This window comes from Vibrio wakamikoensis, assembly GCF_050337275.1.
Taxonomy (GTDB): Bacteria; Pseudomonadota; Gammaproteobacteria; order Enterobacterales; family Vibrionaceae; genus Vibrio; species Vibrio chaetopteri.
The window spans coordinates 1-55,242 of record NZ_JAKJST010000038.1 but is presented as its reverse complement, the minus strand read 5'-3'; the positions used below and the strand labels follow the sequence as shown (position 1 = coordinate 55,242).

Here is a 55,242-nt window from a genome sequence, read left to right as displayed (position 1 = left end):
CAGAAAATCTGAAGGCAAAACAGAATTTGCTTGGCGACCATAGCGTTGTGGACCCACCTGATTTCCATGCCGAACTCAGAAGTGAAACGCAATAGCGCCGATGGTAGTGTGGGGTTTCCCCATGTGAGAGTAGGACATCGCCAGGCTTTGAATTTTGGACACTTGCAATAGCAAGTATGCCACTGCGGAGTGGTAGTTCAGTTGGTTAGAATACCGGCCTGTCACGCCGGGGGTCGCGGGTTCGAGTCCCGTCCACTCCGCCACTTATTAGAAAACCCGATGCGAAAGCGTCGGGTTTTTTATTATCTAAAATTTGGTTGCTTCCTTTTTAAAGGAAGTCGAGTCCCGGTTGATGGCAACCCCCGCCACTCCGCCACTTATACTAAGCCCTAGACTGGGCGTCCCCGTCGAAAGACTAGGGCTTTTTTACGTCTTTAGCTTTTTGAAGCTCAATCCAATAGATGCAAAAAAGGCGGTATTTCTACCGCCTTTGTTTAATGTTTATCGTCTATTCAAACAAATCTTCGTGCAATGCTTTTACTGCATCCTTCGCTTCGCCTTCGTCTAGAAGGAAGCAAAGGTTGTGAGGGCTAGCGCCGTAGCAAATCATGCGGATATTTAAGCTGTCTAGAGTATCGAATACTTCCGCTGCCGAGCCTTTGGTTTCGCTCATGTTGTTGCCGATTAGTGCAACAAGGCTGAGCCCTTGTTTTACTTCAACAGTACAAAGCTGCTCCAGCTCTTGCTGTGCTTCAAGTGGGAGCTCTGGCGCGCCGCCACCGGTATCTGTTTGGTCAAGAGTCAACGAGACGCTGACTTCAGACGTCGTCACGAGATCTACAGAAATCTTGTGCTTGGCAAGCACAGTAAACACGTTTGCCAAGAAGCCATAGGCTTGGAACATGCGAGGGTTTCGCAGTGTTACCATGGTTTGGTTATTGCGTAGAGCTAGCGCGCGGAATAAAGGCGCGCTCTCTACCGTTTGTCGTACCCAAGTGCCGCCTTCTTGTGGCGCTTTTGATGAACCAACAAAGACTGGGATCTGGTGGCGAAGCGCTGGCAGTAGTGTTGAAGGGTGAAGAATTTTAGCACCGAAATTCGCCATCTCAGAGGCTTCACTGAAGCTGATCTCTGGGATTGGACGAGCGTTTGGTGCAATGCGTGGGTCAGTAGTGTAGATGCCTGGTACATCTGTCCAGATTTCCAGACCTGCAGCTTCTACTGCTTCAGCAATCAGTGCTGCGCTGTAATCACTACCGCCACGACCTAGTGTGGTAGTCTCGCCATCTTCATCTGAACCGATGAAGCCCTGCGTAACTACAACGTGTTGCTTGCAAAGCGGAACCAGCTTCTCGCTAGCTGCTGCTTTGGTCGCTTCGATATTGGGTTCTGCTTTTCCGTAATCACTGTCAGTCTTAAGCGCTTCACGAATATCAAAACGTACGGCATCTATGCCACGTTCTTGCATTAAGCGAGTAAGAATGTGCGTTGACATACGCTCGCCACATGCCACTAGGTGATCGGTCAGCTTTGGAGTAGCGGCAATGCATGCCGCTTCAGAAAGCGTCGCTACCTTTTCAATTAAAGCGTCAACACGCGCTTCAATAGAGCTGACGTCATTGAGCTTTGACATAATGTCAGTATGGATATCGCGAAGTTTGCTTATTAGCTCGGCACGATGAGTTTCGTCTTTAACGCCGTTAGCGAGCTCAACCAAGATGTTGGTCACGCCTGAGCAAGCGCTACTCACCACCAATTTGGTTTGCGGGTTATTTTCGATGATTTCGGCACAACGGCTCATGGCTTCGAAGTTGGCGACGCTTGTTCCGCCAAATTTAGCTACATTGAATGCGCTCACAGTGTTTCTCCAGGACTTCCAGTTTAAAGTTTAAGGTTGGTAACCCAACATCCGATGTTTGAAGAGAGAAATAGAGCAGAGGAATCTGAATATTAGAATAGACCTCAGAAGCTCTTCACCAAATATTGGTGACAGTTAAAGGGATTCAGCCCGTTTAACCGACAAACTAAATCCGACAATTTTAGTTCATCTCGGCACTGCTCCCCATGAGTGAATTGTATTGAAGTTGCGGCTTCACAAATCACTTGCCTGGGCAATGCTCCTCTTCCGCTGTAGTATCGAGAACGTCAATGAAAACGATTGGCTACAGATAGTGTGTTTATTCAACGTTTTTGCGTGTCAAAAGTCAATGGATGTTTATGCATTTCACATGAAAAACTTGAGTGGTTGGATGTTGCAAAAATGTTGTTTTTTCGCCATTGTAGATCGCATTAACGTCCAACGTGATGTTTTTCCCAACAACTACAATAACCTAATAGGATAACTGTCCATGACCATTTCAAGCTTTGTGCCCCCTCACCGAACCCTAATGGGACCTGGCCCATCTGATATCTATCCGCAAGTATTGCAAGCATTGAGCCGTCCAACGATTGGCCACCTTGACCCGCTATTTATCGGTATGATGGATGAGCTGAAAGTGCTGCTAAAATATGCATTCCAAACTGAGAACGAGTTTACAATCGCGGTTTCTGCTCCCGGTAGTGCAGGCATGGAGACTTGCTTTGTAAACTTAGTCGAGCCAGGTGATAAGGTTATCGTGTGCCGCAATGGTGTGTTTGGTGAGCGCATGCGTGAAAATGTGGTTCGCTGCGGCGGCGAGCCGATTGTTGTGGATGATGAGTGGGGAGCACCTGTTTCGGTGTCTAAAGTCGAACAGGCGATTGCTGAACATCCCGATGCGAAGATCCTTTCGTTTGTGCATGCTGAAACCTCTACAGGCGCAGTGAGTGATGCGAAGGTGCTAGGTGCGCTTGCTAAGCAGCACAACATGCTATCTATCGTGGATGCAGTGACCTCGCTCGGTGGTGTGCCGCTTTTAGTCGATGAGTGGCAGTTGGATGCAGTGTACTCTGGTAGCCAGAAGTGCCTCTCTTGTGTTCCTGGTTTGTCACCAGTAACTCTGTCCCCTGCAGCTATTGAAGTGATTAAGTCTCGACGAGCACCTGTTCAGAGTTGGTTCTTGGATCAGAGCTTGGTGTTAGGTTACTGGAGTGGGGAAGGTAAGCGCAGTTATCATCACACGGCGCCAGTAAACAGCCTTTACGCGCTTCATGAGTCATTGGTACTTTTGAAAAACGAAGGTCTAGAGGATGCATGGCAGCGCCATAAAGATATGCATATGCTGCTGCGTGAAGGGTTGGAAAACCTAGGTCTGAGCTTTGTGGTTGAAGAGAAAAGTCGTCTACCACAACTTAATGCTGTCTATCTTCCAGAAGGCGTGGATGATGCCGCAGTAAGATCGCAGCTTTTAGAAGAATACAACCTTGAGATCGGTGCGGGTCTTGGTGCGCTCGCAGGAAAAGCATGGCGTATCGGCTTGATGGGTTATGGAGCCAGAAGAGAGAACGTTGCGCTTTGTTTGAAGGCGCTTGAGACTGTGTTGAAGTAGTCTTTGTAACTCTAGATAACTGACGTCAAACCCTGTCCACTGACGTTGAAAACAAAAAAAGCCGAGAGTATTACCACTCTCGGCTTATGTTTTTAGGTTTACTAATTATAGCGCAGCAATAGTTTGCTTTTGCTCTTCAAGTTTAACTAGCGTTTCTTTGTAGCCTTCTAGCTTCTCACGCTCTTTAGCAACAACCGCTTCAGGCGCTTTTGCCACGAAGCCTTCGTTGCCTAGCTTACCTTCGATACGCTTGATCTCGCCTTGAGTTTTAGCGATCTCTTTCGCTAGACGATCTAGCTCGGCATCTTTGTCGATCAGACCTGCCATTGGGATCATCAGCTCTGATTTACCAACCAGTGCGGTTGCACATGCTGGTGTCTCTTCGCCTTCTGCCAGTACCTTGATGCCTTCTAGTTTAGCAAGCGAAGCGAGTACTGCTTTGTTTGCTTCTAGGCGCGATGCGTCTTTCTCATCAGCAACTTTTAGCATCACGTCCAGACCTTTGCTTGGTGCAATGTCGTATTCTGCACGAAGGTTACGGATGCTAGTGATGAATGCTTTCACCCACTCGATGTCATCAAGCGCTTCTTGGTTGAAGTTAGCTTCTTCAAACTGAGGCAGAGCTTGAAGCATAATTGTGTCGCCTTCAACACCGTCTACTAGCGGCTTCACGCTTTGCCAGATAGTTTCAGTGATGTATGGCAGTACTGGATGAGCTAGACGAAGCGTCTTCTCAAGTACCGTGATCAGCGTTCGACGCGTACCACGTTGCTGAGCTTCGTTGCCTTTCCAAAGAACCGGCTTCGTGAGCTCTAGGTACCAGTCACAGAATTGGTTCCAGATGAACTCATAGATAGTGTTCGCTGCCATGTCTAGACGGTAGTTGTCTAGGTGAGCGTTAAACTCTTTTGCTGCTAGCTCAAACTGAGATTCGATCCACTTGTCTGCTAGTGAATACTCGATGTCACCTTCGCCGAAGCCACAATCTTGGTCTTCAGTGTTCATCAGTACGTAACGGCTTGCATTCCACAGCTTGTTACAGAAGTTACGGTAACCTTCAAGACGCTTCATATCCCAGTTGATATCGCGACCGGTAGATGCCATTGCTGCTAGGGTAAAGCGAAGTGCGTCAGTACCGTAAGGTTCAATGCCATCTTCGAATGTCTTACGAGTGTTCTTCTCGATTTTCTTCGCTAGTTGAGGCTGCATCATGTTACCAGTGCGCTTCTCAACCAAAGACTCTAGGTCAATACCATCAATCATATCGATTGGGTCAAGTACGTTACCTTTCGACTTAGACATCTTGTCGCCGTTCTCGTCACGGATTAGGCCCGTAACGTAAACCGTCTTAAATGGTACTTGTGGCTTACCATTTTCATCTTTACAGAAGTGCATGGTCATCATGATCATGCGTGCAACCCAGAAGAAGATGATGTCGAAACCGGTGACCAGTACATCTGACGGGTGGAAAGTTTTCAGATCATCTGTATTTTCTGGCCAGCCTTGTGTGCCGAATGTCCAAAGTGCTGAAGAGAACCAGGTATCCAGTACATCGTCGTCTTGGCGCAGCACGACAACAGGAGCTAGACCGTTCTTCTCACGAACTTCTTCTTCAGTGCGACCTACGTAGACATTACCGTCATTGTCGTACCATGCAGGGATACGGTGACCCCACCATAGCTGACGAGAGATACACCAGTCTTGAATGTCGCGCATCCAAGAGAAGTACATGTTTTCGTATTGCTTAGGTACGAACTGGATTTCGCCGTCTTCAACCGCTTTGGTCGCTGTTTCAGCAAGAGGTGCAGTGCGAACGTACCATTGGTCAGTTAGCATTGGCTCGATAACCACGCCGCCACGGTCACCATAAGGGACTGTTAGGTCGTGATCTTTGATCTCTTCAAGAAGACCCAGTTCTTCTAACTCTGCCACGATTGCTTTACGAGCAGCAAAGCGCTCCATGCCGTGGTATTTCGCAGGAAGCTCTGTTGCGTATGCATCGCATGCTTCACCGTTGGTGTTAAACACTTCAGCGGCGTCACGAATATTCGCATCGAAGGTTAGGATGTTGATCATCGGTAGTTGATGACGTTTACCTACTTCGTAGTCATTGAAGTCGTGTGCTGGCGTGATCTTCACACAACCCGTGCCTTTTTCCATATCGGCATGCTCATCACCCACGATAGGGATGCGGCGATCAACGATAGGAAGCAGGATTTCTTTGCCGATAAGATCTTTGTAGCGTGGATCTTCTGGGTTTACGGCAACACCAGTATCACCCAGCATGGTTTCTGGACGAGTGGTTGCAACAACGATGTAGTCTTTGCCTTCAGTGGTTTTAACGCCATCCGCTAGTGGGTAGCGGAAGTGCCACATGTGGCCTTTTTTGTCTTTGTTTTCTACTTCTAGATCTGAGATTGCAGTGTGCAGTTTTGGATCCCAGTTAACCAGACGCTTACCGCGGTAGATGAGATCGTCTTCGTATAGGCGAACAAATACTTCTTGAACGGCGTTCGACAGGCCGTCATCCATAGTAAAGCGCTCACGATCCCAGTCTACAGAAGCACCTAGGCGACGAAGCTGTTTGGTGATAGTGCCACCAGACTCGCCTTTCCATTCCCAGATTTTGTCGATGAACGCATCACGACCGTAATCGTGCTTAGTTTTACCTTCTTCAGCAGCAATCTTGCGCTCAACTACCATTTGCGTTGCGATACCAGCGTGGTCGGTACCTACCTGCCAAAGCGTGTTTTTGCCTTTCATGCGCTCAGCACGGATCAGAGTATCCATGATGGTATCTTGGAAAGCGTGACCCATGTGTAAGCTACCAGTGACGTTCGGTGGCGGGATCATGATGCTGTATGATTCTTTAGATGTGTCACCGTGTGGCTTAAAGTAGCCTTTCTCTTCCCAAGCTTGGTACAGAGCTTGTTCGATAGATTGTGGGTTATATGTCTTTTCCATAGCTTTCTGGATACTTACTTTAATCTGTGAAAGAAATTTGCCAAACCTTATAAATAAACGCAGATAGAATCACGCTTACTTATAAGGATTGACCTTGATTAGGATTCTGAATGTTGAATCTCAATGGTTTGTAGCTGATAGCCCGCTTGACGGTAAATTTTATACCTTTCTCGCGCAACTTGCTTAGCTTTTTCTTCGCAAGGGACGAAGTCTACCACTTGACCAAAGGAGTTCGCAAAGGTTGCGTGACTATTGGCCATATTTATTACCAATTGACGGTTCCAGCTGGGTTTAAGGCCCTCAAAACCAATTTCAACAGGCGTGCCATTCTTGGGACCTTCGCCCACCAAATTATGAGCGATGAACTGCTCTGGTGAGACTTGCCAGAAGAGTTCCGCTACCGCTTCCGCGTGCTGTCTATCGGTGCAATTGATGTAGAGTTTGGCACCTTGCCCTACGAAATGACGACTGAGAAAGTGCACATAAGCAAACCAGCCTTGCTGTGTCGCTTGTTCGGAGTCTTCTCCAATAATGTAGAATGTTGCAGTATTCATATCGTGACTTCTGTATACAAAAGAGTTGCTGGTGCCCAAAACTAAAAAAGGGCCTTGCGGCCCTTTTTTTGATTACTCTTCAGTCTCTTGGCCACTGCGGTTAAGCAAGAATTGGACAAGCATTGAGACTGGACGGCCGGTAGAGCCTTTCGCTTTACCCGACTTCCATGCTGTACCCGCGATATCTAGATGAGCCCAGTGGTACTTCTTCGCAAATCGCGATAGGAAGCAGCCAGCTGTAATAGTGCCGCCAGGACGACCGCCGATGTTTGCCATGTCTGCAAACGGGCTTGCTAGCTGTTCTTGGTACTCGTCAGCCATAGGTAGACGCCAAGCGCGGTCACCCGCTTGCTCAGAAGCATTAACTAGCTCGTGAGAAAGTGGGTTGTGGTTAGAGATAACGCCGCTGATGTGGTGACCTAGAGCGATCACACAAGCGCCTGTTAGCGTAGCCACGTCAACCACACACTCTGGCTCATAGCGCTCTACATACGTCAGTGCGTCACACAGTACCAGGCGGCCTTCTGCGTCAGTGTTTAGCACTTCAACCGTTTGACCTGACATGGTAGTTAGGATGTCGCCTGGACGGTAAGCGTTGCTACCTGGCATGTTTTCACAGCCCGCAAGGATACCAATAACATTGATAGGCAGGTTTAGCTTCGCAAGTGCTTTCATTGTACCCATTACAGATGCCGCACCACACATGTCGTACTTCATCTCATCCATGCCCTCACCAGGCTTAAGTGAGATACCGCCTGAATCGAAAGTCAAACCTTTACCAACCAAAACAATCGGCTTTGCTTCGGACTCTGGGTTGCCCTTGTACTCCATGATAGACATCATAGATTCATTTTTAGAGCCACGACCTACCGCTAGGTAAGAGGTCATGCCCAGTTTTTCCATCTCTTGCTCACCGATGATCTTAGTCGTTACGGTTTCGTAATCATCTGCGAGACGACGAGCTTGAGAAGCAAGGTAAGCTGGATTCGCAATGTTTGGTGGCATGTTGCCAAGATCTTTGGATGTTTTCACGCCTGATGCAATCGCTAGACCGTGGGCAATCGCTTTTTCGCCTAGGTTTAGTTCACGGCGAGTTGGTACGTTAAATACCAGTTTGCGAAGTGGACGGCGAGTTTCTGGCTTGCTGCTCTTAAATTGATCGAAGGTATAAAGACCATCTTTGGTCGCTTCCACAGCCTGACGCACTTTCCAATACGTGTCGCGGCCTTTAACGTGAAGCTCAGTCAGGAAGCAAACGGCTTCCATTGAACCTGTTTCGTTCAGCGTGCTGATGGTTTTTTGGATAATTTCTTTGTATTGACGCTCGCCAAGCTCGCGTTCTTTACCACAACCAACAAGAAGCACACGCTCCGACAGTACTCCAGGTACTTGGTGCAAAAGAAGCATTTGGCCTGGCTTACCCTCAAGGTCGCCACGGCGAAGCAGTGAGCTGATATAGCCATCACTGATTTTGTCCAGTTGCTCTGCAACTGGAGAGAGACGACGTGGCTCAAAAACGCCAACTACGATGCAAGCACTGCGCTGCTTCTCTGGGCTGCCACTTTTTACACTAAACTCCATGCGTACTCCTACATCCTAAAGACAAATAGAACTAAATGTTAGATAATCGATTATTAGTGTTTGAATTTTATGTGCCAGTTCGGCCTATAATCTAAAGATAAGAATCGATCAAAAAAGTAAAAAATAAAAGGTTTATCCGAAAACTATAGCGATTCAATCAAAAAAACAAGTTTTGTATAGGTGTTTTCACTGTGATTATTGTTAGATATTTGATCAGAGAAACAGTTAAGAGCCAATTAGCTATCTTTTTAGTGCTCTTTCTCGTGTTTTTCAGTCGTCAATTTATCCAAGTGCTTGCTGATGCGTCGGATGGAGATATTCCCGCCGGGTTGATTATGACGTTGGCGGGGATCAGCATGCCAACCATGGGGCTGTTAATGTTCCCACTGAGTATCTATATCGGTATTTTGGTGACATTTGGCCGTCTTTACGCCGAGAGTGAAATCACGGTCATGAACGCGACCGGCATTGGTAATAAATTTTTGATCCGTGCGGCGATGTATCTGGCGGTGATCACTACGTCTTTAGCGGCATTTAATGCATTTTGGCTAGCACCTTGGACTCAAGAGCAAGAAGTGCAGATCCGTGAAAAACTGGCTTCGGAAAACTCAGTTGAGCTCATTCAAACGGGTAGCTTCCAGCGCACGCCAGATGGTTCTTCTGTGGTGTTTATCGACGATATTCGTGATCGTAAACTCGATAACGTATTTGTCGCGCAGCTTAGTCCGAGAGATTCAGTGTTGCCGAGCGTGATTGCTGCTCAATCCGGCGAAGTGAAAGAGTTGAGCGATGGCAGGCAGGTTATCGCTTTGTATGACGGTACGCGTTATGAAGGCGTGCCTACACGGCTAGAGTATATGATAACGGAGTTTTCTGAGTATGAAGGGGTGATTGGCCAGCGTGAAGTGCAGCCAAGAGGTCGTTCATGGATGGCGATTCCAACGCTGGATTTGCTCTCTGATCCCGCGCCTAAAGCGCAAGCAGAGCTTCATTGGAGACTATCCCTGGTGGTGTGTATTCCATTGCTGACCATGCTGGTGGTACCGCTGTCAGCGGTGAACCCAAGGCAAAGTAAGTTTGCCAAGGTGGGGCCGGCGATATTCGTTTATTTCGCTTACTTTATGGCGATCAGTGCGATGAAATCGGCACTAGAAGATGGCGCATTCCCAACCTACATTGGTCTGTGGCCGGTGAATTTTGCCTTGTTGGTCGCAGCGATTAGTGTCAATACTTGGGATACCGTACCTGTGAGACGAGTCCGAGAAAAGTGGCGTCGCAAAAGACGCGGTAAGCCGCAAGAGGTAGCGTAAACGTGTTTCGAATTTTAGATGTCTATGTTGGCCGAACCATTATTACCACTATCTTGTTGGTACTGTCGGTGTTTGTTGGTTTGTCGGCGGTGATCAAGTTTGTCGAGCAGCTGCGCTCTGTTGGTGAAGGTAGCTATGACATGCTGGCGGCCATGTACTTTGTACTGCTAGGTATGCCACGTGATGTGGAGCTGTTCTTCTCCATGGCTGCGCTGCTTGGCTCGCTTATTGGTCTTGGTATGTTGGCCAGTAGCTCTGAGCTTGTGGTCATGCAGGCAGCGGGCATTTCCAAAATGCGCATCGGCTTTTCGGTGCTAAAGACCGCAGTACCTTTAATGCTCGCGGTGATGGCGCTTGGAGAGTGGGGTGCTCCTACCACCCAGCAAATGGCTCGTGATCTAAGGATGCAGTCTATTACTGGGGGCAGTATTGTCTCAGTGCGAAATGGGGTTTGGGCGCGCGATGCCAATGACTTTATATTTATTTCTAAGGTTGATGGCGAATCTATTTATGGCTTGAATCTGTGGCGCTTCGATACTGATAAGCACTTGGTGACAACAATATACGCCGATCGCGCAGACTATCTGGGTAATAACAGTTGGCAGATGCACGACATTCAGGTGACGGACATGTCTGACAGCGTCGTACTGAGTAAAGAGACCATCGATAGCCAAGAGTGGCAAACATCGCTAGTGCCTGACAAGTTAGCGATTGTGACGGTTGATCTAAATGAGCTGCCGTTGAGTGGACTTTGGGATTACACCCAATACCTAAAAGACTCTGAGCAAGATGCGTCACGCTATGAACTGGCCTTTTGGCGTAAGGCAACGCAGCCTATATCGGTGGCTGTAATGATGTTGATGGCGCTCTCTTTCGTCTTCGGTCCACTGCGCAGTGTGACTATGGGTGCGCGGATCTTATCGGGTGTAATAGCGGGTTTTACCTTCTATATTTCTAGTGAGTTCTTTGGTCCGGTGAGTTTGGTGTATGGCATGTCACCGCTGTTTGGTGCTCTGGGGCCGAGCCTAGTGTTCCTCACCATTGCATTGCTGTTGTTAAGAAGAAAGTTATAGATAAAAAAGAAGGCTCCGATGGAGCCTTCTTTTTTATGCAATCATGATAGTGGCGAGACCTAAGAATACCGAGAGGCCAACGACATCGGTGATGGTCGTCAGTGCCATACCTCCGGCTAGTGCTGGGTCGATGTTCATCTTCTTGAGTAGAATAGGGATAGTTACCCCTGCGACACCAGCAACAAGTAAGTTTGTCATCATCGCAGCTGAAATAATGCCGCCAAGCATCCAATCACCTTTCCATGCAACGACGATACCACCTATGATCAACGCCCAAAGGATCCCGTTAAGAAAACCTATCGCTGCTTCTTTTAAGAGTAACTCTCTACGGTTACTTTCGCCAATGTGACCCAATGCTAAGCCGCGGATCACCAGTGCCACTGTTTGGTTACCAGCGACACCACCCATAGATGGCACTATGGTCATCAATACTGCGATGGCGGCCATTTGCTCAAGAGTAGCCTCAAACATGTTGGACACCGAAGCAGCGGCAAGCGCAGCCAGTACATTAGCGCCAAGCCAAACACTGCGTCGTCTAGCGGATTTTACCACTGGAGCGAATGTGTCTTCGTCATCGTCCATCCCCGCCATGCTCATCATGGAGTGTTCAGCGTCTTCACGAATAATGTCGACTACGTCATCGATGGTAATGCGACCGACAAGGTGGTGGTCACTATCCACTACCGGTGCGGATACCCAGTCACGGCGTTCAAATAATGAGGCGACATCGGAATCGCTGGTTTCAACATGGATAGCTTCATCGGCGTCATCCATTACGTCACTGACTTTGATATCGGGTTGAGTAGTTAACAAAGTGGTCAGAGAAAGGTGACCAATCAGCATATCTTCTTCATCAATAACATAGAGCGCATCGGTAGCCTCTGGTAGCTCGCCTTTCATGCGCAGATAACGTAGAACTACATCGACATCAACATCACCACGAATGGTGATAACGTCGGTATTCATGATACCGCCGGCGGTATCCTCAGGATAAGAAAGGGCGGTCTCGACGCGCAAGCGATCTGCCGTGTCCATTTGCGATAGGACTTCACGGGAAACATCGTCAGGAAGGCTACGAAGGACATAAGCCACATCATCGGTGTCCATGCCTTCGGTCGCTTCAGCAAGCTTCTCTGGCGCCATTTTCGAGACTAAGGCATCTTTAACATCCTCGTTAAGTTCATCGAGGATTTCGCCGTAATCTTCAGGGTCAGTCAGCTGCCACAATACCTCACGGCTTTTGCGTGGTGAGGCCTCTAAAAGATGGGCAATATCTTCAGGCTCCATGTCCTGAAGTTGTCTACGAACGAATACGAAGCGGCCGTTTTCCAGCGCTTCTGTGACTTCTTGGAGGGTTTGGTGAGCTTGATCGAATTCTATTTGCTCTGCCATGGATGCCCCCTACACTCAACTGCTTGTTAATGTACTGAATAGTAGCCTAATTCTGCTTGTTAATTAATAACAAGTTATCAATGGCGAGAAAGTTTTTTGTCTGGAGTAGGCCAGGGAAGGAGGTTACTCGTCTTCGTCGAACCGGTGTTCGACCAAATCACAGACGGCATTGAGTGCTGCTTCAGCCTGAGAACCTGTTGCTTTGATGGTGATGTTCTCACCTTGCGCTGATTCAAGCATCAATAATCCCATCACGCTATCAGCTGTGGCTTCTTTCTGTTCGTGGTTACAGATGGTCACTGTTGCATCAAAGCTCTGCGCTAACTCAACCAGTTTGACCGCTGCGCGGGCGTGTAGACCAAGACGATTAAGAATAAGCACAGTGCGTGAGTGAGACATTGATGTTCCTATTGGTGTTTTTCGAGTGAAGCGTGACGGATTTTAACCTTATGGCCGAGCTGCTCAAAGTACTCTCCAATTTGCTGTGTAATGTACACTGAGCGGTGTTTGCCACCGGTACAGCCGATTGCCACGGTCAAATAACTGCGATTGTTCTTTTCGAGTAACGGAAGCCAGCGCTCGACAAAGCCTTGGATCTGCTGTCTGAGTTCAATCACATCTGGGTAGGATTCTAGAAATGATTTGATAGGCGCATCTAAGCCGGTCATTGGACGAAGTTCTGGTTGCCAGTGCGGGTTAGGTAAAAAGCGCACATCAAACACGTAGTCCGCGTCATTTGGCATACCGTATTTAAACCCGAAGGACTGAAATACCATCACTAGATCTTTCTTCTCTTGTCCTTCAATCTGAAAGCGAATGGTTTCACTCAGGTCATGAATAGACTGTTCGCTAGAGTCGATGACGAAATCGGCTTGTTCTTTGATCGGTGCGAGCAGTGTGTGCTCTAAATCGATCGCTTGCTCAAGAGAAAGTTTGTCTTCACGCTGCGACAGTGGGTGAATACGTCGTGTTTCACTATAGCGAGTAAGCAGCACAGACTTGCTGGCATCAAGAAACAGCAGCTTGACGTCATGCTTTAGCGAAAGCTGATCCAAAGTCAGTGATAGCTGAGCAAGATTTTTAGGTAGGTTTCTAATGTCGATACTCACTGCGACACTTTGCTGTGTGTCTTGGCTTGAATCAACAAATGGGCCGAGAAGGTCGACGGGAAGATTGTCGACGCAGTAGTAGCCAGAGTCTTCTAAGACTCGCAAGGCGACGCTTTTGCCAGCCCCTGAGTGTCCACTTACCACAACCAAACGCATGTCTGCTGGTTTCCTTGATCAGTGACTAACAATAATGTCGTAAAGCTCTTGATCGCTTTGAGCATTACGAAGTTGTTTTAGAACCGCCTTGTCGTTAAGACGCTCTGCCATGCAAGAGAGTGTTTTTAGATGCTCTTTACATTGTGCATCTGGCACAAGCAGAGCAAACATAAGATCGACAGGGCGATTATCGATAGCATCAAAGTCGACGGCATCTTGACATTGAAGCAATACCGCTACGGCTCTGTCGCTATCTTGCATACGAGCGTGCGGGATGGCGATACCATTGCCGATACCTGTGCTGCCGACTTTTTCTCGGCTCAGCATGCACTCGAACAGTTCTGTTGAGTTCTTTCCAGTATGCTGCGCGGCGATTTCGCTAATGATCTCAAGCGCGCGCTTTTTGCTCGTACAAGGGACTGCACTTTTGGTGCAGTCCAGTGTCAATACTTCACTTATTTGCATGTTAGTGATTACTTAACTTTTCTTTGTGCTTATTCAGTTGTCTGGTCAGTTTGTCTACTAACGAGTCAATTGCAGCGTACATACTCTCATCATTGGAGGCTGCGTGAATTTCAGCTTGATTTACGTGGAGCGTAGCTTCGGCGATCTGGTCTAATTTTTCAACTTTTAAAACTACATGAATGTTGTTTATATGCTCAAAAAAGCGCTCGAGCTTCTGAAATTTACTGTGAACGTAGTCTTGCATTGACTCAGTGAGATCAACATGGTGGCCTGTAATTTGAATTTGCATAGACTTTCCTTCTTAGTTAATGACCTTAGAGTAGGCGTTTACGCTGACTGGATGGGGCGATGCCCAACGATTCACGGTATTTCGCTATGGTTCGCCTAGCGACCTGAATTCCTTGGTCAGCGAGTTGAGCTGCGATTTTACTATCGCTCAATGGCTTGGCTGGGTTTTCCACAGCAACAAGCTTCTTGATTAGGGCACGTATAGCGGTTGACGAGCATTCTCCACCATTGTCGGTCGACACATGGCTTGAGAAGAAATATTTGAGCTCGAAGATGCCGCGTGGTGTATGCATATACTTTTGTGTTGTCACACGCGAGATGGTGGATTCATGCATGTCGACCGCGAGTGCAACGTCGTTTAGCACCATTGGCTTCATCGCTTCTTCGCCATATTCGAAGAAATCATGCTGATGTTCCACAATACACTTAGCCACTTTTAATAGGGTTTCATTCCGGCTTTCGAGGCTTTTGATTAGCCATTTCGCTTCTTGAAGGTTAGAGCGAATGTATTGGCTGTCTGCACTGTTGCCGGTACCTAGCTGAGCATACTGCTGATTGACCTTTAGCCTAGGCACACTATCTGGGTTGATCTGCACAACCCATTTACCACGGTCTTTGAACACCGATACATCAGGCACTACATATTCGGTTTCATCTGGGGTGATCTTACTGCCAGGGCGTGGGTCAAGTTGCTGAATCAGCTTCATGACTTCACGTAGTTCCGCTTCTTTAAGTTTGGTCTCTTTAATCACCAACTTGTAGTCACGGTTACCTAACTGGTCAATATGGTGAGTAAGGACTAACTTGGCCTCGGCAAGCCATGGCGTATCTTCAGGGAAGGTCGCAAGTTGTAGCAGTAAGCAGTCTTGAAGGTTGAGAGATGCAATGCCTAGAGGGTCAAATTGCTGAATGCGTTTGCGTACAGCCTCGACTTCATCGAGCTCAACGTCTTCAATATCGACACTTTCTAAAATTTCTTCGCAAGAGAGTGTCAGGTAGCCGTAGTCGTCTACAGCATCAATGATGGCTAGAGCAATGGCGCGATCGGTTTCCGTAAAGGGGGTTAAATCGAGTTGCCACACCAAGTAGTCTTGTAGTGACTGAGTGGTTTCACCCTGATAAATGGGCATGTCATCGTCGACGGCAATGCCGGTATTACCAGTGTTAGCGCTGTAGACATCGTCCCACGTGGTATCCATTTCTAGCTCGTTGGAGATCTCTGATTTTTCAATTTGATCAGAGCTGTCCTTAAGCTCAGGCTCACTGATTATTTCTGCAGTTGGGCTCTCATCTTTGTTCTCAGCAGTGGGCTTGTCGTCATTGCTTACCTCTTCGGCAGATTCTTCAACGTCGAGAAGTGGGTTTGAGTCCAGCGCTTCTTGGATCTCTTGTTGCAAATCAAGCGTCGACAATTGCAGTAAGCGAATTGCTTGCTGCAGCTGTGGCGTCATTGCTAACTGTTGACCTAGCTTGAGTTGTAATGAGGGTTTCATGCAGTGTTATGAGCCTATTATTAATATTGTATCCATGCCTATTAAATCATAGTCTGAATTGTTCACCGAGATAAACCTGCTTTACGTGTTCATTATTGAGAACATCTTCAGGACTTCCCTCCGCGATCAAGTGACCTTGACTCACGATGTAGGCTTTTTCGCAGACATCTAGCGTTTCGCGCACGTTGTGGTCGGTGATGAGTACACCTAACCCTCTGTCGCGTAAGTGTTCGATGATTTTCTTTATATCAATTACAGAAATTGGGTCAACCCCAGCAAAGGGTTCATCAAGCAGGATAAACTGCGGGTTTGCAGCCAGTGCTCTAGCGATTTCTACGCGTCTACGCTCACCGCCAGAGAGCGCCATACCTGCGCTTTTACGAATATGCTGGATATTAAACTCGTCGAGCAAATCTTCGAGTCTGTCCTGTCTTTCTTCTTGAGTCAGTTCGTTGCGCGTTTCCAGTACCGCCATGATGTTGTGTTCAACACTGAGCTTACGGAAGATCGAAGCTTCTTGAGGCAGATAACCGATGCCCATTTTGGCGCGGCTGTGCATAGGTAGAATACTGATGTCATTGCCATCGATGGTGATGCTACCTTCATCACGCGCTACCAGACCAACGATCATGTAGAACGAGGTTGTTTTACCTGCGCCATTTGGGCCGAGTAGTCCGACAATCTGACCAGATTCGACCGATAGGCTTACGTCAGAGACTACTTTGCGGTTTTTGTAGCTTTTCGCCAAATGCGAAGCTTTCAGTAACGCCATATTGGACTCTACTTCTCTTGAACTTGTTGTGGCTGCAACACGGTAGAAACGCGTTCGTTGGCGTTACCGTCAGCAACCAGCTTTTGAGATGAAATTCGGTATTTGATCGTGGTACCACGGATCACACTGTCATCTTGCGACAACATTGCTTGCTTTTTCATCGTTAGCTGATCATCTTTTAGTGAGTAGTGAAGCTCTTTGGCTTCGCCATACAAGGTTTTACCATCGTCAGTTAACTGCGAAAAGGTTGCCAGATCACCAAATCCTTGGATCACTTCTATGGTTCCCGTCTGCGGTTCGCGGGTCACGACGATTTTGTCAGCATTAATGTTGATACTGCCTTGCTTTAACTTCACATCGCCCGCAAATGTCACTTTGTTGCTCTTCATATCGAGCTGCTGGGTGTCTGAGTCAATGTATACCGGTTGTTCAGTATCGGTCGACAATGCCAGTGCGGCGGTTGGCAATAGCAGACACAGGCTGAGACTAAGGTGCGAGAGTTTCATATTTACTATTCACTTTGTTGTAAAGTTCCGCGAGATGATTAGCAAAGTTTCCTTTCATTGCATCACCTTGCGTTTCAAATTGTGGACCAAGCATGATCACTTTGTTGTCGGCCCAAAAATCGCGATTTTCGAGCTTGATACTCATGGTTTGCGTCGATAGCGTGTCAAACCCTGACTCAGGGAGCAAGTTTCGGGCAACCACATTATCATGAAGCGTTAACACTTCTTCCTTATCCAATACTGCTGTTTCTGCAGAGATCTCCCACTCTTGGATTTCACCGTTGGCAAAAATACGCACAATGGGTTGTTGGAATACGGTTTCTCCTCGTTTCGAGAAGTGCTCTAGATGCGCAGAGGTGATGCTATAACTGCGGATTCCCGTATCGCTGTAGGAGATATTGTGTAAGTTGGTACCGCTAAACGCCGGCAGTTCAATGTCCGGCTCAATTTGGATGACATTTTTATCATCCTTGCTGTACAGGTAGTAAGCACTACCTGCGATAACAATGGCAAGTAAACTGTAAAGAATACGAGATAAACTCATATACTTAGACCCTTGTGAAGCTCAAGTTCTCCCTTTGATTCTAGGATCAGATCACAGATTTCCCTAACCGCGCCATGTCCACCACGAATCGTTGTTACGTGGTCTGCTTTTTTTGCTAATAGTGGATGACCATCAGCCACACAAATACCGAGGCCAACTTGCGCCATAACAGGCCAGTCGATCAAGTCATCGCCGATGTAAGCGGTATGCTGTGGGACAATGCCTAGCTTGTCGCAAATGTCTTGGTAAGCGACTACTTTGTCATCTTGACCTTGGTAAATCAATGTGATGCCAAGGGCTTTCATACGGTTCTCTACAATCTTTGAGCTACGTCCAGTAATGATGGCCACTTGTACTCCGGCACTCATTAATGCTTTGACACCATAGCCATCACGAGTATGGAACGTCTTTAGCTCCTCACCATCGTTGCCCATGTATATAAGGCCGTCAGAAAACACGCCGTCAACGTCGCAGATTAATAGCTCAATGGCCGCGGCTTTTTCTACCGTCCCTTTACGGATTGGGCCATAAAGTGTTTCAACGCACTCAGACATTACACTACTCCTGCTTTGAGCAAATCATGCATGTTTAATGCACCGACTACTTTGTTTTGTTCCAGTAGAACTAGACCACTAATTTTCTTCGATTGCATCAAGTTTAGTCCTTCTGCCGCCAACATGTTTGGCGTTGCCGTGGTTGGCGTCGTGATCATGACTTCGCCAATGGTCGTCTCGTGAATATCCACGCGTCGATCGAGAATACGGCGTAGATCTCCATCGGTGAAAATACCAAGCAGGGTTTGCTTGTCGTCGACAATGGTCGTCATACCAAGCCCTTTATTGGAGATCTCGAGTAGAGCCTCACGAATTAAAGTGTTCGGGCTGACCATCGGAAGTGCATCACCAGTGTGCATGATATCGCTTAGTTTCAGAAGTAGCTTGCGACCTAGTGCGCCACCTGGATGAGAGAGGGCAAAATCTTCCTCGCTAAAACCGCGAGCTTCAAGCAGCGCCATGGCCAGAGCATCACCCATCACCAGTGTCGCTGTCGAGCTCGACGTAGGAGCAAGCTCTAATGGACAAGCTTCTTTAGGTACCGTGATTTGTAAATGGTAATCGGAAAGCTTACCCATTGTCGATTCTGGCTTACCGGTCATGCTGACGGTAGTAATCCCCAAGCGTTTGAAAACAGGGAACAGACTGATGATTTCATGCGCTTCGCCTGAGTTTGAAATCGCAATCACTAGATCGCGAGCTTCTACCATGCCTAGATCGCCATGGGCCGCTTCACCTGGGTGCACAAAAAACGCCGACGTACCTGTGCTTGCAAGAGTTGCAGCGATTTTCTTACCAATATGCCCAGATTTGCCAATTCCCATCACGATAACTTTACCTTGATGATTCAAAATGGCTTGGCATACCGCTTCAAAATGTCCGTCAAAGTAGCGCTCAATATGCATTAACGCTTGAACTTCGGTATTTAGAACACGTTTGGCACTGCCAATGAAATCAAATTCAGACATACAATTGCTCCTAAGCCGCCATGTTGGCAAATAGATACACTTGATAACCTAAGAAGAGCACAAACAAAATGCCCCCTTCGATGCGATTAATACTTTTCGACTTGCCAAGAGCCATAACGACAAGGAGCAAAGATAGCCCTAGCATTACCCAGAAATCTCGACCCATCGCATGTTCACTCAAAAGCGATGGATTAAGGACGCCTGGGATACCCATAACGGCAAGGATGTTGAATACGTTGGAGCCGATGATATTGCCTACGGCCATATCATCTTCCCCTTTGAGCACGCCGGCAAGAGAGGCGGCAAGTTCAGGTAAACTGGTACCTATTGCGATGATAGTTAGACCTATCACCAGATCGCTCATCCCAAAGTACTGAGCGATAACAACCGCGCTGTCGACCAAACGATCCGCCGCTAGGGGAAGCACAATCAAACCAATGACTACCCACATCGCGGCTTTGGCATTACTGACGCCTTCCGGTACTTCAGATTCTTGATCGTCTAGTAAGGCATCGGTGTTTCCGCTTTCTTTTTCAGCCTTGCTAATACGTAGCATGGCTAGGATGAAGGCAGCAAATAAAGCGAACAGGATGACACCTTCAACGAAACCAAGGTGACTATCCCAAAGAATAAGACCTGCAATCAGTGTGACCGCGATCATCAGCGGGAGTTCACGTCTCAGAACGGCTGATGAGATAGAAAGTGGCTTGATCATCGCGGTAATGCCGAGGATGAGTGCGATGTTAGCAATGTTGGAGCCGAGTACGTTACCTACAGCGGTGTCTGTTTTTCCTTCTAGCGCTGCGGTGGCAGATACCATCATTTCTGGGGCAGAAGAGCCCATCGCAAGAATGGTCATGCCAATCACCAGTGGTGAGATACCTACGTTGCGTGCCAACGCGGCAGCACCAAATACCAGTTTATCCGCACTCCATACGAGAAAAACCAGTCCAATAATCAGAAACACCACGGCTTCGAGCATGTTTAATTCCACTTTTTTTTTCTGAGACAATTGGCGGCTAATTTTGACGCTTTGTCATCCAAAATGGAAGCCAATCAATAAATAAAATACCGATAACACTGTTAATTACGTACCTTTACTATCAGCAAGCTGATAGTTTGTTGAACGAAGCTAGGAAGCTCAAAACAGGGAATGGCTTATTCATCTGGAGTATTATGTTGAATTGTTTATACAACTGAGTGAATGTTAGGGTTTTAATTACGGCCAGGTATCATTATCATGAAAGGTTATGAAGCTTGGAATTCGAGATAAGGAAGTCTATGTCAAACAATGACTTGGTTTCTATTAGCGGATTATCTTTTTCACGTGGTTCACGAGTTATCTTTGATGACATCGAATTGCATGTGCCAAAAGGTAAAGTGACCGCCATAATGGGACCTTCGGGAATTGGTAAAACGACACTACTACGCTTGATTGGTGGGCAGTTGATGCCTGACCAAGGAGAGGTGTGGTTTGATGGCGACAATATTCCAACGTTGTCTCGTAAACGTCTTTATCAAGTTCGCAAAAAAATGAGCATGCTGTTCCAATCGGGCGCACTGTTTACTGATTTGACAGTGTTTGACAACGTGGCATTTCCACTGCGTGAGCACACCGAATTAGATGAATCTATGATCCGCACGCTTGTGCTGCTGAAACTCGAAGCGGTTGGACTAAGAGGCGCGGCAGAGTTGATGCCGAGCGAACTCTCAGGCGGTATGGCACGACGCGCTGCATTAGCAAGAGCCATTGCCCTTGATCCCGAGTTGATTCTCTATGATGAGCCGTTTGTCGGCCAAGATCCCATTACCATGGGGGTGCTAGTAGAGCTTATCCGTAAGCTCAATAACGCACTAAATGTCACTTCTGTCGTCGTGTCCCATGATGTGCCTGAGGTGATGTCGATTGCTGATTGGGTCTACTTGCTGGCAAATGGCAAAATTGTTGCCAAAGGGACGCCAGATGAACTGCGCAATAACCCAGCTCCTCAAATACAACAATTCCTCAAAGGCGAAGCCGATGGTCCGGTGCCATTTCGCTTTCCTGCCTCTCCGTTAGAACAGGAGCTATTTTAATATGGCATCGCTTTCGTTGTGGGTTCAAAAAGTCGGTCAGCGCGCGCTTTCTGTGGGTTATGCATGGGGTCGGGCGACGTTTATGTTGCTGGGTGTGGTGTTATCTCGTCCGCAGCCGAAAAAGCATTTCCCATTGCTAATTAAACAGCTTTATAACGTCGGAGTGCAGTCTCTGGCGATCATTTTAGTCTCTGGACTATTCATTGGCATGGTTCTTAGCCTGCAAGGTTATGTGGTGCTGGTGGATTACGGCGCGGAAGGTAGCCTGGGGCAAATGGTGGCGCTATCGCTACTTCGAGAGCTTGGTCCTGTGGTCACAGCGCTGCTTTTTGCCGGGCGCGCAGGCTCTGCGCTTACTGCTGAAATCGGCTTGATGAAAGCCACTGAGCAGCTATCTAGTTTAGAAATGATGGCTGTTGATCCGATAAAACGTGTTGTGGCGCCGCGCTTTTGGGCGGGGGTCATCTCCATGCCTCTATTGGCGATGATTTTTATGTCGATAGGTATTTGGGGGGCACAGTTAGTGGGTGTGGACTGGAAAGGTATCGATCATGGTAGTTTCTGGTCAGCAATGCAATCTTCGGTGGAGTTAGGCCGCGATATTGGTAACAGTACGATCAAATGTGTGGTGTTTGCGATTACCGTAACTTGGATTGCTTTATTTAACGGTTATGATGCCATCCCAACTTCCGAGGGTATTAGCCAAGCCACGACACGTACTGTTGTGCATTCTTCGCTCGCGGTACTCGGATTAGATTTTGTTCTTACTGCCTTGATGTTTGGCAACTAAGCTTAAAACAATAATTAAAGGAACTCTTAATGCAACAGACAAGAAAGTTGGAATTGTGGGTAGGCAGTTTTGTGTTGTTAGGCCTTAGCGCAATCTTGTTTATGATTCTTCAGGTTGCTGACGTCAAGAGTCTAGGCTCTGGTGATACTTATACTCTAGAAGCCCGATTCGACAATATTGGCAGTCTAAAGGTGCGCTCCCCAGTCAAAGTGGGCGGCGTGGTCATTGGACGAGTGAGCGATATCCATCTCGACAAAGAGTCATTTCTACCGGTCGTCAGTTTGGCGATCAGCAGTGACTATCAGTTTCCGGACACCTCTAGTGCACAAGTACTGACCTCGGGATTGATAGGCGAGCAGTATATTGGACTGGTACCAGGCTTTGTTTTTGATGATGAAGGCTACTTAGCGGATGGTGACCGAATCGAAGACACGAAATCGGCATTGGTGCTAGAAGATATGATTGGCCAAGTGCTGTATAGCATCGGTGGTTCGGATGAGAGCAGCAAGGAGTAAGGGATGTTGAAGCGATGGTTTGAAATGTGTTCGGCGCTGATAGTGGCAATATTGCTCTCAGCCAATGCAATGGCAGATACAATTGATGCGACCAAGCCTTATGACATGATTATCAAGGTCTCGGATCAAGCTTTCTCGCGCCTTAGTGCGGAGCAGGACACCATCAAGGGCGATCCTGAACACTTGAAAGTGGTTGTAGAAGAAGAACTGATGCCACATGTGAATTATCGCTATGCGGCACTCAAACTACTGGGCCCCAATTTAAAAGGGGCTAAACGTGAAGACGTGATGGAGTTCATCAATGCCTTTCGAGCTTATTTGGCTACCTCTTACGCACAAGTACTGACGCAATATACTGGTCAGGAGGTGAAATTTGGTCCTGAACCCAAAATCGACGACAAGACGTCTATTATCGGCGTAAAAGTGACCATCATGGACTCGCCGCGACCGAACATTAATCTTGAGTTCAAACTCCGTAAGGATAAGAAAACCGGTGAATGGAAAGCGTTTGATATGATTGCCGAAGGCATCAGTCTGCTCTCCAGTAAGCAATCGGAATGGAACACCAAGATCCGTCAAGAGGGCATCCTTTCGGTTGCTGATGAGCTTGAACAGTTGGCGAAAGCGCCAATCCGTTTTGAGGGCAGCGGGAAGTAATGGAAGCAAAATTAGAACAGCGTACTGACACAAGCTTGGCACTGGTGGGTAATATAAGCCGCGATACTGTGCCGGCACTTTGGCGTGATGTTCAACGCATTAACTTCACTCAGCCAGAGATGAATTTGACGTTAGAACAGGTCGAGCGCTTCGATTCTGCCGGATTGGTGATGTTAATCCACTTATTAGAGCATGCAAAAAATCGAAAGTGTCATATAATGCTCAGCTTCGTGCCCGATGAGCTGAACATACTGTTTCAGCTATACAACGTTGAATCAGTCATAGAGAAACACATTTAGGAGTATCTTGTGGATAGCACAAAAGTACAGGAACTATTACAAAGCGCGTTGAACCTAGAAGAGCTTATCGTCAAAGGCGAAGGTAGCCACTATGAAGTCATCGCGGTAGATGCTCAATTTGAAGGCATGAGCCGAGTTAAAAAACAGCAGACGATTTACGCTCCGCTGATGGAATACATTCAGCGTAATGACATCCACGCAGTATCAATTAAAGCCTATACTCCAGAAGAGTGGGCTCGTGATAAAAAGCTGATGTCTCTTTAAGGTTTATTAATGGATAAGTTTCGAGTTATTGGATCGAACACGCCGCTGAGTGGCGAAGTGTCGATCTCTGGTGCTAAGAACGCAGCACTGCCAATTTTATTTGCTTCTATTCTGGCTGAAGAGCCGGTTGAAGTCGCCAACGTCCCTCATCTTCGCGATATTGATACGACGATGAAGCTACTGAGCCGCCTAGGTGCTAAAGTGCATCGTAACGGTTCTGTTCACGTTGATGGTAGCGAAATCAATGAGCTATGTGCACCTTATGACTTGGTGAAAACCATGCGTGCATCTATTTGGGCTCTTGGCCCGCTTGTCGCTCGCTTTGGTAAAGGTCAAGTATCACTGCCTGGCGGTTGTGCGATTGGTGCCCGCCCAGTGGACCTTCATATTCACGGTCTAGAGCAGCTAGGCGCGACCATCACGCTTGAAGATGGTTATGTGAAAGCGGAAGTCGATGGTCGCCTAAAAGGCGCGCATATCGTGATGGATAAAGTCAGTGTTGGCGCAACCATCACAGTCATGTGTGCTGCAACGCTTGCTGAAGGTACGACCGTGCTTGATAACGCAGCGCGCGAGCCTGAGATTTTTGATACCGCAGACTTCCTGAATAAGCTTGGTGCCAAAGTGACTGGCGCGGGTACAGATACCATCACTATCGAAGGTGTTGAGCGTCTTTCTGGTGGTAAGCACACCGTGGTTGCAGACCGTATCGAAACGGGTACCTTCTTGGTCGCTGCAGCAGTATCTGGCGGTAAAGTGGTTTGCCGCAATACCAGTGCACATCTGCTTGAGGCGGTACTGGCTAAGCTTGAAGAAGCGGGTGCTAACGTTGAGACTGGCGATGATTGGATCTCATTGGATATGACGGGTCGTGAGCTCAAAGCTGTATCGATTCGCACTGCGCCTCACCCTGGCTTCCCAACGGACATGCAAGCGCAGTTTACGCTATTGAATATGATGGCGAAAGGCGGCGGCGTGATCACGGAAACTATCTTCGAAAATCGCTTTATGCATGTGCCTGAGCTAATGCGTATGGGGGCAAAAGCGGAAATTGAAGGTAACACGGTTATCTGTGGTGATGTGGAATCACTGAGCGGTGCTCAAGTGATGGCAACCGACCTTCGTGCTTCAGCGAGTTTGGTTATTGCAGGTTGTATTGCACAAGGCGAGACCATTGTTGACCGCATCTATCACATCGATCGCGGCTATGAGCGCATTGAAGACAAATTGTCAGCGCTGGGTGCCAACATTACCCGTGTCGCGGGCGATGAATAACAACATTTAAGATTCAATTAGCCGAAATCCAAGGGTTTCGGCTTTTTTTTGAAGCCATTGTCGGAGAACAAAATGGTTGCTTTACTTCGCTGCATTGCAGTGGCTATTTTCGCCGTTGTGATGTTTGTATTTGGCTGTGGCTATTGCCTGCTCAGCCCAAGAAATCCAAAACATGTGTTTACCTTTGGCCGCTACTTTGGCGCTATGTCGAAGATCCTTGGCGTGAAGCTCGATCTGCGCCTTCCAGAAGACGCGTACAAACGTGGCCAGCACATCTATATTGCCAACCACCAGAATAACTGGGATTTGTTCACAGTTTCTTCAGCGGTGACGCCGAACGTGGTGACGGTAGGTAAGAAGAGCTTATTGTGGATGCCGCTTTTCGGTCAGCTGTACTACCTAACGGGTAATATTTTGATTGACCGTGCCAATCGCAGCAAAGCGAAAGGCACGATCGATCAAGTTGTGGATAGCATAAAAAAGAGCAATCTATCTGTATGGATGTTTCCTGAAGGAACGCGCTCTCGCGGTCGCGGTATGCTTCCGTTCAAGACAGGCGCTTTCCACGCAGCTATTGGCGCAGAGGTGCCAATCATTCCTATCGTATGCAGTAGCACAAGCCATTTAAAGCTGAATAAGTGGGATAATGGTCATATCATCATTGAGATGTTGCCACCTATCTCTATTGAAGGCTACGGCAAAGAAGATGTGCGCAAACTGGCGAATGTTTGTCGCGAACAAATGATAGAGAAGCTCGCTGAGCTAGACGCCGAAGTCGCCGAGCTTAACGCGAAGAAATAACTAAAAAAGGGTTGCCAATGGCAACCCTTTTTCTCTTCAACCGAAGCGATTATTTGCGAACCGCGATCGCTTCAATTTCAATTTTCACATCTTTTGGAAGACGCGCAACTTCAACACAAGAGCGTGCTGGGTAATTCGCTACATTGTGCTCATCGAAGAACTTGCCGTACACCTCGTTCACAGTACCAAAGTCGTTAAGGTCTTTAACGAATACCGTCATTTTTACGATGTCTGAAACAGTCAGGCCAGATGCTTCAACTACAGCTTTCACGTTGTCTAGAGACTGACGTGCTTGCTCAGAAATGTCTTCTGACACTTCACCTGTTTGAGGGTTCACTGGAATTTGGCCTGAAGTCAGTACCATGTTGCCTAGATCAACACCTTGAACGTAAGGGCCAATTGCTGCTGGTGCAGACTCTGTATGAAGTACTTTTGTCATCGTTGTATCCATTATGATGGGATTAGTAAGAGCTTAAGACTGCCTCTAGGACAAATAAAAATCAAGCCTACAACAATGAGAAATATTGTAGGCTTGAATGACTATTGACTTGTGATTAATTCTAGCGCTCAGTCACGATCTCGCGAGAGTAAACTTTTTCGCAATATTTACACTTCAAACGGATGTCTTCGTGCTTTTCGAATACCTTGAAGCTGCTGTCTACTGGCTCGTTGTGCGTAATGCAGTTGCTGTTCGGACATTCAAAAACACCGGTGATGGTTTCTGGTAGCTCTAACGCCAGCTTTTTGCACACTTCGTAGTTTTCAATCTGGTTCACTGTGGCATGTGGTGCGTACAGTGCTAGCTTGTTCGCTTGCTCTTCCGTGATAAACACGTTTTCAATCTTTAGCAGATCTTTGCTGCCTAGTGCTGATGACGGCAAGTTCAGGCCGATAGTCACGCGCTGCTTTGATTCATCCATCGCAAACAGTTTCAGCACTTTGATGCCAATGTTTGCTGGGATGTGGTCAATAACGGTGCCGTTTTTGATCGCTTCAACTTGCAATTGGGTTTCTTTAGCCATGACAATCTCTCCTTAAAGTGCTTCGTTAAGAACAAGGGCAAGCAATGCTTCACGAGCGTACACACCGTTTTCTGCTTGTTGGAAGTAATACGCGTAAGGCGTTTTATCAACGTCTACGGTGATTTCATCCACACGAGGCAGTGGGTGTAGGACTTTAAGATTGTCGCGTGCATCTTTCAGTGTCTCTGCAGACAGGATATACGCCGACTTAATGTGCGCGTACTCAGATTCGTCAAAACGCTCTTTCTGTACACGTGTCATGTAAAGGACATCAAGTTCAGGTACAACGCTGTCGATGTCTGTGTGCAGGCTAAATTGAATGCCGGCTTCTTCTAGCTCTTCACAGATGTAATCTGGCATCGCTAGCGCCTCTGGTGCGATGAAGAAGAAGCGTACGTTATCGAATTTCGCCAGCGCTTGGGTCAATGAGTGAACCGTGCGGCCGTATTTTAGGTCGCCCACAAATGCAACGTTGATATCATCTAAACGACCTTGCGTCTCATAAATAGAGTACAGGTCAAGCAGGGTTTGTGTTGGGTGCTGGTTTGCACCGTCTCCAGCATTGATAACCGGCACGCCGTTAGAGAACTCAGAAGCTAGACGCGCTGCGCCTTCTTGTGGATGGCGCATGACGAAGGCATCAACGTATGAAGAGATGACCTGTACAGAGTCTGCCAGTGTCTCGCCTTTTTTCGCCAGCGAAGTGTTACCGCCACTGTCAAAACCAATCACATCACCGCCGATGCGTTGGATAGCCGTTTCGAAAGAAAGTCGGGTACGTGTCGATGGCTCGAAGAAGCAGCTTGCCACGACTTTATTCTTGATTAACTCAGGTTGAGGGTTGGATTTTAGATGACCCGCGGTTTTCACAATGAGTTCTAGCTCCTCACGTGACAGTTCCGGAATCGAGATAATGTGCTTTTGATAGAGCGTATTCGCCATGTTTATCTTCCCTATAGTTACAACCAGACCAGATACTTTCTCTAAGTGAATTAGAGATTAACGACCATAAAAAAGCCCCCCATATTGGGAGGCTTAGAATTCGATAGGAAATAATAACGGTGCGTGATAAGCAAATTGCTTATCGAGAGTGTGTAGTGATGTCAAACTCGCTTGCGCCATTAATCGTTCCCCAGACAAATTGCCGAGAATTATACGCCCAAAATTTGCGAGCGCAAGCGATTACATCAAACATTTAGCGTCAATTATTGCCAACTTTGTTAGCTGCCTAAAGTGGCCACCATGACCGCTTTGATAGTATGCATACGGTTCTCAGCTTCATCAAAAACGATTGAATATTCAGACTCAAACACATCATTGGTCACTTCAAGGCCGTTGAGTCCATATTTATCCGCAATTTCTTTGCCTATAGTCGTCTGGTCATCGTGGAAAGCGGGCAAACAGTGCATAAATTTCACGTTTTTATTCCCTGTTGCTTCGATCATCGCCATATTAACTTGATAAGGTTTCATTAGAGCGATTCGCTCTTCCCATGCCTCGGCAGATTCGCCCATCGATACCCAAACGTCGGTATATAGGAAGTCACAATCTTTAACGCCGGCTTGTACATCCTCAGTTAGGGTGATGGTCGCGCCCGTTGTGTGCGCAATGGTCTGACATTCATCGACTAAGCTCTGTTCTGGCCAAAATGCTTTTGGTGCCACCAAGCGAATGTCCATGCCCATTTTGGCTGCGCCTACCATAAGTGAATTGCCCATGTTATTGCGCGCGTCACCTAAGTAAGCAAACTTGATTTGGTGCAGCTGTTTGCCTTTGCCGTGCTCAAGCATGGTTAGGAAGTCAGCTAGGATTTGAGTTGGGTGGAACTCATCGGTAAGACCGTTCCATACAGGAACGCCGGCATGTGCACCTAATTCCTCGACAATCGCCTGACCAAAGCCGCGATACTCAATGCCATCGTACATACGGCCTAACACACGCGCTGTATCTTTCATCGATTCCTTGTGACCAATTTGCGAGCCAGAAGGGCCGATATAAGAAACTTGTGCACCTTGATCAAAGGCTGCTACCTCAAAAGCACATCGGGTACGGGTCGATGCTTTTTCGAAGATAAGCGCAATGTTTTTGCCAACCAAGTTTTTCTGTTCTGTGCCAGCGTATTTTGCCGATTTGAGCTCTTTGGACATATCGAGCAAAAACTGAATTTCTTTTGGTGTGAAGTCGAGAAGCTTGAGAAAGTTCCTGTTCCGTATGTTGTAAGCCATGGTCCGTACCTCTGTGTTAATTGTTGATTCTATTTATACATACAAATTCTTATTTTGTGAATAATTATTTTGTTTAAGCGCAAAAAAAGCCCCTTATTTGGGGCTTTTGTAAATAGTTATGTTTAAATGCCATCACGTTCTATTGGACAACTCATACAGCGAGCACCGCCACGACCACGACCAAGTTCGTTCCCTGGAATGGTCAACACTTGAATGCCGGCTTTGTCGTATTTCTCATTGGTGTAAACGTTGCGTTCATAGCCAATGACAACGCCAGGTTTAACTGTCAGCACATTGTTGGCGTCGTTCCATTGCTCTCGCTCGGCTTCGTAGTTATCGCCGCCGGTGGTTATGATCTTAAGCTGATCGACATCCAGTGCGCTTTCGAGTGCTTTGAGATAGTTTGGTAGCTTCTCAACTTGCATTTGACCGTTATTCGATGGGGTTAAACGCCAAGTATCGAGCTTGTCATTGATGATTTCTGGATAGACTGAGAAGGTGTCGACATCCATGTGGGTCATGACTGTATCTAGGTGCATGCATGAGCGATGCTTAGGTAGGTCGATGGCAATGACTTGGCTTGCTTGCCCTGATTTGAACAAACTGGCTGCCAAATTTTCCACGCCTTGCGGTGTAGTACGCTCAGAGATACCGATCAGCACCGCCCCTTTACCAATGACGAGTACGTCTCCGCCTTCAATGTTGGCGTTGTCGTAATGGAGGTCTTCATCACCAAAGTATTTGATGAAATCTTGTCCTGCAAATGTAGGATGCCAGCGGTAGATAGCTCGAAGGTGATTGGTTTCGCGTTGACGAGCCGCCTTCATCATCGGGTTTAACGAGACGCCACCATACACCCAGCAAGAGGTATCACGAGTGAAGAGATGGTTTGGTAAAGGCTCGATGACAAAGTCGAGCGGCCTGCTCATCTTTTGCAATATCGAAGGTGTTTTGATTGGCAGCTCAGAGTAGGCAAGTCCACCAAGCAGCACAGTCGCTAAATGCTCGTTGTCCATTTGCGCTAAATATTGACGCAGCTCGCTGGCAAAAATAGGTCCGTAGCGAAAATCAGAGATTTGCGTATCGAGTAGCCAGGTTCTGGCATCGTCTACTGCGAGGGTTTCTACTAGCAAGTCATGAAGCAACAAAACCTCGACGTCTTGGCTGCGCAATGTGCTTGCAAAAGCATCGTGCTCTTCGCCGGCCGCTTCAACTGCCAGTACGTCATCGAACAATAGCTCATGACAGTTAGATGGGGTGAGGTGGGTTAGGGCTCTTTCTGGACGGTTTAGCAAAACGCGTCGTAATTGACCGACTTCCGAGCCGACATACAACTTACTCATTACGATTCCTTTCAGCTTGATCTGCCGCTATTTATGACAAGCTTGTTATCAAGATGCAAGTTTAATAACCAGTAAATATCACTGGTAACCGATTGCTTTGCAGTTAAATTGATTGATTGATGGTTTCAATACAGACAAAGATGGCGGTTTTTTGGCTATTTACATGGGAGGATGAATGCTTGGATATGCAGTGTTTTATGCTCACCCCTCCTCAATACTCATGTTTTTCATTTGAATAAATAACCATTCTGCGATGGATTTATGATTGATTAATGAATAAAACAAAAAGCTGGGCAGTGTTTGACGCTCTGGCGGATATGCATGCTTTATCTATAAATTTTCGGCTATTTAAGCTGAGCTCTGCGCCCACAATCAATACACCTAAAAAGAGGGAAGTCTTCGGTCATGAAAATGTTAAATTTATGTATATGTGATCTTGATCATACTTTGTCACCGATGCGATTTCGAAAAATAGTCAGCAAAGATCTCGTTTTGATCTTTCGATCTCCGGCGACTTCTCGTATTATTCATGCCGTTAACCTATTTATAGCTGGAGCACTTTATGTCTCAACAAGATGAGTATATGTCCGTTGAAGAACTGATCGAATTTCAAAAGGAAGAAACTCGCGATATCATTCAAGCGCTAATTGAAGATGGAAGTGATCCAGAAGCTCTTTACGAGATCGAGCACCACCTGTTCGCAGAAGACTTTGATCGTCTAGAGAAAGCCGTTGTTGAAGCGTTCAAGATGGGCTTCGAGGTTTTAGAAGCAGAAGAAACTGAAGACGAAGATGGCAATAAGCTACTTTGTTGTGATGCGACAATGGAATCAACACTAAACGCTGAGCAAATTGATGCTCAGGTTGAAAAGCTGGTTCAATTGGCAGAGAAATACGACATCATCTACGATGGCTGGGGTACGTATTACGAGGGCGAAGATGCGCTTTACCCTGAAGAGGATGATGAAGACGAATAAGTCTTGATGAAAAGGTCAGCTGCGCTGACCTTTTTTGATCTTGCTATCTTTCCAAATTCGATTTGATTATACTTCGCCTAACATGATCTAGGTCAATATAATCAATGAAGATGAATCTCGCCGGTCTTTGGCAACTCTCCCCCCTTACCGATCTCTCCATCCCTCAAGATGATCTGACGTTACCTGGTGCACTGAGCCAAGTACTCCCTGAAAGCTTATCGGAGCAAGCGATTCGTGACCAAGAGTGGCACTTAATGCACGACTTTGAACTCACAGATGCTGAGTTGGCGAACCCAGCGGTAGATCTGGTCATTGGTGGTGTTGATTACTATGCAGAAGTGCGAATAAACGGACGTGCAGTCATTGATTGTGATGGCAGCGAGACGAGTTATCGCAAAGAGATCCGAGCCCATCTTCAACAAGGCCCAAATCGAGTCGAGATCCTATTTCTTGAGTATGATGAAGATGACCTGCTAATGGAGATGGACAGCGCACCAACATGTTCACTTGTCCAAGAAAAGCCCCGCGGCGAAGATCGCATGGGCGTTTGGCAAATACCTTATTTGCAGTTCATACCTCACGTACGTCTTGAGCATGTGGCTATGGAGCAGATCTGGCACCACGGTGGCGGCTGTGAATTCAAAGTCGACTTATATTATCAAACGTTTCGTGCAGGCCTTGTCTCGGCATCGGTTAAGTTTGATGGTATGACCTACTTTTTGCCGATAGACGTTCGCGCTAATCAGGCATCCGCGCTGTTTCAGATAGAAGCACCTAAATACGCAGACCCAGAACACCCGAATAAAGAGGATCTCTACAACCTAGCCGTAGAACTCGATGGCCAACGACAAGAGTTCGACGTAGCACTCAGCGAACAACTCTGTGTCACTCATGTAGCTCTCTAATAACTAGGCGATGCGCAGCGAGGCTTCGTTCCTCCCCTTTATAAGGGGAGGCTAGGAGGGGTAAGCTTTTGACTTAAAAACTAAAGCAACTGCTTCAAGCGATACAACTCTTCCAACGCCTGACGCGGCGTTAAATCATCCGGATTAATCTGCGCCAACGCTTCTTCCACTTCACTAGGTTCAGGGATCAAACTCAGCTGATTGGCAATATCCACCTGCTGCGATTCTGCACGCGAGGGATTCTGACCAATCTGCTCAAGTTGTGTCAGCTTCTGGCGCGCGTTTTTAATCACCGCCTTTGGCACGCCCGCAAGACCCGCAACCGCAAGGCCGTAAGATTTGCTAGCAGCGCCTTCTTGTACCGCATGCATAAAGGCAATCGAGTCACCATGCTCAACCGCATCCAAATGGACATTAGCAAGGTTCGGTAACTGATTTGGCATTTCTGTTAGCTCAAAATAGTGCGTTGCAAATAGAGTCATCGCGCCAACTTTGGTTGCCAGCCACTCAGCACTTGCCCAAGCGAGCGACAGGCCATCGTAGGTACTGGTGCCGCGACCAATCTCATCCATGAGCACTAAGCTATTTTGAGTAGCATTGTGCAAAATATTGGCGGTTTCTGTCATCTCAACCATGAAGGTCGAGCGGCCAGAGGCAAGATCATCAGAGGCGCCAATACGAGTAAAGATACGATCCAATGAACCGATTTCAGCCGATTCCGCAGGCACATAGCAGCCGATGTGTGCCATTAGCGCGATGAGTGCGGTTTGGCGCATATAGGTTGATTTACCACCCATGTTTGGACCGGTAACGATCAGCATCTTACGCTCTGGGTTGAGCGCTATTGGATTGGCAATAAACGGTTCATCCATTACTTGCTCGACCACTGGGTGACGACCTGACTGAATCTGAATGCCCGCTTTTTCGGTTAAGGTTGGTCGGCAATAATCTAGACTTTCTGCTCGCTCAGCTAAGTTTTGCAGTACATCGAGCTGCGACAAAGCGGACGCTAGGTTTTGGAGCTGTTCTAGACTTGGCAATAGCAAATCAAACAGCTCTTCCCAGAGTTTCTTCTCTATGGCGAGCGCTTTTGATTTTGAGTTCAATACCTTATCTTCGTGCTCTTTAAGCTCTGGGATAATGTAGCGCTCGGCATTTTTCAACGTTTGACGACGAACGTAGTGCGGCGGCACAAGGTGGCTTTGACCACGGCTTACTTGGATATAAAAACCGTGGACATTGTTGAAGCCTACCTTAAGGGTGTCGATGCCGTGACGGTCACGCTCATCGTGTTCAAGCTTGTCTAGGTATGCGGTTGCGCCGTTGGCAAGATCGCGCCACTCGTCTAGCTCTGCATTGTAACCATCGGCAATCACGCCCCCGTCACGAATCACAACAGGTGGGTTGTCTTTGATGGCGCGCTCAAGCAGATCGGCCATTGCGTCCATTGGCGCAGAGAATTCAGCGAGCTGCTTGAGGTATGGGTGAACGACGGTCTCTAGGCTCAGCGCCAATTCAGGCAATTGCTGCAGTGCGCTGCGAAGACGTGCCATGTCACGCGGTCTTGCGGAGCGCAGTGCCAGTCTCGCTAAGATGCGTTCAATATCGCCGATCTGTTTGAGCGTTGGCGCTAGCTCTGCGTAAAGGGCGTCTTGCTTTATCTCGGAGATCGCATCTAGGCGGTAGTTCAGCGTTTTTTGGCAGCGCATTGGCTGGTGGATCCAGCGCTTAAGCATACGACTACCCATGGCCGTTGCAGTATGATCGAGCACTTCAGCGAGCGTATTGTCATGACCGCCAGAGAGGTTTTGCGTGAGCTCTAGATTGCGTCTTGTTGCGGCGTCTAGGATCACGGATTGATCTTGGCTGTCTAACGTCAGCGATCGAATGTGAGGCAGAGCGGTTCTTTGGGTGTCTTTGACGTACTGGATCAAACAGCCAGCAGCACAAAGCCCAAGTTCACACTGCTCTACACCAAAGCCGACAAGATCTTTGGTGCCAAATTGTTGGTTCAGCTGCTGTCTTGCGGTATCGATTTCAAATTCCCATACCGGGCGGCGGCGGTTGCCATTGCGATTGGCCATAATGTCCACCGGTTTAAAGTCTTCCGGGAACAAAAGCTCTTTTGGCGCCGTGCGTTGCAGTTCGGCCAGCATCGCTTCTTCACTACGAGGTTCACAAAGTTGAAAACGACCAGAGGTAATGTCTAGAGTGGCATAGCCAAATTTACCGTTTTGGTGATAGATTGCGGCAATCAGGTTATCGAGTCGTTCTGATAGTAGAGCTTCGTCAGAGACGGTACCCGGTGTCACGATACGAACAACTCGTCTCTCTACCGGCCCTTTGCTGGTCGCTGGATCGCCTACCTGTTCGCAAATCGCGACCGATTCACCAAGCTGCACCAGTTTGGCAAGATAACCTTCGACAGCATGAAAAGGGACACCCGCCATTGGAATGGGTTCACCCGCGGAGGCACCACGTTTGGTTAGCGAGATATCAAGCAGTTGCGATGCGCGCTTGGCGTCATCGTAAAACAGCTCGTAAAAGTCGCCCATTCGATAAAACAGCAAAATATCTGGGTTTTCGGCTTTTAGCTTCAGATACTGCTGCATCATTGGTGTGTGTTTTTGTTCCGCTTTCACTGTCACTTCTTTGCTACTGGTTTTCGTTGCCGCCTAGGATACGTCAAAGCAGCGAGGGCGAAAAGGGTAGAGTCTTCAATGATGCTCGTTAACATGATGCCACATCACAGTTAGCCTCAGTTTGAGGCGAGGAGTAGGGGAAATGCAAAACCTAACTGAGTTAAGTACACAATTGGGTCAGCTATTACAACAAGGCGACCAGATACTCGTTACAGCCGAGTCATGCACAGGCGGTGGCGTTGCCACTGCTATCACGGATATTGCGGGTAGCTCGACTTGGTTTGATCGTGCGTTTATTACCTACAGTAACGATGCCAAAATGGAAATGCTTGGTGTGCGTTCAAAAACGCTCGGTCAATTTGGCGCGGTCAGTGAGGCCGTGGTTGTGGAAATGGCGCTAGGCGCACTGCGTCACTCGAATGGCACACTGAGTGTAGCCATTAGTGGAATCGCGGGCCCTGGAGGGGGCAGCGAAGATAAACCTGTGGGCACTGTTTGTTTTGCTTGGGCATCGTCATTAGGTTGGCAAAAAGTAGAGACGTGTTTGTTTGCCGGCGATCGCTCTGAGGTTCGCACGAAAGCGGTTTGCCATGCCTTAACAACCTTGCTTGAGCATATGACCGACGAAGAGCCATTTAGCTAGTCACACCAAGTGTTTATATTAATCTTGGTTTTTTGCTAAACGTATGGAATTTAAAAGACTCTTTTGGAACTCACATCAAGGTCACAAAAAAATCTTCATACAGGTATGGACACTGTATGAATCAACAGTATAATGAAACACATCTTGCAGCGTATTGAACACGCTGCTCACCTGATTAAAACAGCTCAAGCATGTAAGTTGCCTAAAGCGTATATCCGTAAAGGATAGTTGTGGAGAAAGTAATGGACGAGAATAAACAGAAGGCGTTAGCCGCTGCATTAGGTCAGATTGAAAAGCAATTTGGTAAAGGCTCAATTATGCGCCTTGGTGATAACCGTACCATGGACGTTGAAACCATTTCAACCGGCTCACTTTCTCTTGATATCGCGCTGGGCGCTGGTGGTCTGCCAATGGGTCGTATCGTTGAGATCTACGGCCCAGAGTCATCAGGTAAAACAACGCTTACTCTTGAGTGTATTGCAGCTGCTCAAAAAGCAGGTAAAACCTGTGCGTTTATCGATGCTGAGCACGCGCTAGACCCTGTTTATGCGAAGAAGCTAGGTGTTGATATCGACGCGCTACTTGTGTCTCAGCCAGATACAGGTGAACAAGCACTTGAAATCTGTGACGCACTGGCACGTTCTGGCGCGATTGACGTAATGGTTATCGACTCGGTTGCAGCACTGACACCAAAAGCGGAAATCGAAGGTGAGATGGGCGATAGCCACATGGGGCTGCAAGCTCGTATGCTTTCTCAAGCGATGCGTAAGCTTACAGGTAACCTAAAGCAGTCTAACTGTATGTGTATCTTCATTAACCAAATTCGTATGAAGATTGGTGTTATGTTCGGTAACCCAGAAACGACTACGGGTGGTAACGCACTTAAATTCTACGCGTCTGTTCGTCTTGATATCCGCCGTACTGGCTCTATCAAAGAAGGCGACGAAGTGGTGGGTAACGAAACTCGCATTAAAGTGGTTAAGAACAAGATCGCAGCGCCATTTAAGCAAGCGGAAACGCAAATTCTATACGGTCAAGGCTTCAACCGTTACGGCGAACTGGTTGACCTAGGCGTTAAGCACAAGTTGGTTGAGAAAGCGGGCGCTTGGTACAGCTACAATGGCGACAAGATTGGCCAAGGTAAAGCAAACGCGTGTAAGTTCCTTCGTGAGAACCCAGAAGCGGCGCAAGCGATTGATAGCAAGCTGCGTGAACTGCTTTTAACACCTGCACTTCCTGAAGAAGCGGAAACTGGTGAAGCGCCGGCAGAAGAGCTATAAATCTTCATCTGAATTAAACAAAGCCCTGCACTGCGGGGCTTTGTTGTATCTGTTTTCCCTACCAAACCACTAGTCTATATGTATCAACGAAAGCCACCGACGCTGTCAGCTAACGAGACCGCTATTCAATTGCTTAGTCGTCGTGATCATGGTGAGTATGAGCTGTATCAAAAGCTTAGCTTCAAAGGTTATGAAGAGTCAGAGGTCGAGGCTGCGATTGAATTGTGTAAGTCTTATCGTTACCTCGATGATCTGCGCTTTGCGAAAAGCCAAGTGCGTCAACATATCTATAAAGGTCATGGCGAGCGCCGTATTCGTCAGGAGCTGAATCAAAAACGTGTCGCAGAGTCTGTGGTCAATGAGGCCATGATGGAAGAACAAGTCGATTGGTTTGAGTTGGCTAAAACCACGGCCGAGAAAAAGTTCCGTCACGGAAAGGCGAGCGATCCTAAAGAGTACGCCAAGCAAGTGCGATTTTTACAGTACAGAGGCTTCTCTTTTGAGCAGATAAACTACGCGCTGGACTCACTAGAAACTGAATAAATGCCATGCGGGAGTGCCTGCAACTGCTTGTCCTCACTTGAATAAAGTGTCATTTCCTTACCTTTAATGCCTTTTTTACCAGAAGACTAGGCGAATCCTTACTCATGGGGTTACAATATGTCCCCAAAATCTAACTCGAATTATTTCAGGAAGAGCTGCATGTACATGAGCACAGACGAGGTTCGCAACGCGTTCCTTAAGTTCTTTGAGAGCAAAGGGCACCAAATCGTAGACAGTTCATCGTTGGTTCCACACGATGACCCAACTCTGCTTTTCACTAACGCCGGTATGAACCAGTTTAAAGACTGTTTCCTTGGCCTAGAGAAGCGTAACTACACTCGTGCCACTACGGCCCAGCGTTGTGTTCGCGCTGGTGGTAAGCACAACGACCTTGAGAACGTTGGCTTCACTGCTCGTCACCACACTTTCTTTGAGATGCTGGGTAACTTCAGCTTTGGTGATTACTTCAAAGAAGATGCCATCAGCTTTGCTTGGGAATTCCTAACTGAGACGCTAAAACTGCCTAAAGATCGCCTGCTGGTTACGGTTTATGAAACTGACGACGAAGCATTCGAGATTTGGAACAAGCAAGTTGGTGTTCCTGCAGACCGTATTATTCGCATTGGCGACAAAAAAGGCGGTAAGCCATACGAGTCAGACAACTTCTGGCAGATGGGTGACACTGGCCCTTGTGGTCCATGTACAGAAATTTTCTACGATCACGGTGAGCATATTTGGGGCGGTCGTCCTGGTACGCCGGAAGAAGACGGTGACCGTTTCATCGAGATCTGGAACAACGTATTTATGCAGTTCAACCGTCACGCCGACGGTACTATGGAACCGCTACCAAAACCATCGGTAGATACGGGTATGGGTATCGAGCGTATCTCTGCAATCATGCAGGGCGTTCACTCAAACTACGAAATCGATGTGTTCCAAACGCTAATCAAAGCAGCAGCAGAAGTGATCGGCTACGAAGACCTTTCTAACCAATCACTGCGCGTGATTGCCGACCACATTCGTTCGTGTTCATTCCTAATCGTTGACGGCGTAATGCCATCAAACGAAGGCCGTGGCTACGTGCTTCGTCGTATTATCCGTCGTGCAGTTCGTCACGGTAACAAGCTTGGCGCACAAGGTGCCTTCTTCTACAAACTGGTTGGCACCCTAGCATCAGTAATGGGTACGGCAGGTGAGGAGCTTAAGAAGCAACAAGCAGTTGTGGAAAAAATACTGCGTATCGAAGAAGAGAACTTCGGTCGTACTCTTGAACGTGGTATGACAATCTTGACGGAAGCGCTTGATAATCTTGGTGACGAGAAAGTGCTAGACGGCGAAACCGTATTCAAACTTTATGATACCTACGGCTTCCCAGCTGACCTGACCAACGATGTAGCTCGTGAACGTGAGTTTGCTATCGACGAAGAAGGGTTTGAGAAGGCGATGGAAGCTCAGCGTCAACGTGCGCGTGAAGCTGGCCAATTTGGCACAGACTACAACGCTGCGATCAAAGTTGATACCGACACTGAGTTCTGTGGCTACACAGGCACCGAAGGCAACAGCACAGTGGCGGCAATGTTTGTTGAAGGCAATGAAGTGGAAGCACTGTCTGCTGGCGACAAAGCGATTGTTGTTCTTGAACAGACGCCGTTCTACGCAGAGTCTGGTGGTCAATGTGGTGATGCTGGCGTACTGAAAACATCAGCGGGTCTATTTAAAGTAGAAGACACTCAAAAGCTAGGTAACGCGATTGCACACCACGGTGAGCTGGTTGAAGGCGTACTTGCTAAGGGCGATGAAGTAGCCGCGACTGTAGATGCAGAGCGCCGCGCAGCTATCTCGCTAAACCACTCAGCAACGCACTTGTTACACGCAGCACTGCGTCAGGTTCTGGGCGAGCACGTGACACAGAAAGGCTCACTAGTGAAGCCTGACAATCTACGTTTTGACTTCTCTCACCTTGAAGCGATGACCAAAGCGGAAATCAAACAAGTTGAGCGCCTGGTAAACGCACAGATCCGTACTAACCACGTGATCGAAACCAACGTTATGGACATTGAGTCTGCGAAAGCAAAAGGCGCGATGGCTCTGTTTGGTGAAAAGTACGACGATGAAGTTCGCGTTCTGTCTATGGGCGAGTTCTCAACGGAGCTTTGTGGTGGTATCCACGCAAGCAACACTGGTGATATTGGTCTATTCAAGATCACTTCTGAAGGTGGCATCGCTGCGGGTATCCGTCGTATTGAAGCGGTAACAGGTGAAGTAGCTCTGGATGCGCTAGAAGCGACAGCGGCACAGTACGAAGCAAAACTTGGCGATGCGGCAAGCAAAGCGAAATCTCTAGAAAAGGAGATTGCTCAGCTTAAAGATAAGCTAGCAGCGGTAGAAAGTGCCAACATCATGGGTAAAGTCGAAGAGATCGGCGGTACTAAAGTACTGGTTGCTGCACTTGAAGGTGCGGATAGCAAAAACCTACGTACTATGATGGACAACGCTAAAAACCAAATGGGCAGCGGTATTGCGTTCATTGCAAACGTTGCTGATGGCAAGATTGGTTTGATTGCAGGTGTGACCAAAGACCTAACTGGCAAAGTGAAAGCGGGTGATCTTGTTAAGATGGTGGCTGAGCAAGTAGGCGGTAAAGGCGGCGGTCGCCCTGATATGGCGCAAGCTGGCGGCACCGATGTCGATGCACTGCCAGAAGCACTGCAGTCTATTCGTGGTTGGTTAGAAGAACGTCTATAACGCTCTGAACCAACAATGAAAATGCCCAATCAATGTAAGTTGATTGGGCATTGTTGCTTTAGGTCACTACTTATTCAGTGTATCAATTGCATACTATAAAGCGGCACATAAATTTAATAGGCGAGGTAAATAGCGTCGCCTATCTATAAGGAGCGACCTTGATGGTCGCAGTTTCAAAATCTGACAACTCACGTTGTCTTGGGAAGGTGAAGACTGGTGAAAAGACCACTAATCGTACAAAAGTTCGGTGGAACTTCTGTTGGCTCTGTTGAACGTATTGGTAACGTTGCAGAGCAAGTAATTCGTGCAAAACAAACAGGCAAACAGGTCGTTGTCGTTGTCTCTGCAATGTCAGGGGAAACCAATCGTTTGGTGGATCTGGCGAAACAGGTCGATAGCGTACCGAACGCGCGCGAACTCGATGTGCTTCTAGCGGCCGGAGAGCAAGTCTCAATGGCATTGCTTTCTATGGCTTTAAACAAGCTAGGGCATGCCGCAGTATCGCTGACTGGAGCACAAGCGCAAATTACTACCAATAGTCGCCACAACAATGCCACGATTAGTCACGTCGACACCTCTGTTATTGACCAGTATCTAGACCAAGACAAAGTCGTCATAGTTGCCGGCTTCCAGGGCGTTAATGAATCTGGCGATATCACCACGCTTGGACGCGGTGGCTCTGACACCACCGCAGTAACCTTAGCTGGTGTGCTCAATGCCGAAGAATGCCAGATTTATACTGATGTAGATGGTGTTTACAGCTGTGACCCACGGGTCGTCACCAATGCGGTAAAGTGGCCAGAAATTGATTTTCCTACTATGCACGAAATGGCGCGCAAAGGAGCGAAAGTATTGCACCTCCCTTGCGTGAGTTACGCTTGGCAACATCAGGTGCCGCTGCGTGTGTTATCAAGCTTTGAGTCAGGACAGGGCACTTTGGTGGTCGGCGAACAAGCGAAAGCCCAGGTTCAAGGTGTTGCATTGAGAAAGCAGATGCGCCTGCTCAAAATTGCTAAGTCTCATGTCGATGTGGTCGACAAACAGAAAGAAATGCTCGGTGTGGATGAAGCCGAATGGCTGCACGATGAGCACTTTAGTCAGCTTTTGCTCAAGTCAGATTGTTCCGACAAGCTTAAATTGGTGATTGAAAATAAACTCGTTGCGGAACAAGACGTCGCGTTAATTACTATGATTGGCGTCGAGGCCATAGCGCAAGCGTCACAATATCAACAACTTCTCAACCATTCAGACATATCTGTTCTACACTTTTGTGAGGATAAACACTCAATTACATTGGTAATAGAGCCTGAAGCTATCGACAAAGCGGCAGTCGTACTGCATGATAACACCATTATCACCAGTGGCACCGTAGTGGAAGACGTGAAACAGGTACATTTGGGGTAAATACTTTTCATAAGAGAGTTTACGAAAATATAACTTTTGTTGGATAATAAGTTTCGTAGCAAGATAATTAGAGACTACTCAAGGAGCTAAGAATGCTGATTTTGACTCGCCGTGTTGGTGAAACGTTGATGATTGGTGATGAAGTCACTGTTACTGTATTGGGTGTAAAAGGCAACCAAGTTCGCATCGGTGTGAATGCTCCGAAAGAAGTATCCGTGCATCGTGAAGAGATCTACATGCGCATTCAAGCGGAAAAGGGAAATGGTAACGTTGCACCTGGCAACTACTAATTCTAACCGAAAGGGCTGGCATATTGCTGGCCTTTTTGTTGCGTGAAATTCGCCATTAACTAGTGGCACAAAGGTGAATTTTGCTTAGGAAAGCTACGATTAAATGGTGGTTTGGTTAAATTGCCAACGCTTAGTCTGTTTTTTCCTATTTTTGCCAAGAAAATGTTTGACTTATTTTTGGTAAATCGTAATATGTGCCTCCGCAAGACGGTGAGGTGGCCGAGAGGCTGAAGGCGCTCCCCTGCTAAGGGAGTATACGGTTTATAGCCGTATCGAGGGTTCGAATCCCTCCCTCACCGCCATTCTTGCACTGTGTTGTATGACACTGTTCTTATTGAACATATTGCGCGCTCGTAGCTCAGCTGGATAGAGTACCTGGCTACGAACCAGGCGGTCGAAGGTTCGAATCCTTCCGAGCGCGCCATTTCTCTCTTCGGAAAGAAATACATGCGGTGAGGTGGCCGAGAGGCTGAAGGCGCTCCCCTGCTAAGGGAGTATACGGTTTATAGCCGTATCGAGGGTTCGAATCCCTCCCTCACCGCCATTTATTGACTGTTTAAGTCAATTTTTTTGTTCAAAAAGAAAATAAATGTGATATGCTTCACATCCTTGCGCGCTCGTAGCTCAGCTGGATAGAGTACCTGGCTACGAACCAGGCGGTCGAAGGTTCGAATCCTTCCGAGCGCGCCATTCTCTTTTTTGTAGAGAGTGCCCTTTGGGAGAGGAAGTTCTCTTATAGAGAACAAGGGTAATGCCCTGTAACGTCAAATGACAATGCGAAAACTTATTGCGCGCTCGTAGCTCAGCTGGATAGAGTACCTGGCTACGAACCAGGCGGTCGAAGGTTCGAATCCTTCCGAGCGCGCCATTCTCTCTTTTAGAGCTTTATCTCTTGGAGAAAAACGGGGAAGCCCAAGCATCGTTAACTGACAACACGAAAATTTGTTGCGCGCTCGTAGCTCAGCTGGATAGAGTACCTGGCTACGAACCAGGCGGTCGAAGGTTCGAATCCTTCCGAGCGCGCCATTCATTCTACTTTGTAGAGAAAAGGGCAATGCCCTGCAGCGTCATATGACAATGCGAAAACTGTTGCGCGCTCGTAGCTCAGCTGGATAGAGTACCTGGCTACGAACCAGGCGGTCGAAGGTTCGAATCCTTCCGAGCGCGCCATTTTCTTTCTTTATAGAGACTTAGGGTAATACCCTGCAGCGTCACCTGACAATGCGAAAACTTGTTGCGCGCTCGTAGCTCAGCTGGATAGAGTACCTGGCTACGAACCAGGCGGTCGAAGGTTCGAATCCTTCCGAGCGCGCCATTCTTAAAAAAAACCTCGCTTCGGCGGGGTTTTTTATTAACAAAAATTTATCATATCAATAACCTTATTATTACAACGTAATGTTTTTAAACGAAAAATTGCGGTAATTTTAAGCGTGTCCCAGTTTTTCAACTTTAGTTTGTTTATGTTGAAACCTTAGGTCAGGTCATAGTATGAAGTTCTGCATAACTTGAAATGCACCGCAAATTGTCGTGCACATCATAGTTTTTCATTTGAATGACGTTTTAATGACGGTGTTAGATTAAACAAAATTGACAAAATTTCACCAATCGAGATAATCCTAGACCTCTTGCAATGGATCGATGCAAGACCATTGCCAGTCAATCAGTGTGCAGTGACGCCACAGACAATGATTGAGTAACTTGTCAGGATGACAAAGAAAGGACGCAACATGACTAATATTGGAAGCCTGCTAGGAGATGCAGCCACCCTAATGCTTACGGGTATGGTTGTCGTATTCGTTTTCCTAACAATCCTCGTTTATCTCGTTCGGTTAATGTCGAAACTGGTACCACAAGAAGTACCAGAGCCGATCGCAGTTCCTACTCAAAATACATTACAACAATCCCCCTCAAATGGCGTTAGTCCGAATGTGGTTGCAGCAATTTCTGCTGCTGTTCATCAATACCGCACGTCGGCTGCTAAATAGATTGAGTTAAAAGTTTAAAAAGGAGTTTATGAGCATGTCTAAACCACTCGCTATCACGGACGTGGTACTTCGTGACGCCCACCAGTCTCTGTTTGCAACGCGTATGCGTATCGAAGATATGTTGCCGATCGCAGCTGAGCTCGACAAAATTGGCTACTGGTCTTTGGAAACGTGGGGGGGAGCAACCTTTGACGCGTGTATTCGTTTTCTGGGTGAAGATCCTTGGGAGCGCTTGCGTGAGCTGAAAAAAGCCATGCCGAACACGCCAATGCAAATGCTGCTCCGTGGCCAAAATCTATTGGGCTACCGTCATTACGCAGATGATGTGGTCGAGAAATTTGTTGAGCGTGCTCATGCTAACGGCATGGATGTGTTCCGTATCTTTGATGCGATGAACGACGTTCGTAACTTCGAAAAAGCGGTGAAAGCTGCGGTTGATGTGGGCGCGCATGCGCAGGGTACGCTGTCGTACACCACAAGCCCAGTTCACAACATCGACACTTGGGTAGACCTTGCTAAACGCCTAGAAGATTTAGGCTGTCACTCGCTATGTATTAAAGATATGTCTGGCCTACTTAAGCCATACGAAGCGGAAGAGCTTATCTCACGCATTAAAGCGTCGTGTGAAGTGCCGTTAGCGCTGCACTGCCATGCCACAACGGGTCTCTCTACCGCGACGGCTGTAAAAGCTGTTGAAGCCGGTATAGATATTCTAGATACCGCAATCTCTTCAATGAGCCAAACTTACGGTCACACGCCAACGGAAACTGTGGTAGCAATGCTGCAAGGTACTGAGCGTGATACCAACCTGAAACTTGAGCAAATAGAGCCGATTGCGGCTTATTTCCGTGAAGTTCGCAAGAAGTATGCGAAATGGGAAGGTCAGCTTAAGGGCGTTGATTCACGCATCCTGATTGCTCAGGTACCAGGCGGCATGCTTACCAATATGGAAGGCCAGCTTAAAGAGCAAGGCGCGGCAGATCGCATTGATGAAGTTCTAGAAGAGATCCCACGCGTACGTGAAGATCTGGGCTTCATCCCTCTCGTCACACCTACCTCTCAGATCGTTGGTACTCAAGCGGTGATCAACGTGCTTACTGGTGAGCGCTACAAGAGTATTACCAAAGAAACAGCGGGCGTACTCAAAGGCGAATACGGCAAAGCACCTGCAGAAGTGAATGCTGAGCTACAAGCTAAGGTACTGGATGGCGGTGAAGCAATCACTTGTCGCCCAGCAGATCTTTTGGAAGCTGAGCTACACACACTCACCGATGACCTGCTACAAAAAGCAAAAGTGGATGGCATTTCTCTGGCTGAAGACACTGTGGACGACGTTCTTACTTACGCACTTTTCCCACAAGTTGGTCTTAAATTCCTGAAAAATCGTCATAACCCAGATGCATTTGAACCAGCACCAGGCAAAGAAGAAGCGAAACCTGCTGCGCCAGCGGCGACCCCTGCGACATCAGCTCAAGGTATCGAAGCCTACAGCGTGAAAGTCGATGGTCAGGTTTATGATGTTGAAGTTGGCCCTAAAGGCGAGCTAACGTCTGTAACGCCCGCTCAAGCTCCGGCAGCAGCGGCAGTTCCTGCACCTGCAGCAACCAATGTTGAAGCGGTAGCAGCGCCACTTGCAGGAAACATCTTCAAAGTGAACGTTGCTTCTGGTGCGCAGGTTCAAGAGGGTGACGTGCTACTTATCCTAGAAGCAATGAAGATGGAAACCGAAGTTCGCGCAGCGCAAAGTGGCGTGGTTCAAGATGTACACGTGAAAGAAGGTGACGCAGTTGTTGTTGGCGCGCCTCTCGTTAGCTTAGCGTAAGGGAGTACCATGGAAGGATTGATGACCTTATGGTCAGAAACAGGGATCGCTAACTTTGAATTCGGCCAGATCTGCATGATCATGGTCGGATGCACCTTGCTGTTCTTAGCGATCCGCAAGGGTTTTGAACCTTTGCTGCTTTTGCCTATCGGCTTTGGTGCGATCCTAGCGAACATTCCAAATGCTGGCTTTACTGAGCCAGGTGGTTTGCTTTACTACGTCTACTACATTGGTATTGAGTCAGGGGTATTCCCTCTGCTTATCTTTATGGGTGTAGGGGCAATGACGGACTTTGGCGCCTTAATTGCCAACCCGAAAACCTTATGGCTAGGAGCAGCGGCGCAGTTTGGTATCTTTGCGACCTTATTTGGTGCAATTTTGCTGAACTATGTACCGGGCATGGAGTTCTCCATGCAGGACGCGGCGTCTATCGCTATCATCGGCGGTGCTGATGGTCCAACAGCTATCTTCTTAGCAAGTCGTCTCTCTCCTGATTTGCTGGGTGCAATTGCCGTTGCGGCCTACAGCTACATGGCATTGGTGCCGATCATTCAGCCACCGATCATGAAAGCGTTAACGACGCCAGAAGAGCGTACTATCAAGATGGCTCAGCTTCGTCATGTCAGCAAAGGGGAAAAAGTTCTGTTCCCACTTGCTGTGCTTCTGATGACGATTTTGTTCTTACCATCAGCCACACCGCTTGTCGGTATGTTCTGTTTGGGCAACTTGATGCGTGAAGCAGGCGTAGTCGATCGCCTTTCAAAAACGGCTCAAAATGAGCTTATCAACATCGTCACTATTTTCTTAGGTCTCGGTGTTGGTTCGAAGCTTCAAGCTGAAGAGTTCTTGAACTTCGAAACGCTAGGTATCTTGGCACTCGGCGCTGTAGCATTCAGTATTGGTACTGGTGCAGGCGTTATGATGGCGAAGCTCCTCAATAAGTTCTCAAAAGAAGACATTAACCCACTTATTGGCGCAGCAGGGGTTTCTGCAGTGCCGATGGCGGCGCGTGTTGTGAACAAGGTTGGTCTTCAAGCGAATCCACAAAACTTCCTACTGATGCATGCAATGGGACCAAACGTTGCTGGCGTTCTGGGCTCTGCGGTCGCAGCAGGTATCTTGTTAGCGCTCGTTGGCTAATTCATTGGCGATAAGCTGTTATTAAAAAGGGAAGCGTAAGCTTCCCTTTTTGCTGCGTTGTTTATGTTAAAGGTGAACATAGTCGCTAGCTAAAGTGATTGAATTTGTTACATACTTGCTACTGAACGATGAAAAGATAATCTAGACTCATGGATGGAAATCGTTACTATGAAGTCTTAGTCAGTAAGAGGAAGCTGCAATGAAGTGTAAACAGGTCGTGATTCCAGAGTTTGGTGCTGCAGAGGTTTTAGCGTTTCAGGAAATCGAAATCCCACAGCCACAGGCCGGAGAGGTGTTGGTGAAAGTGGCGTATTCGGGGATCAATCCGATTGATGTGAAAACTCGTGCTGGACTTGGCTGGGCAGCCGCCGAGAACAAAGACAATCTTCCTTGGGTTCCTGGCTATGATATCGCAGGCACGGTTGAAGGATTAGGTGAAGGCGCGGAGAAGTTTGAGGTCGGCGAAGAGATCGTAGGCTTTATCGGTTTCCCAGTGCGTGGTGGCGGTTACAGCCAGTATGTGTGTATCCCTGAATCGGAGCTTACTCTCATTCCAAATTCTGTCGCCCTTGAAGCGGCTGCAGCGTTGCCTTTAGCCGGACAAACCGCGGCACAAGCTATCAATAAAGCTCAAGTTCAAGAGGGTGACCGAGTGTTGATTCTAGCCGGCGCTGGCGGTGTAGGGCATATCGCAGTGCAGATTGCAGTTGCAGCAAAAGCGGAAGTGTATACCACCTGTAGCGAACGTAATTTAGATTACTTGGCTACGCTGGGCGCGCACGCGATTAACTATGAGTTCGCTCCTGCTTCAGAGCGTTTGAGCGATGTGGATGTACTGATCGATCTGGTTGGCGGCGATACTGCGCTAGATGCACTTAAGTGTCTGAAAGACAATGCTCGTGTTGTCACTATTCCTACTATCACTGCGGAACTGGTATGCGAAAAAGCCAAACTGCTTGGTTTTGAAGCCAGCGGGATGCTGGTATCGCCAGACGCTAAGCAGATGGAAACATTACTCTATATGGTGGGTGTTGGATTGCTGAAGACAGAGATCCAGCATGTTTACCCTTATCAACAAGTGGTCGAGGCTCATCAGCAAGTCGAAACCAGCCGTACACGCGGTAAAGTACTTCTTAATATGCAATGCTAGAAACATTCTCTCAATATCTCGCGGAGTCTTGGTTTGCCGACTCCGCTCTCGCCGTTCTTTTTATTTCAGGATTTTTAAGTGCCACGCTTTTACCTGGTGGGTCGGAAGCAGGTTTAGTTGCGACACTGAGTTTGCAACAGTACTCGCCCGTATGGATCATTGTGGTCGCCACGGTAGGTAATACGCTAGGCGGCTTGACCAACTACTGGATAGGAATTTGGCTGCCGAATCGAACTCAAAACGAGAAGCACGGTCATAAAGCCATAGCTTGGCTGCAAAAGTATGGTTACTGGAGCTTATTGTTCAGTTGGTTACCCGTGATTGGCGACCCGCTCTGTTTAGCGGCAGGTTGGCTAAGAATGAAATTTCTTCCTTGCGTTATTTTGATAGCCATAGGCAAGGCGCTGCGCTATATCGCGCTGACAGCCATCTTCTATGGACTATTTTAGTTTTCTCGATCTTTAAGGAGCTCTTATGAGAAAGATCTGGCTCGGCTTGCTGTCGGTCGTTTTTGTTTACGGTTGCAGTAACAGCGACGTTTCGACTCAAACAGCAAGCGCACTTCCTCCCGGTATTACCCTTGTTGAGGAAATGAAAGCCGATCCCGATAGGGTGATGATCCCGTACTCTAAGTACCAGTTGGATAATGGTCTAACGGTGATCTTAGCACCCGATGATTCAGATCCCTTGGTGCACGTAGACGTGACCTATCATGTTGGCTCGGCGCGTGAAGAAATTGGTAAGTCCGGTTTCGCTCACTTCTTTGAACATATGATGTTCCAAGGCTCTGAGCATGTTGGCGACCAGCAGCACTTTAAGATCATTACGGAAGCGGGCGGTACCCTTAATGGCACCACGACCCGAGATCGAACCAACTACTTTGAAACGGTCCCGTCGAACCAGCTAGAGAAAATGCTGTGGCTTGAAGCCGATCGCATGGGCTTCTTACTGGGTGCGGTCTCCCAGCGTAAATTCGAAATTCAGCGTGATACGGTAAAAAACGAGCGTGCACAGAACTTTGATAATCGCCCTTATGGCTTAATCTGGGAGCGCATGGGGGAAGCCATGTTCCCAGAGGGTCACCCGTACTCTTGGCAGCCTATCGGTTACGTGGAGGATCTTGACCGTGTTAACGTCAACGATTTGAAAGCCTTCTTTTTACGCTGGTATGGGCCAAACAATGCGGTATTGACCATTGGTGGCGACATCGATAAAGCGCAAACCTTAGAGTGGATCCATAAATACTTTGGCACCATCCCTGAGGGGCCAAGTGTTGAGAAAGCACCTAAGCAGCCTGCAGTATTGCCAGAAGATCGCTATATCACCCTAGAAGATCGCATTCGTCAGCCAATGGTGGTGATCGGTTGGCCAACGACAAGCTATCGCGGTGCGCACGACCAAGTTGTGCTCGATGCCATGGCCGACGCCATTGGTGGCGGTACCAATGGTTTGTTGTATCAAAAGCTGATTAAAACCCAAAAGGCACTTGATGCAGGCGCATTCAGTGATTGTAACGAGCTCGCTTGTAACTTCTATGTTTATGCGATGGGGGCTTCCACCGATAAAGATGGACTAAAGTCGCTTTACAATGACTTACTCGCCACCTTGGATGATTTTGAAAAGCAAGGCATCAGTGAAGAGCGTTTACAGCAAATCAACGGCCTTTCTGAAGCCGGTGCTGTGTATGCGTTAGAAAGTGTCAAAGGTAAGGTCACTCAACTGGCCGCGAATGAAACCTTCTATGGCAAGCCTGATCGCATAGAGCAAACACTAGAGCGAATTCGCGCGGTCACTCCAGAGGCGGTGAGCGCGGCTTATCAAACGTTTATCGAAGACAAACATAAGGTCACACTCAGCGTGGTGCCGAAAGGGCGCACTGATATCGCAGTGCAACCTGCAACATTCGTAACGCCAGCGCGCACGCTACCTGAGTATAACGAAGTGACTGAAGCGGATCTTGATTTCCGTCGTCCAGTAGACAGCTTTGATCGTAGTGTTATGCCGAAAGTGGCCGAGGCCGTTAGCGCGAAAATGCCAGAGCTGTACGAAGTGTACTTTGATAATGGCAGTGAACTGCTAGGTACTGAAACGTCTGAAACGCCAACGGTGGAGATCCATTTCCAACTACCAGCAGGCAGTCGTTATGTGCCAAAAGGGAAAGAGGGACTCGCGGGGCTGACCGCTTCTATGATGGAAGAGGGCACCAAAACCCGTACAGTTGAGCAACTACAAGCTGAGCTTGATCGTTTAGGCAGTCAGATTGGGTTTAGCGAAGGGGCATATACCACGCGTGTTTCTGTGTCTGCTCTGGAGCGAAATCTGCCGCAAACACTGACGCTTCTCGAAGACATGCTGTTTAACCCTGCGATGAAGCAAGAAGACTTCGACCGCCTCAAAGCACAAACGCTTGAAGGCTTGGTTTATCAGCACCAAAAACCGAGTTGGATGGCCTCGCAAGCAACCCGTGATGTGCTTTATGGCGACAGCGTATTTGGCCGCTCTTCAGACGGCAGTAATGCCTCTATTTCATCCATCACTTTGGATGACGTCAAAGCGTTCTATCGCGAGCACTACACACCGCAAGGGGCACAAATTGTCGTGGTGGGGGATATCTCCAAGAAGCAAATTACCGAGCAGCTAGCGTTTTGGTCGCTATGGCAAGGGGAAGCAGCGCCGTTGATTGATCCAGAGGTCATCCCTTCTTTGGCGGGCCAGAAAATCTACCTGGTGGATAAACCCTCTGCGCCGCAAAGTATCGTTCGTATGGTACGTCAAGGTTTGCCGTTTGACGCCACGGGTGAGCTCTACCTAAGTCGCCTCGCTAACTTTAACTTGGCTGGCAACTTTAATAGCCGTATTAACCAGAACCTAAGGGAAGATAAAGGCTATACCTATGGTGCAAGTGGCTATTTTGCAAGTAATCGAGAGGTGGGTGCAATTGTGTTTAGCGCTCAGGTGCGCGCTGATGCGACGCTAGCCTCACTTGAAGAAATGATCGCAGAGCTGAAAAACTACAGCGAGAACGGTATGACGGATGAGGAGCTGGCATTTATGCGTCTAGCCGTTGGGCAGCAAGATGCATTGACGTATGAAACACCAAGTCAAAAAGCCAGCCTGCTTTCGTCGATTTTAACCTATAGTTTGGATAAGGATTACCTGAAGCAGCGCAATGATATTGTTGCCACCGTTGATAAATCGACGCTGAATGCGCTGGCGACGAAGTGGTTTGACCCTAGCCAATACCAATTGATAGTGGTTGGCGATGCTAAGCGTTTGAAGCCACAGTTAGAGAAACTGAATATTCCAATTACAGAGCTTGAAATCTCTCAGTAACATGACCATATAGTGGGAATAGGTGATTTAGCGAACACCTTACTTAGTGTTCGCTAATGTATCCGTTTTTCAATTGGAATAACAAACTATAAGCGAATCGCATTGTGACTAAATTTGCTCAGCGACTGGATCAAGTTGCTAAACATCAGGCCGTGTTCAAAGAGTTCGGACGCGGAGTGGAGCGGGAATCGCTGCGTTACACCGACGATGGTCGATTGGCGACAACGCCTCACCCTAAGTCGTTAGGCTCAGCCTTCACCAATGAATACATCACCACGGACTTCTCTGAGTCTCTGCTGGAATTCATAACGCCAGTATCACGTGATGTCGACACGCTGATTAATCAGTTATCCGATATTCATCACTTCACACAAACCAAACTGGGTAACGAGAAGCTATGGCCGTTGTCGATGCCTTGCTATGTTGGCTCAGAAGACGACATTGCTCTAGCGCAGTATGGTACGTCCAATTCGGGACGTATGAAGACGCTATACCGTCAAGGTCTTAAGCATCGTTACGGCAGCTTGATGCAGATTATCTCTGGTGTGCACTTTAACTTCTCATTCCCTGAATCGTTCTGGGATGCGTTGTTCGGTGAACAAGACAAGAAAACGCGTCAAGATGCGAAGTCGGAAGCTTATTTTGGTTTGATTCGAAACTATTACCGCTTCGGTTGGTTGATCCCGTATTTCTTCGGTGCATCTCCTGCTATCTGCTCATCATTCTTACAAGGTAAAGAGACTAAACTGCCATTTGAAAAAGTGGGTGGCACCTTGTATTTACCAAAAGCCACCTCGTTGAGATTGAGCGATCTTGGTTACACCAATAGCGCACAAAGTGCCTTAAAGATTGGTTTTAACAGCCTTGACCAGTATCTGGAAGGGCTGAATCAAGCGATTCATACCCCATCGCAAGACTTTGCCAAGATTGGCGTCAAAGTCGATGGTGAGTACCGTCAGCTGAACGATTATGTGCTGCAGATCGAAAACGAACTGTATGCGCCAATTAGACCGAAACGTGTAGCGAAAAGTGGTGAAAAACCGTCAGAGGCACTGTCTCGTGGTGGGGTTGAATACATAGAAGTTCGCTCGTTGGATGTGAATCCATATAGTCCAATTGGCATTACCGCTGAGCAAATTCGCTTCCTTGATCTATTCCTAACCTGGTGTGCACTTAAAGATTCCGAGCCAATGGATGATTGTGAACTCGCATGCTGGCGCGAAAACTGGAACAAAGTAATCGTCGAAGGCCGTGAGGTTGGTCTGCAGCTACAAATTGGTTGTGATGGTGAAGTGCTTGATAGCCAGTCTTGGGTCAAGCGTGTCTTTACCGATCTTCGTGATATCGCGAAGCATATGGATGCAGCACACGGTGGCAGCGAGTACAGCGCGGTGTGTGACAGGCTTGAGGTATGGAATGAAAACCCTGAGTTGTCTATTTCTGGTCAGCTACTGGCGAAAACTAAAGAACTAGGTGGACTAGGTAAAGTGGGCTGCGAATTGGGTAAAGAGTACCGTCAGAAGAACCTTTCTCACGAGTACAAAACGTATACGACTCAAGTGATGGAAGATGAGGTAACGCGTTCGGTTTCTGCTCAGTTGAGTATTGAATCGGCGGATAGCGTCAACTTCGATGACTTCTTGTCTGATTACTTTGCTTATTTATCACCGGAGCAAGCCCAGGTCGCTAACTAAGCTTGTCTACTGAGGTTGCGCAGCGCTGCTGCGCCACTTACAATCACGCTAAAGACACAGTTCTTAAAAGACACAGTTCTCACGGTCTTAATCCAAGGCTGGAGCCGTGAGTAAACCAAGGAGAAAATATCATGCCACTACTGGATAGCTTTACGGTAGACCACACTAAAATGCACGCTCCAGCGGTACGCGTTGCGAAAACAATGCAAACCCCTAAAGGCGATACAATTACTGTTTTCGACCTGCGTTTCACGGCTCCAAACAAGGACATCTTGTCTGAGCGTGGTATTCACACCCTAGAGCACCTATATGCTGGCTTCATGCGTGCGCACCTAAATGGTGAGCAGGTTGAGATCATCGATATCTCTCCAATGGGTTGTCGCACGGGCTTTTACATGAGCTTGATTGGTACGCCATCAGAGCAGCAAGTTGCTGATGCTTGGCTAAATGCAATGCAAGACGTACTGAAAGTTGAGAGCCAGAACAAGATCCCTGAGCTTAATGAGTATCAGTGTGGTACTGCGGCGATGCACTCACTAGATGAAGCGAAAGCGATCGCTAAAAACATCATTGAAGCGGGCATTCAAGTGAATAAGAATGATGAACTTGCTTTGCCTGAGTCTATGTTGCAAGAGCTGAAAGTAGACTAATTGAATTATGTCGCTTTGAGTAGAAAGGCGGCTGGCGAAAATTAAAAAGGATGGCATTTGCCCTGTCTCTTGATCACAAGTCTGCTCGTTCAAGAGACATCGCTAGTTCATAGCCTTCAAGGATGGTTTGTAATTTGAACCATCCTTCCCATAACACTTGGACTGATGCTCGCCCTGTTCGCTTGGTGTCTTTCCACCCTCCCAACCTAGCAAGGCTTTCATAAGCCCAATGGGTATCTGGTACTTGGGTTGGCAGTGGCTTCCCTACGGTTTTGAACCATAATAGCTTCCACGCTTTATGACCTAACACCACTTCACAACTCATCACATCACCTTTTGGCTCAACATATTTCATAAAGCGTAGTTGAAGTAATCTTGTGGCAACAAAGGCGAGTATGACGCTCATTCGCTCAAGGTTTTCACCACACTGCATCCTTAACGCCTCTACGTCTGTACCACCGGTTTTCCAGACTTTGTGATAGTCTTCGACAAGCCACCGATGCTCGTAATAGCTGATGACCGCTATAGCGTCATCATACGAGTTTATTACTTCAGACGTCAGCAGGTGCCACGCCAATTTATCTTTATCCTCTCCACGCTCAATGCAACTCACATAGTAAAGTGGGATATCCGGTTCAGACACTTTGTTAGCGGGTGCTTTAAGAGTGACTGGAGCATATCGAATTTCCAGCTCAACATCTCTGGCCTTRCGACCACCTCGTTGAGGAATATTCAGCGTTTTAAGGTCTACTACTGGCAGTTTGTTTGAGTAGTCGTAAAGCTTCTGGTCATGTTCTTTAATACATCGACTTTGCATCGAACGCACGACAAAGCGTTGCTGCTGTTCTGTCTTATAGGTCAGGTATTYATAGATGTCAGCCTCTCTGTCACAAACGGAGATAACCGAAGATAGGTGCTCACCTAGGCGAGTTGACATATTTTGTGAGGCTTTTTCCCACTTGTAACTTTCTTTCTCTTTGTAGGGGCGAGACGCATGTTGATGACCTTGCCCTCGTTTAGAGATGTCTCGGCTCCAGCGTTGTTGCTCAATAAGACCGACTACCTGATGAGTATTAGGTGCGAAAAGTAAGATAGAGTGAGCAAGAAGAGCACGACTTCGGTTGCCTTRATTCGTATGTCCAAGAGTATCTCGTACACTTTTGTGTTGGTAAGTAAGTGAGGTCGTATCTTCTAGTGCCAATAGTAACGAGTGGTCTTGCGCATGCTGAGCGGTGACTTGAAAGCCTGATTCAGCGATATCGTTCGGTTGGATTTGGTCATTACGGATAAAGCGGTAAGCGCCTTCCATATCTGCGGGTGAAATAGCAAGCTTAGACACGGCAACGCCTGGTTGATTAGCAAGTGAAGTAGCCATTGATATCAATCGTTGAGTTCGTCTAGGGTCGTTAAGCTTTGCCAGACCAAACTGTACTTGTGCCCACTTCATTGGTGTTAAGTTTTCCATATTAGCTACCTAATCAATATTGCTTAAGTGATCAGATCGCAGCCTTGGAAAAGAGTTCAAAAAAATCCCCGAACTAAGTTCGAGGATTTGTGTATAAGAGACAGGGCAGGGC

The 55,242-nt window shown here is 47.6% G+C and carries 50 protein-coding genes, 9 tRNA genes, 1 rRNA gene and 1 riboswitch; of the genes, 37 read left to right on the top strand and 23 right to left on the bottom strand.

All coding sequences use genetic code 11. The features are described 5' to 3' along the window. Positions 1-29 precede the first annotated feature (29 nt). Positions 30-146: ribosomal RNA gene (gene rrf / locus L4C42_RS20840) — 5S ribosomal RNA — on the top strand. Positions 147-186: 40 nt separating this feature from the next. Then, positions 187-263 (top strand) — tRNA-Asp (locus L4C42_RS20835). 245 nt (positions 264-508) lie between these two features. Here L4C42_RS20835 and lysC read toward each other — a convergent pair. Further along, positions 509-1,858, bottom strand: coding sequence for a lysine-sensitive aspartokinase 3 (gene lysC / locus L4C42_RS20830; RefSeq protein WP_353497215.1), 1,350 nt, complete (start codon positions 1,856-1,858; stop codon positions 509-511). A gap of 100 nt (positions 1,859-1,958) precedes the next feature. Continuing rightward, positions 1,959-2,133, bottom strand: a riboswitch (Lysine riboswitch). 215 nt (positions 2,134-2,348) lie between these two features. On the opposite strand from lysC, the gene L4C42_RS20825 reads away from it, so the two are divergent. Continuing rightward, positions 2,349-3,467, top strand: a complete 1,119-nt coding sequence (locus L4C42_RS20825; RefSeq protein WP_418641937.1) for a pyridoxal-phosphate-dependent aminotransferase family protein — start codon at positions 2,349-2,351, stop codon at positions 3,465-3,467. A gap of 105 nt (positions 3,468-3,572) precedes the next feature. Here L4C42_RS20825 and L4C42_RS20820 read toward each other — a convergent pair whose 3' ends face one another. From L4C42_RS20820 to pepA, 3 genes are all read right to left on the bottom strand, one after another. After that, on the bottom strand, positions 3,573-6,431 hold the full coding sequence (locus tag L4C42_RS20820) for a valine--tRNA ligase (protein ID WP_418641938.1): 2,859 nt from the start codon (positions 6,429-6,431) through the stop codon (positions 3,573-3,575). A gap of 98 nt (positions 6,432-6,529) precedes the next feature. Then, entirely contained in the window at positions 6,530-6,985 is a 456-nt protein-coding gene (locus L4C42_RS20815) for a DNA polymerase III subunit chi (RefSeq protein ID WP_353497214.1), read from the bottom strand. A gap of 72 nt (positions 6,986-7,057) precedes the next feature. Then, positions 7,058-8,566: a leucyl aminopeptidase gene (gene pepA, locus L4C42_RS20810; RefSeq protein WP_353497213.1), complete on the bottom strand. Its 1,509-nt coding sequence runs from the start codon at positions 8,564-8,566 to the stop codon at positions 7,058-7,060. A 191-nt stretch (positions 8,567-8,757) separates the two neighbouring features. Between pepA and lptF the strand changes: the two genes are divergently transcribed. Both lptF and lptG read left to right on the top strand, forming a co-directional pair. After that, positions 8,758-9,876, top strand: coding sequence for an LPS export ABC transporter permease LptF (lptF, locus tag L4C42_RS20805; RefSeq protein ID WP_429761697.1), 1,119 nt, complete (start codon positions 8,758-8,760; stop codon positions 9,874-9,876). A 2-nt stretch (positions 9,877-9,878) separates the two neighbouring features. After that, a complete protein-coding gene (lptG, locus tag L4C42_RS20800) occupies positions 9,879-10,949 on the top strand; it encodes an LPS export ABC transporter permease LptG (RefSeq protein WP_353497211.1) in 1,071 nt (356 codons plus the stop codon). Positions 10,950-10,982: 33 nt separating this feature from the next. Here lptG and mgtE read toward each other — a convergent pair whose 3' ends face one another. From mgtE to L4C42_RS20740, 12 genes are all read right to left on the bottom strand, one after another. Further along, positions 10,983-12,341, bottom strand: coding sequence for a magnesium transporter (mgtE, locus tag L4C42_RS20795; RefSeq protein ID WP_353497210.1), 1,359 nt, complete (start codon positions 12,339-12,341; stop codon positions 10,983-10,985). A gap of 123 nt (positions 12,342-12,464) precedes the next feature. Continuing rightward, entirely contained in the window at positions 12,465-12,740 is a 276-nt protein-coding gene (locus tag L4C42_RS20790; protein ID WP_112478598.1) for an HPr family phosphocarrier protein, read from the bottom strand. Between the two features lie 8 nt (positions 12,741-12,748). Further along, positions 12,749-13,606, bottom strand: coding sequence for an RNase adapter RapZ (gene rapZ / locus L4C42_RS20785; RefSeq protein ID WP_353497209.1), 858 nt, complete (start codon positions 13,604-13,606; stop codon positions 12,749-12,751). 18 nt (positions 13,607-13,624) lie between these two features. Further along, entirely contained in the window at positions 13,625-14,071 is a 447-nt protein-coding gene (gene ptsN, locus L4C42_RS20780; protein WP_353497208.1) for a PTS IIA-like nitrogen regulatory protein PtsN, read from the bottom strand. Position 14,072: 1 nt separating this feature from the next. Then, a complete protein-coding gene (gene hpf / locus L4C42_RS20775; protein ID WP_353497207.1) occupies positions 14,073-14,360 on the bottom strand; it encodes a ribosome hibernation promoting factor in 288 nt (95 codons plus the stop codon). Between the two features lie 25 nt (positions 14,361-14,385). After that, a complete protein-coding gene (locus L4C42_RS20770; RefSeq protein WP_353497206.1) occupies positions 14,386-15,852 on the bottom strand; it encodes an RNA polymerase factor sigma-54 in 1,467 nt (488 codons plus the stop codon). A 46-nt stretch (positions 15,853-15,898) separates the two neighbouring features. After that, positions 15,899-16,624: an LPS export ABC transporter ATP-binding protein gene (gene lptB / locus L4C42_RS20765; protein ID WP_112478597.1), complete on the bottom strand. Its 726-nt coding sequence runs from the start codon at positions 16,622-16,624 to the stop codon at positions 15,899-15,901. Positions 16,625-16,632: 8 nt separating this feature from the next. Further along, positions 16,633-17,130: a lipopolysaccharide transport periplasmic protein LptA gene (gene lptA / locus L4C42_RS20760; RefSeq protein WP_112478596.1), complete on the bottom strand. Its 498-nt coding sequence runs from the start codon at positions 17,128-17,130 to the stop codon at positions 16,633-16,635. Further along, a complete protein-coding gene (gene lptC, locus L4C42_RS20755) occupies positions 17,111-17,674 on the bottom strand; it encodes an LPS export ABC transporter periplasmic protein LptC (protein WP_353497205.1) in 564 nt (187 codons plus the stop codon). Before lptC ends, lptA begins: the two co-directional genes overlap by 20 nt. Beyond that, positions 17,671-18,228 carry a 3-deoxy-manno-octulosonate-8-phosphatase KdsC gene (kdsC, locus tag L4C42_RS20750; protein WP_353497204.1) on the bottom strand — a complete coding sequence of 186 codons (558 nt, stop codon included), beginning with the start codon at positions 18,226-18,228 and terminating at the stop codon, positions 17,671-17,673. Before kdsC ends, lptC begins: the two co-directional genes overlap by 4 nt. After that, positions 18,228-19,196: a KpsF/GutQ family sugar-phosphate isomerase gene (locus L4C42_RS20745; RefSeq protein ID WP_353497203.1), complete on the bottom strand. Its 969-nt coding sequence runs from the start codon at positions 19,194-19,196 to the stop codon at positions 18,228-18,230. The genes kdsC and L4C42_RS20745 overlap by 1 nt, the downstream gene beginning before the upstream one ends. Positions 19,197-19,206: 10 nt before the next feature. After that, positions 19,207-20,178 (bottom strand): calcium/sodium antiporter, encoded by a 972-nt coding sequence (locus L4C42_RS20740; RefSeq protein ID WP_353497202.1) that lies wholly within the window; start codon positions 20,176-20,178, stop codon positions 19,207-19,209. Between the two features lie 299 nt (positions 20,179-20,477). On the opposite strand from L4C42_RS20740, the gene mlaF reads away from it, so the two are divergent. From mlaF to L4C42_RS20700, 8 genes are all read left to right on the top strand, one after another. Continuing rightward, positions 20,478-21,272, top strand: a complete 795-nt coding sequence (gene mlaF / locus L4C42_RS20735; protein ID WP_353497201.1) for a phospholipid ABC transporter ATP-binding protein MlaF — start codon at positions 20,478-20,480, stop codon at positions 21,270-21,272. 1 nt (position 21,273) lies between these two features. Beyond that, the gene (gene mlaE, locus L4C42_RS20730) at positions 21,274-22,062 is read left to right on the top strand and encodes a lipid asymmetry maintenance ABC transporter permease subunit MlaE (protein WP_353497200.1); all 789 of its coding nucleotides are present in this window, start codon (positions 21,274-21,276) and stop codon (positions 22,060-22,062) included. A gap of 29 nt (positions 22,063-22,091) precedes the next feature. Then, on the top strand, positions 22,092-22,577 hold the full coding sequence (gene mlaD / locus L4C42_RS20725; protein ID WP_353497199.1) for an outer membrane lipid asymmetry maintenance protein MlaD: 486 nt from the start codon (positions 22,092-22,094) through the stop codon (positions 22,575-22,577). Positions 22,578-22,601: 24 nt separating this feature from the next. After that, complete coding sequence (locus tag L4C42_RS20720; protein ID WP_353498734.1) at positions 22,602-23,234, top strand: ABC transporter substrate-binding protein; 633 nt, start codon at positions 22,602-22,604, stop codon at positions 23,232-23,234. Next, the gene (locus tag L4C42_RS20715) at positions 23,234-23,533 is read left to right on the top strand and encodes an STAS domain-containing protein (RefSeq protein ID WP_353497198.1); all 300 of its coding nucleotides are present in this window, start codon (positions 23,234-23,236) and stop codon (positions 23,531-23,533) included. The genes L4C42_RS20720 and L4C42_RS20715 overlap by 1 nt, the downstream gene beginning before the upstream one ends. A 9-nt stretch (positions 23,534-23,542) precedes the next feature. Further along, the gene (gene ibaG, locus L4C42_RS20710) at positions 23,543-23,797 is read left to right on the top strand and encodes a BolA family iron metabolism protein IbaG (protein ID WP_353497197.1); all 255 of its coding nucleotides are present in this window, start codon (positions 23,543-23,545) and stop codon (positions 23,795-23,797) included. 9 nt (positions 23,798-23,806) lie between these two features. Further along, entirely contained in the window at positions 23,807-25,072 is a 1,266-nt protein-coding gene (murA, locus tag L4C42_RS20705; protein WP_429761696.1) for a UDP-N-acetylglucosamine 1-carboxyvinyltransferase, read from the top strand. Positions 25,073-25,144: 72 nt separating this feature from the next. Continuing rightward, positions 25,145-25,873 (top strand): 1-acylglycerol-3-phosphate O-acyltransferase, encoded by a 729-nt coding sequence (locus L4C42_RS20700; protein ID WP_429761695.1) that lies wholly within the window; start codon positions 25,145-25,147, stop codon positions 25,871-25,873. Between the two features lie 49 nt (positions 25,874-25,922). Here L4C42_RS20700 and L4C42_RS20695 read toward each other — a convergent pair whose 3' ends face one another. From L4C42_RS20695 to arcA, 5 genes are all read right to left on the bottom strand, one after another. Next, positions 25,923-26,312, bottom strand: a complete 390-nt coding sequence (locus L4C42_RS20695) for a RidA family protein (RefSeq protein WP_353497194.1) — start codon at positions 26,310-26,312, stop codon at positions 25,923-25,925. A 121-nt stretch (positions 26,313-26,433) separates the two neighbouring features. After that, the gene (pyrI, locus tag L4C42_RS20690) at positions 26,434-26,895 is read right to left on the bottom strand and encodes an aspartate carbamoyltransferase regulatory subunit (protein ID WP_112463130.1); all 462 of its coding nucleotides are present in this window, start codon (positions 26,893-26,895) and stop codon (positions 26,434-26,436) included. Between the two features lie 12 nt (positions 26,896-26,907). Next, positions 26,908-27,837, bottom strand: coding sequence for an aspartate carbamoyltransferase (gene pyrB / locus L4C42_RS20685; RefSeq protein ID WP_353497193.1), 930 nt, complete (start codon positions 27,835-27,837; stop codon positions 26,908-26,910). 278 nt (positions 27,838-28,115) lie between these two features. Beyond that, a complete protein-coding gene (argF, locus tag L4C42_RS20680) occupies positions 28,116-29,120 on the bottom strand; it encodes an ornithine carbamoyltransferase (RefSeq protein WP_353497192.1) in 1,005 nt (334 codons plus the stop codon). 122 nt (positions 29,121-29,242) lie between these two features. Beyond that, the gene (gene arcA / locus L4C42_RS20675; protein WP_353497191.1) at positions 29,243-30,463 is read right to left on the bottom strand and encodes an arginine deiminase; all 1,221 of its coding nucleotides are present in this window, start codon (positions 30,461-30,463) and stop codon (positions 29,243-29,245) included. A 562-nt stretch (positions 30,464-31,025) separates the two neighbouring features. Here arcA and rraB point away from each other — a divergent pair. Together rraB and L4C42_RS20665 are read left to right on the top strand one after the other, a co-directional pair. Next, entirely contained in the window at positions 31,026-31,439 is a 414-nt protein-coding gene (gene rraB / locus L4C42_RS20670; RefSeq protein WP_112463127.1) for a ribonuclease E inhibitor RraB, read from the top strand. A 104-nt stretch (positions 31,440-31,543) separates the two neighbouring features. Further along, complete coding sequence (locus tag L4C42_RS20665) at positions 31,544-32,344, top strand: glycosyl hydrolase 2 galactose-binding domain-containing protein (protein WP_353497190.1); 801 nt, start codon at positions 31,544-31,546, stop codon at positions 32,342-32,344. An 80-nt stretch (positions 32,345-32,424) separates the two neighbouring features. Here L4C42_RS20665 and mutS read toward each other — a convergent pair whose 3' ends face one another. After that, positions 32,425-34,986, bottom strand: coding sequence for a DNA mismatch repair protein MutS (gene mutS, locus L4C42_RS20660; protein WP_353497189.1), 2,562 nt, complete (start codon positions 34,984-34,986; stop codon positions 32,425-32,427). Between the two features lie 142 nt (positions 34,987-35,128). Here mutS and pncC point away from each other — a divergent pair, with 142 nt between their 5' ends. The 22 genes from pncC to luxS all read left to right on the top strand — a co-directional run bounded on the left by pncC (position 35,129) and on the right by luxS (position 53,665). Then, positions 35,129-35,629 (top strand): nicotinamide-nucleotide amidase, encoded by a 501-nt coding sequence (gene pncC, locus L4C42_RS20655; RefSeq protein ID WP_353497188.1) that lies wholly within the window; start codon positions 35,129-35,131, stop codon positions 35,627-35,629. 242 nt (positions 35,630-35,871) lie between these two features. After that, positions 35,872-36,909, top strand: a complete 1,038-nt coding sequence (gene recA, locus L4C42_RS20650) for a recombinase RecA (RefSeq protein ID WP_353497187.1) — start codon at positions 35,872-35,874, stop codon at positions 36,907-36,909. 78 nt (positions 36,910-36,987) lie between these two features. Continuing rightward, positions 36,988-37,452 carry a recombination regulator RecX gene (recX, locus tag L4C42_RS20645; protein ID WP_353497186.1) on the top strand — a complete coding sequence of 155 codons (465 nt, stop codon included), beginning with the start codon at positions 36,988-36,990 and terminating at the stop codon, positions 37,450-37,452. 159 nt (positions 37,453-37,611) lie between these two features. Continuing rightward, positions 37,612-40,197, top strand: coding sequence for an alanine--tRNA ligase (gene alaS / locus L4C42_RS20640; RefSeq protein ID WP_418641943.1), 2,586 nt, complete (start codon positions 37,612-37,614; stop codon positions 40,195-40,197). Positions 40,198-40,413: 216 nt separating this feature from the next. After that, entirely contained in the window at positions 40,414-41,601 is a 1,188-nt protein-coding gene (locus tag L4C42_RS20635; protein WP_353497185.1) for an aspartate kinase, read from the top strand. A 92-nt stretch (positions 41,602-41,693) separates the two neighbouring features. Further along, a complete protein-coding gene (gene csrA / locus L4C42_RS20630; protein ID WP_009847619.1) occupies positions 41,694-41,891 on the top strand; it encodes a carbon storage regulator CsrA in 198 nt (65 codons plus the stop codon). Positions 41,892-42,100: 209 nt separating this feature from the next. Next, a tRNA-Ser gene (locus tag L4C42_RS20625) sits at positions 42,101-42,193 on the top strand. A 45-nt stretch (positions 42,194-42,238) separates the two neighbouring features. Beyond that, positions 42,239-42,315 (top strand) — tRNA-Arg (locus L4C42_RS20620). A gap of 27 nt (positions 42,316-42,342) precedes the next feature. After that, a tRNA-Ser gene (locus L4C42_RS20615) sits at positions 42,343-42,435 on the top strand. A 69-nt stretch (positions 42,436-42,504) separates the two neighbouring features. Continuing rightward, a tRNA-Arg gene (locus L4C42_RS20610) sits at positions 42,505-42,581 on the top strand. A 101-nt stretch (positions 42,582-42,682) separates the two neighbouring features. Further along, positions 42,683-42,759 (top strand) — tRNA-Arg (locus L4C42_RS20605). An 81-nt stretch (positions 42,760-42,840) separates the two neighbouring features. Further along, a tRNA-Arg gene (locus L4C42_RS20600) sits at positions 42,841-42,917 on the top strand. Between the two features lie 67 nt (positions 42,918-42,984). Continuing rightward, positions 42,985-43,061 (top strand) — tRNA-Arg (locus tag L4C42_RS20595). 68 nt (positions 43,062-43,129) lie between these two features. Further along, a tRNA-Arg gene (locus tag L4C42_RS20590) sits at positions 43,130-43,206 on the top strand. A 412-nt stretch (positions 43,207-43,618) separates the two neighbouring features. After that, positions 43,619-43,876 (top strand): oxaloacetate decarboxylase subunit gamma, encoded by a 258-nt coding sequence (locus L4C42_RS20585; protein WP_353497184.1) that lies wholly within the window; start codon positions 43,619-43,621, stop codon positions 43,874-43,876. Between the two features lie 34 nt (positions 43,877-43,910). Then, positions 43,911-45,698, top strand: coding sequence for a sodium-extruding oxaloacetate decarboxylase subunit alpha (gene oadA, locus L4C42_RS20580; RefSeq protein ID WP_353497183.1), 1,788 nt, complete (start codon positions 43,911-43,913; stop codon positions 45,696-45,698). A gap of 9 nt (positions 45,699-45,707) precedes the next feature. After that, positions 45,708-46,838 carry a sodium ion-translocating decarboxylase subunit beta gene (locus tag L4C42_RS20575; RefSeq protein WP_112460260.1) on the top strand — a complete coding sequence of 377 codons (1,131 nt, stop codon included), beginning with the start codon at positions 45,708-45,710 and terminating at the stop codon, positions 46,836-46,838. A gap of 199 nt (positions 46,839-47,037) precedes the next feature. Continuing rightward, complete coding sequence (locus L4C42_RS20570) at positions 47,038-47,988, top strand: NADP-dependent oxidoreductase (protein WP_418641944.1); 951 nt, start codon at positions 47,038-47,040, stop codon at positions 47,986-47,988. Beyond that, on the top strand, positions 47,982-48,437 hold the full coding sequence (locus L4C42_RS20565) for a YqaA family protein (RefSeq protein WP_353497181.1): 456 nt from the start codon (positions 47,982-47,984) through the stop codon (positions 48,435-48,437). The genes L4C42_RS20570 and L4C42_RS20565 overlap by 7 nt, the downstream gene beginning before the upstream one ends. Before the next feature lie 25 nt (positions 48,438-48,462). Beyond that, on the top strand, positions 48,463-51,321 hold the full coding sequence (locus L4C42_RS20560) for a M16 family metallopeptidase (protein ID WP_429761694.1): 2,859 nt from the start codon (positions 48,463-48,465) through the stop codon (positions 51,319-51,321). Positions 51,322-51,425: 104 nt separating this feature from the next. Further along, the gene (gene gshA, locus L4C42_RS20555) at positions 51,426-53,015 is read left to right on the top strand and encodes a glutamate--cysteine ligase (RefSeq protein ID WP_353497179.1); all 1,590 of its coding nucleotides are present in this window, start codon (positions 51,426-51,428) and stop codon (positions 53,013-53,015) included. Between the two features lie 131 nt (positions 53,016-53,146). After that, on the top strand, positions 53,147-53,665 hold the full coding sequence (luxS, locus tag L4C42_RS20550) for an S-ribosylhomocysteine lyase (protein ID WP_353497178.1): 519 nt from the start codon (positions 53,147-53,149) through the stop codon (positions 53,663-53,665). A 73-nt stretch (positions 53,666-53,738) separates the two neighbouring features. Here the strand turns inward: luxS and L4C42_RS20545 are convergent, their stop codons facing one another. Next, complete coding sequence (locus L4C42_RS20545; protein WP_429761693.1) at positions 53,739-55,130, bottom strand: IS4 family transposase; 1,392 nt, start codon at positions 55,128-55,130, stop codon at positions 53,739-53,741. Between the last annotated feature and the right edge of the window lie 112 nt (positions 55,131-55,242).

Coding starts and splice junctions, on each gene's coding strand:
- L4C42_RS20825 (WP_418641937.1), top strand. CDS start 2,349: ATGACCATTTCAAGCTTTGTGCCCCCTCACCGAACCCTAATGGGACCT.
- L4C42_RS20820 (WP_418641938.1), bottom strand. CDS start 6,431: ATGGAAAAGACATATAACCCACAATCTATCGAACAAGCTCTGTACCAA.
- L4C42_RS20815 (WP_353497214.1), bottom strand. CDS start 6,985: ATGAATACTGCAACATTCTACATTATTGGAGAAGACTCCGAACAAGCG.
- pepA (WP_353497213.1), bottom strand. CDS start 8,566: ATGGAGTTTAGTGTAAAAAGTGGCAGCCCAGAGAAGCAGCGCAGTGCT.
- mgtE (WP_353497210.1), bottom strand. CDS start 12,341: ATGGCAGAGCAAATAGAATTCGATCAAGCTCACCAAACCCTCCAAGAA.
- L4C42_RS20790 (WP_112478598.1), bottom strand. CDS start 12,740: ATGTCTCACTCACGCACTGTGCTTATTCTTAATCGTCTTGGTCTACAC.
- rapZ (WP_353497209.1), bottom strand. CDS start 13,606: ATGCGTTTGGTTGTGGTAAGTGGACACTCAGGGGCTGGCAAAAGCGTC.
- ptsN (WP_353497208.1), bottom strand. CDS start 14,071: ATGCAAATAAGTGAAGTATTGACACTGGACTGCACCAAAAGTGCAGTC.
- hpf (WP_353497207.1), bottom strand. CDS start 14,360: ATGCAAATTCAAATTACAGGCCACCATGTTGATCTCACTGAGTCAATG.
- L4C42_RS20770 (WP_353497206.1), bottom strand. CDS start 15,852: ATGAAACCCTCATTACAACTCAAGCTAGGTCAACAGTTAGCAATGACG.
- lptB (WP_112478597.1), bottom strand. CDS start 16,624: ATGGCGTTACTGAAAGCTTCGCATTTGGCGAAAAGCTACAAAAACCGC.
- lptA (WP_112478596.1), bottom strand. CDS start 17,130: ATGAAACTCTCGCACCTTAGTCTCAGCCTGTGTCTGCTATTGCCAACC.
- lptC (WP_353497205.1), bottom strand. CDS start 17,674: ATGAGTTTATCTCGTATTCTTTACAGTTTACTTGCCATTGTTATCGCA.
- kdsC (WP_353497204.1), bottom strand. CDS start 18,228: ATGTCTGAGTGCGTTGAAACACTTTATGGCCCAATCCGTAAAGGGACG.
- L4C42_RS20745 (WP_353497203.1), bottom strand. CDS start 19,196: ATGTCTGAATTTGATTTCATTGGCAGTGCCAAACGTGTTCTAAATACC.
- L4C42_RS20740 (WP_353497202.1), bottom strand. CDS start 20,178: ATGCTCGAAGCCGTGGTGTTTCTGATTATTGGACTGGTTTTTCTCGTA.
- mlaF (WP_353497201.1), top strand. CDS start 20,478: ATGTCAAACAATGACTTGGTTTCTATTAGCGGATTATCTTTTTCACGT.
- mlaE (WP_353497200.1), top strand. CDS start 21,274: ATGGCATCGCTTTCGTTGTGGGTTCAAAAAGTCGGTCAGCGCGCGCTT.
- mlaD (WP_353497199.1), top strand. CDS start 22,092: ATGCAACAGACAAGAAAGTTGGAATTGTGGGTAGGCAGTTTTGTGTTG.
- L4C42_RS20720 (WP_353498734.1), top strand. CDS start 22,602: ATGTGTTCGGCGCTGATAGTGGCAATATTGCTCTCAGCCAATGCAATG.
- L4C42_RS20715 (WP_353497198.1), top strand. CDS start 23,234: ATGGAAGCAAAATTAGAACAGCGTACTGACACAAGCTTGGCACTGGTG.
- murA (WP_429761696.1), top strand. CDS start 23,807: ATGGATAAGTTTCGAGTTATTGGATCGAACACGCCGCTGAGTGGCGAA.
- L4C42_RS20700 (WP_429761695.1), top strand. CDS start 25,145: ATGGTTGCTTTACTTCGCTGCATTGCAGTGGCTATTTTCGCCGTTGTG.
- L4C42_RS20695 (WP_353497194.1), bottom strand. CDS start 26,312: ATGACAAAAGTACTTCATACAGAGTCTGCACCAGCAGCAATTGGCCCT.
- pyrI (WP_112463130.1), bottom strand. CDS start 26,895: ATGGCTAAAGAAACCCAATTGCAAGTTGAAGCGATCAAAAACGGCACC.
- pyrB (WP_353497193.1), bottom strand. CDS start 27,837: ATGGCGAATACGCTCTATCAAAAGCACATTATCTCGATTCCGGAACTG.
- argF (WP_353497192.1), bottom strand. CDS start 29,120: ATGGCTTACAACATACGGAACAGGAACTTTCTCAAGCTTCTCGACTTC.
- arcA (WP_353497191.1), bottom strand. CDS start 30,463: ATGAGTAAGTTGTATGTCGGCTCGGAAGTCGGTCAATTACGACGCGTT.
- rraB (WP_112463127.1), top strand. CDS start 31,026: ATGTCTCAACAAGATGAGTATATGTCCGTTGAAGAACTGATCGAATTT.
- L4C42_RS20665 (WP_353497190.1), top strand. CDS start 31,544: ATGAAGATGAATCTCGCCGGTCTTTGGCAACTCTCCCCCCTTACCGAT.
- pncC (WP_353497188.1), top strand. CDS start 35,129: ATGCAAAACCTAACTGAGTTAAGTACACAATTGGGTCAGCTATTACAA.
- recA (WP_353497187.1), top strand. CDS start 35,872: ATGGACGAGAATAAACAGAAGGCGTTAGCCGCTGCATTAGGTCAGATT.
- recX (WP_353497186.1), top strand. CDS start 36,988: ATGTATCAACGAAAGCCACCGACGCTGTCAGCTAACGAGACCGCTATT.
- alaS (WP_418641943.1), top strand. CDS start 37,612: ATGTACATGAGCACAGACGAGGTTCGCAACGCGTTCCTTAAGTTCTTT.
- csrA (WP_009847619.1), top strand. CDS start 41,694: ATGCTGATTTTGACTCGCCGTGTTGGTGAAACGTTGATGATTGGTGAT.
- L4C42_RS20585 (WP_353497184.1), top strand. CDS start 43,619: ATGACTAATATTGGAAGCCTGCTAGGAGATGCAGCCACCCTAATGCTT.
- oadA (WP_353497183.1), top strand. CDS start 43,911: ATGTCTAAACCACTCGCTATCACGGACGTGGTACTTCGTGACGCCCAC.
- L4C42_RS20575 (WP_112460260.1), top strand. CDS start 45,708: ATGGAAGGATTGATGACCTTATGGTCAGAAACAGGGATCGCTAACTTT.
- L4C42_RS20570 (WP_418641944.1), top strand. CDS start 47,038: ATGAAGTGTAAACAGGTCGTGATTCCAGAGTTTGGTGCTGCAGAGGTT.
- L4C42_RS20565 (WP_353497181.1), top strand. CDS start 47,982: ATGCTAGAAACATTCTCTCAATATCTCGCGGAGTCTTGGTTTGCCGAC.
- L4C42_RS20560 (WP_429761694.1), top strand. CDS start 48,463: ATGAGAAAGATCTGGCTCGGCTTGCTGTCGGTCGTTTTTGTTTACGGT.
- luxS (WP_353497178.1), top strand. CDS start 53,147: ATGCCACTACTGGATAGCTTTACGGTAGACCACACTAAAATGCACGCT.